Below are 55,580 nucleotides of genomic sequence, written 5' to 3'. Positions count from 1 at the left end.
GTTCGAACCGGGCCAGGGCGTAAACGTAGGCTTCAACTTGGCTGGCGCTGCCGAGGAAGGTGCTTTGTGGTCGGGTGAACAACGGCATGGCCGCTTGCGGCACGGCATCGATGCCTTTGCGGCGGATGGCAGCCAGGGCCAGCGCGGCGCCACGGGTAACAGCGTTGTGGCGGCGGGCTTCTTCGCGCAGCGGCAGGAGCAGCTCGCGGGCATGCCGCAGGGTCAACTGGGCGCTGGTCTGCATCTCCAGGATACGGGCGTGGGTGCGCAAAAGCATGTCGTCATCGACGAGGTGACCAAGGCGCTGCTGTTCGGTGAGCATGCGCAACAGCACGTTCTCGACCTTGCGCACGCCTTGCTCGAACGCGCCGTCGGCGTTCACCAGCTGGATCATCGGCTCGACGTATTCGTCCCAGGTCGCCAGGACTTCGGCGTAGCGCTGGCGCAGAGGAATCTGCCGGTCGCTGGTCTTGGCGCGTTCGGCGACCGACACCAGTGCCTGCTCATCGTTGGCGAGTTTCTTGAGTACGTCGCGCACGCGCATGTCCAGCAGGCGCAGCTGGCGGGCCAGATCGTTGCCGTCGCGCACGTCGAAGGCGTCCTGGATGTAGCCGGCCAGGCGTTCGAGGTGGCGCAGGTAGGCTTCGATCTCCAGGCACAGGCCCAGGCGGTGCTCGCGGCGCAGGTACGCAAGGAAATCATGGATCTGGGCGTTGAGTTCGAAGCGGTTCGGGCTTTTCGCTACCGGAACGAGGATGTCCAGGCGGATCCACACGTCCAACAGGTTGGTGATGTCCTGGGGCGTGCTGTCCAGTTGTTGGGCGGCCAATTGTGAACGCAATTCGTTGAGGCTCAGGGTGCCCTGGTCGAAGTGCTCGCACAAAGGTTCAAGCAATGCCCAGTGTTCGGCAAGGGCGCGCAAGACGCGCTTGGGTTCGATCATCGCAATGGCCGTCGGGTTGGCAATTAAAAGCGGCAATTGTACTGCATCGGACCGGTTGCGATTCACCCCTGAGACGGACTGTTGTTTTGTATCGTTCGACGATTGAATCAACGGGGAAGCGATTCGCGTCGAAGGGCGGTAGAATCCCTCCCACTTTCAGTTATCCACAAGTGGCCGACCCTTGCTTATCGAGTCCCGTCGCCGCGCCTATCTGACCGCCATGCAGGTGGTCACCTGGCTGCCGCGTACCGAATTGCCATTTGCCGCCCCGTCGCGGCCCGAGCTGCTGGAAGCGCCCGAGCCGCCGGACATCGCGCCGGCCGTGACGACGCCTGTCGCCAGGACCGTTGCCGAACCGCCGACACCACCGGTCGAACGGCCGAAAATCGAGGTTCCGCGCCCCTCGGCTGCCGCCCGTGCACCTGCCAAACCGGCAGAGGAGGCACAAGAGCCGCCTGTCCCGGTCAGGGTCGCCCCGGTCCCGCCTCCGCGTTTCAGCCTGCAATTGCTGCGGGCCGGGCGCTGCCTGCTGTTGGTGGAGCTGCCCACGGGGGAGCCGTTCCAAAGCCGTGATCCGGCCTATCTGCTGCTCAAGGACATGCTGCGCGCCGCCGGCCTGCCGGACAGTCCGCAGATCGTCGGCGAACCGGTGCGCTGGCCGCTGTTGTCCCGCGGGACGATGGACCAGGGACCGGAGGCGGCGCGGGATTTCGTCCAGGGCTTCGTGTCGGCGCGGCTCGAGGACGCGCCCTGCGTGTGTCTTTGGTTGATCGGCCTGCCGGCGGTGAAGTTTGCTGGGGAGGCAGATGCCGAAGCGTTCAACCGCGAACTGCAGGTCAAGGGCCTGGGCTCGGCCTGGGCACTGCCTGGATTGGAACTGTTAATGGAAACGCCACAGCGCAAGGCTGAAGTCTGGCAAGCCATGCGCCGGCTGATGGCGCGCTGGAAAGAATCGAATGAGTGACGCTGTATCGTTCCGCCCGATGACCGAGGCGGACCTCGACGCTGTGCTGAAAATCGAATACGCGGCGTATAGCCACCCCTGGACCCGAGGGATCTTTCTCGATGGGTTGGGCAAATACCAGATCTGGTTGATGTTTGAAGGCCAACAGCAGGTAGGCCATGGTGTCGTGCAGATCATTCTCGACGAAGCGCACCTGCTCAACATCACCGTCAAGCCGGAAAACCAGGGCCGCGGCCTGGGCTTGCGCCTGCTGGAGCATTTGATGTCGGTAGCCTGCAAGGCCGAGGCCCGGGAGTGCTTCCTGGAGGTGCGCGACAGCAATCGCACGGCGTTCCGCCTGTACGAGCGCTATGGTTTCAACGAGATCGGCCGGCGGCGCGATTACTACCCGGCGGTGGGTGGGCGTGAATATGCGGTGGTGATGGCCTGCACTTTAGTGGACTGAATGTCACCCCTGTGGGAGCGGGCTTGCTCGCGAAAGCGGTGGGTCAGCTTGCATCTTTGCAACATATGACGCCGCTTTCGCGAGCAAGCCCGCTCCCACAAGGGATTTGCAGTGACTGTCGGTATTTAGCGCTTGCCATCCAGCGGATCGACCTGCGCCATCTCCGCCTCGTCCAACCCATCGCCCCCGCCGATGTCATTTTCACCCACCACGCTCAGATCCCAGTCAGCCTGTTCGTCTGCGCCGGCCTCGTGGGCATCCCGGGCGCCGTCTTCGCGGATGAGGGTTTCGGGGCTCATGTCATCGTCGGTCGGTTGGCGATCGTCCATGGACGCGCCCGTCAGGCCTGCTTCGCGTACGCGTTCAGGGGGGATCAGCTGTTCGCGCTCGTCTTCCGGCAGTTCGTCACCGATTTTCGCACTGGGCTGTTCATCATCGAACTCCAGCTCATGCATCGAGCCCATGCGGTCTTCGTTGTCGTCGATGGGTTCCGGTTGCGCCGCATCGAAAGGACGTCGTGAATCATTCATGGCTATTCCTCATGCTGTGGGCCTCTAATGGGTGGACCCGCCGCCGCGCCGGGAATTCCAACGGCATTAATGAAGTGACCTCGACCGGCGGTGTGGTGTCCAACATGCGGACTATTCTCGAGGGCTGGATAGCATGAACGAACTACAAGATCTGATTGATAACAACGCGCGCTGGGCCGATGCGATCAAGCAGGAGGATCCTGACTTCTTCGCCAAGCTGGCCCGTCAGCAGACCCCGGAATATCTGTGGATCGGCTGTTCCGATGCGCGGGTGCCGGCCAACGAGATCGTCGGCATGCTGCCGGGCGATCTGTTCGTGCACCGCAACGTGGCCAACGTGGTGCTGCACACCGACCTCAACTGCCTGTCGGTGATCCAGTACGCGGTTGACGTGCTCAAGGTCAAACACATCCTGGTCACCGGTCACTACGGTTGTGGCGGCGTTCGCGCCTCGATGCAGGACCGGCAACTGGGCCTGATCGATGGCTGGTTGCGCTCGATTCGCGACCTGTACTACGAACATCGCGAGGCATTGGCGCAATTGCCAACCGAAGAGGAACGCGTCGATCGTCTGTGCGAGCTCAACGTGATCCAGCAGGTGGCCAACGTCGGCCATACCAGCATCGTTCAGAACGCCTGGCACCGTGGTCAGAAACTGTCGATTCACGGTTGCATCTACGGCATCAAGGACGGGCGCTGGAAAAGCCTGGACACCACGATCAGCGGTTTCGAGCAACTGCCACCGCAGTATCGCCTGCGTCCGGTGGGCGCGCCCTGATCCCGGGTTCCTTGGCAGAGGGCGTCAGTCGCGGTGGCAGCGACGGCGCCAGCGCTTGAGGAACTTCATGCCTTGCTCGTTGGGTGGTTCGTCATAACCGGTGATCCACCCGTGGCAGTTGGACGAACCGCACCGGCAGGCAAACTGCCGGTACAGTTTCGGCTCCGTGCTGGCGTAATCCATGCTCAGGCTGTCGCCTTCCTGTATGGGCGTCAGGGACCATAGCCACAATTCGCTCATGTCCAAAAAGACATTGGGATTGCAGGAATGCGCCAGCAATCCGGCGAAGCGTGGGTCATACATGTGGATATCCGGCAGGATCTGCAGGGTGTGCAGGCGTCGTCGACCCAACAGAAGCCCCGACACACGACACATTCGTTCCATGGGGGCGAAGCGCTTGAGTGAGACGATTCCGCTGCCGCGCCCGTTGGCGCTACGTAGCACTTCGAAATCGCGCGCAGACGGATAACCCAGGCGAGTGCTGAGTTCTTTTTCCGGGTAGATACAGTCCCGGTTCTGTGAACTGGTTCTATCGGTCACAAAAATGGTCATGACGGTCCTTGTCGGCACAACACCCGACTTGCTGGCGCTGGGATCCTTCCAGCGTCGTGATTGACCCGGATAGTGTCGCCCCGATCAAGGGCGCTATCTACTGTCAACTCTGACAGGTGCCCATAGGACTTTCCCGCGTGAGCGCAGGCTGGCGCGGGAAAGCCATGAGATTTACACCGGTTCGGACGGCAATGGCATCGGCGTTTTCAATTGCGGGAGCTGCGACTTGATCGCCGGCGTCTCGCATTTCTGGGCCGCTTCAGCCGGTGTCAACTTGCGAACCGAGGTGTAGAACAATTCGCAGGTTTTTTCCTTTTGCGTGACCTGCCAGGTCTGGGTGCATTGGTTCAGCAGCGTGGTCGGATCGGTGCCCGGCTTGCTGCCCATGCCGGCCTGCCAGCACGCTGCGCTCAAATCCTGGCCCATGACCTTCAGGCCTGCCGCATCCGCCTTGGCCTCGTCGCCGTCGTAGCTCTCCGGGTCGGCGGCGTACCAGATATAGCTGGGGTGGTTGGAGCCCAGCACCGGCACCTTCAGCCCTGCCGCCGGGGTGATGGTCGCCAGGCCAAGCACGCCGACCGTCGGGCCGTACTGTGTCTTGATCCAGTTTCGCACCGGGGCACCGAAGGCCACCATTGGCAACGCGGCTCCGCTGGCGCCCTGGCTGACTTGCTTGACCATGGTGGTCTGGTAGTCATTGAAATAGTCGTAGACACCTTCCAGCGCCGAACCGGCATTGGACGGGGCGGCGATCGGCGCGATGTCGATGATGGTCTGGTAGGCCGGTGTCTGGTCGGCGGCGATGCCGTTGACGGTGAGCAGCGTGGCCCAGCGATCCGTGGTGGCCGATTCCAGGTAGTCCTGGGCCTGGGTCAGGGAGTAATCCGGCGGGAAGTGCAGCAGCTCGACGCTCTTGCGGTTTTCCAGGGCCATGCCCAGCGGCAGGAACAGGTACCAGTTGTAGGCCCATTTCTTGTCGCCGTTGAGCTTGGTGGCGCCCTTGTAGGCCAGGTCACCGGCGTCGAGCAACGCAGTCAGGGGTTGGCCATAGCCCTTCGGCACACCCGAAATGTGGGCGTAGACCTTGTCGTTGTCACGCTTGACGCTGACCTTGGCCGTGCCGTAGCCGTCGCGTTGCACGCTTTGGGTCAGGTAATGTTCGACGGTCTGTTCCAGGGTCCAGTCGCGAAAGCAGATGACGTTGCAGTTGTTGGGATAAGCGAAGAGGCGGGTCACGCGTTCGGTGCTGCCAAGCTGTACATCGATGTCGGCGTAAGCGGTGGCGCTCATGGCCAGGGCGGCAAGAGGAAGCACTGCGAGTTTATACATGCTCAGATCCTTTTCAGCGTATGGGCCCCTCGAAACAGGGCGCCCCCATACTGAAACAGACCGGGCCGAAGAAAAAGTGGGCCGATGTAAATATCGGCCCTTTTTTATGGCCTTATGGCATCACTGGTGGCAAATAAGTCAAAGTCGTTCCCAGCGCCCACAGCAATACCAGCACCAGAGGGGTGTGAACCAGCAGCTGCACGAAGGAAAACCCGATCAGATCCCGAGCCTTCAACCCCAGTACCCCCAACAGCGGCAGCATGTAGAACGGGTTGATCAGGTTCGGCAGCGCCTCGGCGGCGTTGTAGATCTGTACCGCCCAACCCAGGTGATAGTTCAAGTCGTTGGCCACCTGCATTACATAGGGCGCTTCGATGATCCATTTACCGCCGCCGGATGGAATGAAGAAGCCCAGTACCGCCGAATAGACACCCATCAACAAGGCGTAAGTGTCGTGGGAGGCGATCTGGACGAAAAAGGTCGAGATATGGTGGGCCAGGGTCTGGGCATCACTGCCCTTGACCGTGGTCAGCAGCGCGGCGATCGAACCGTAGAGCGGGAATTGGATCAAGACGCCGGTAGTCGTCGGTACAGCCCTGGCCACCGCGTCGAGGAAACTGCGCGGACGCCAGTGCAACAGCGCGCCGAGCATCAGGAACAGGAAGTTGTAGGTGTTGAGCCCGGAAATGGCGCTGATGGCGGGCTTGCTCGAAAACTCGTGAAACAGCCAGCCGGCGGCCAGCAATACCAGGGCAATGGTCAGCAACGGGCTGTGTTCCAGCCATTCGCCCGGACGGGTCCGCGGCTGCAAGGCCGGCATACTGAAGCTTGGGTCGATTCCGCAGGCGGCGGCATCACGGGCGCTGTTCGGGCCTGGGGCGGTCGCGTAGGCAACGATCAACGAAATCACGATCAACGCCAGCAACATCACCCCGGACTGCCACAGGAAAATGGTCTGGGTGAAAGGGATGACACCGGTGATCGACAGAATCGACGGCGGCAGGCTGGCCGGGTTGGCCTGCAATTGCGCCGCCGATGAGGACAGGCCCAGGGCCCATACCGCGCCCAGGCCCAGATAGGCGGCGGCGCCGGCGGCGCGATAGTCCATCTTCAGGTCTGTGCGACGGGCCAGGGCTCGTACCAGCAGGCCGCCGAACACCAGCGACAGGCCCCAGTTGAGCAACGACGCAACCATGGAGATCAGCGCCACCCAGGCCACCGCCGAACGGCCGTTCTTCGGAATCCGTGCCAGCCGATCGATCAGCTTGACGGCGGGCGGCGAGCTGGCAACCACATAGCCGCCGATCACGACGAAGGCCATTTGCATGGTGAACGGGATCAGGCTCCAGAAACCGTCGCCGAACGCCATGGCGGCGGCCGTGGGCGTGGCGCCAATGAATTGCGTCGCCACCGCGACGACCAGTACTGCCAGCGCGGCGAAGACCCAGGAGTCGGGAAACCAGCGCTCGGCAAAGCTGGAACAGCGTAAGGCGAAGCGGGCGGAGCGGCTGTCTTCGATGTCGGTGGTCACGGCAGTTACCTCGTTTTTATGGTTGGTTTTATGGGGGAGGGTATCTGGAGCGGTGGTGCCTCTGAGATCAGCGGCAACAGTAGAACAATCCCAATGACCCTGGGAGGAAGGGCAGGGTTCGCAAGGGCCCCGGAAATTTTTGCAGACCGACCAACGGTACTCTTTAGAAAAAAAATGCCAAGCCGATGGCAAGGGATGGATCCATTTATTTTCCTGCCTGTCGGAGCACGCCCATGTTCAATCAACGTTTGAAACAGGAGTTGTCGGCCCTTCGCCAAGAACTGTCCAGTCTCATGCAGGTAAAGGAAAGTCTGGACCGCGAAATGCTGGCCCTGACCTTCGACGCAGAGGGGCGTGTGAAAACGGTCAATCAGAAGTTCCTGGATGAAATGCATTACAAAGGCCAGGACCTGATCGGCCGATCTATCGAAGAGCTTGTTCCGGCCTATTTGAAATCCAATGAACACCAGCGTCGCTTCACGTCGGCGCTGACTCGTGGCGAGCATTTCTCCGGTGCCGTTCGCCTGCTGCGCGGCAATGGTCAGGAGGCGTGGTTGCGTTCGATCCTTCAGCCGGTACGGACCGTCGATGGCCGAATTCGCTATTTCTCCATGTATTCCAACGACCTGACCCGCACCATCGAGGGCTCTCGCGAGCATGAAAACCTCATTGGTGCATTGGTGCGTTCGACGGCTGTGATCGAGTTCGACCTGAACGGCCAGGTGCTGACAGCCAATGATCGTTTTCTCAGTGCCATGGGCTACAGCCTGGCGCAGATCAAGGGCAAACACCACCGCATGTTCTGCGGCCCGGAAGAATACAACAGCCCGGAGTACCAACAGTTCTGGAAGCGCCTGAACAGTGGCGAATTCGTCGCCGGTCGTTTCAAACGCATCGACAGCAACGGCCGTGAGGTGTGGCTGGAGGCGTCCTATAACCCGGTGGTCGATGCCAACGACCGGCTCTATAAAGTGGTCAAGTTCGCTACGGATATCACCGATCAGGTCAATCAGGAAAAAGCCGTCGCCGAGGCGGCGAATATCGCTTACAGCACTTCGCTGCATACCGACAACAGCGCACAGCGCGGTACAACCGTGGTGACCCAGGCCGTGGAAGTGATGCGCGAGCTGGCCCGGCACATGCAGACCGCCGGCGAGGGGATTGAGGCGCTGAATGAGCAATCCCTGGTGATCGGCACCATCGTCAAGACCATCAGCGGCATCGCCGAACAGACCAACCTGCTGGCGCTCAACGCGGCCATCGAGGCCGCCCGGGCCGGTGAGCAAGGCCGCGGTTTCGCGGTGGTGGCCGATGAAGTACGGCAACTGGCGTCGCGCACCAGCCAGGCAACCGATGAGATCGTTGGCGTAGTCCGCCAGAACCAGGACATGGCGCGTAATGCCGTATCGCTGATGAACGACGGCCAGCACCAGGCCGAACAGGGTCTGGCCCTGGCAGCCGAGGCGGGAAGCGTGATCGTCGAGATTCAGGACGGGGCGAAGAAGGTAGTGGATGCGGTGAGCCAGTTTGCTAACCAGCTGTCGACCTGAGGGGCGAACTGAAGACTCCGAACCCGCATCGGACGTCCGAACAACAGTGGTAAATCCTGTGCCGTCGTTTCATACAGATCGCAATCGCGAGCAGGCTCGCTCCCACGTGGGATAGATGCGGGAGCGAGCCTGCTCGCGATGATGACGACTCGGTGTCAATTCATTCCGAATTTCAATCCCCCAGCGCTTCACCCTCGCGCCGTGGATCCGCCCCACCGGCCAATGAGGTTTTCCCCTGCGCGTCGCGTACCCGGACAATCGCCTGGGTCCCGCTGGTCATGTCGATTTCGCTGACCGCATGGCCCTTGTCTTTCAGCGCCTGGATCAGCGTCGGGCTGAACTGGCCCTGTTCCAGTTCGGTGGGGCCGTTGCGGCTGCCGAAGTTGGGGAGGTTGATCGCGGTCTGTGGGTCCAGGTTCCAGTCCAGCAAGCCGATAACTGACTTGGCGACGTATTCGATGATCTGCGAGCCACCCGGCGAGCCGACGGTCGCCAACAGCTCACCGCTCTGGCGATCGAAGATCAGGGTCGGCGCCATGGACGAGCGCGGGCGCTTGCCGGGCTCGACACGGTTGGCAACTTTTTGTCCGTTCTCTTCGGGGATGAACGAAAAGTCGGTCATCTGGTTGTTGAGCATGAAGCCTTGAACCATCAGGTGCGAGCCGAACGCCGATTCCACTGTGGTGGTCATCGAGACGGCGCCGCCCTGGTCATCCACCGCCACCACCTGCGAGGTGGAGATGCGCAACGGTGAACGGTCCGGCGCATAGGCCACTTGCACACCCGGCGGCGTGCCCGGCTTGGCGACGCCCATGCTGCGCGGCCCGACCAGGGCGGCGCGGCTGGCCAGGTAACCGGCGTCGACCAAGCCTTTGACTGGCACGGGCACATAATCCGCATCGGCAACGTATTGGGCGCGGTCGGCGTAGGCCAGCCGCTCCGCTTCGGCAATCAGGTGCACCGCTTCGGGCGCGGGTTCCAGGCCGGCGGGTTTATCGGTCTTCAGCGGTTTCAAGGGGGCGAGGGCCATATGGCTGTCGCGTTGCTCCAGGGCCTGCAGCGTGCCAAGAATCTGCGCCACGGCGATGCCCCCGGAAGAGGGCGGCGCCATGCCGCAGACCTGCCAGCGTTTATAGTCGGTGCACAGCGGCGCTCGCTCCCGGGCGGTATAGCCCTTGAGGTCGTTCAAAGAAAGGCTGCCTGGGTTGGCATGGCCCTGCACCTTGGCGACGATCTCCCGGGCGACGGGCCCCTCGTACAACGCATCCGGGCCTTCGCTGGCGATGCGTTTCAGAACACCGGCCAATGCAGGATTCTTTAGCCGCGTGCCGACCGCTTTCGGGCTGCCGTCGTTGTTGAGGAAATAGGCGGCCATGTCCGGTGAACCCGGCAGGGACGAATCGCTAGCGATCATGGAGTGCAATCGTGGCGAAATGGCGAAACCGTTCTCCGCCAGAGCGATGGCCGGTTCGAACAGCGTGGCCCATTTCAAGCGGCCGTGTTTACGGTGGGCCAGTTCCAGCGCACGCAACACGCCCGGCGTACCGACCGAACGACCACCGATCTGGGCGGCGGTAAACGGCATGGGTTTGCCGTCGGCTTGCAGGAAAAGCTTCTCGGTGGCGCCGGCCGGTGCCGTTTCGCGGCCATCGTAGGTGCGTACGGCCTTGCCATCCCACAGCACAATGAATGCTCCCCCGCCGATGCCGGAAGACTGCGGCTCCACGAGTGTCAGGACCGCTTGCATCGCAATCGCCGCGTCGATGGCCGAGCCCCCGCGTCGCAGCATTTCCCGTCCGGCCTCGGCGGCCAGCGGATTTGCCGCCGCGGCCATGTGCTTACCGGCGTGTTGGGTCTGCAGGTCGGTGCGGTAGCCTGAAGCGATCTCCGGCGCGGTAGGTAATGGCGCAGTAGTGGTAGAGGAAGAAGGAGCCTTACAGGCAACGAGCGAGAGCGCGACAGCCAGCAGCGAAACGGCTGACAGACGATGAAGATTCGAACTGAAATTTGTAAGCACGTGTCGCTCCATCCGTGGCGGGGGATAGAGATCGACTGTAGCGATGCGAGGCGCGGGGTGCAATCGACGGAAACGCCACTGGAAATCCTGCGCGGTTTTCTTGAGGCATAAAAAAACGGCTTATCTTTCGATAAGCCGTTTTTAGTACTTGGTGGCTACACAGGGACTTGAACCCCGGACCCCAGCATTATGAATGCTATGCTCTAACCAACTGAGCTATGTAGCCAAGTGGCGCGCATTATTCGCCGCCAGCGAGGATGTGTCAAGCGTAAATCTGAAATATTTCTCTGCGCTTTCAACCGCTTATCCATACTCGCCGCAAATGCTCCTCAACCGAGTTGAAATCTTCCTGTGTTTGCACTCAAGGCCTGGCTTCCCTGGCTCAGGGTGTCCGCCGCGAGGTTCACGGCCCGTGCGCCATCGAGCAGGCGCATTGCCGCCTGGTCGACTTGCTGGATATTGCCGCTGACCTCATCGGCGGTGCTGGCTTGTTCGTCCACCGCCGTGGCGATTTGCGCCAGGGTATCGGTCACGCTCTGCACAGCGTTGGCGATTTCTCCCAATAGTTCGCCCAGGCTGGTGACGGCTTGGGCATCGGTCTGTGCCTGTTCGCAGGCGGCTTCCATCAGGCTGACAGCCTCGTTGACCGTGGCGCGCAGGCTGTCGACGGTGCCGGCGATCTGCTGCGTGGAGGACTGGGTGCGTTGTGACAGGCTGCGCACTTCGTCGGCCACCACCGCGAAGCCGCGACCCTGTTCTCCGGCGCGAGCGGCTTCGATGGCGGCGTTGAGAGCCAGCAGGTTGGTTTGTTCGGCCACGCCACGGATGGTGTCGACCACCATCTGGATCTGTTGCCCCTGTTCACTCACTCGGCCCAGTGCGGCGGCGGTGTCGTTGAGCCGCTGGTTGAGTTGCTGGATGCTGGCCGTGGTCCGTTGGCTGTCTCGGCTGCTGTCCGCGGCGATGCGCCGGGTCTGCTGGGCGCTGCCGGCAGCCTGTTCGCAGCTTTTCGCTACGCCCTGCGAGGTGGCGGCCAGTTGGGTTGCGGCGGCGGCAATCTGGCTGATCTGCATCTGCTGGGCTTCGACTTCTCCCAATGCATCGCTGGAATGGACATTGAGGGTGCGCACAGCGTTGCTCACCTGCGACGTCTCGTGATCCACCCCCAGTAGGCTGTTGCGCAATTGCACCACGGCGACGTTCAGGGCAGTGCTGATGGCCGCCAATTCATCGCGCCCTTGCACTGGCACTTGCAGGCTTAGGTTGCCATCACGCAAGGCTTCGGCCAGCAGGGTGATGCCGCTGGCGCTGCGGCGGATGGAGGCTTGCAGACAGATGAACAGATAAAGCGCCGCCAGCACCAGGCAGCCCAGCACCGTTGCCACCAGGATGAATTGGCGGACCGCCGTGCCGTGATAATGGTCCAGTCGGGTATCCAGCGCCACCAGGGATTGCTGGCGCAGGGAGGCCAGGTCCGTCAGGAGGGTGTCCATGTGCTTCTCGAAATCTTCCGGCTTGAGACTGATGGAGCCGCCGAACACACCGTCGTCCAGTACCTTCAGTTCGGCATCCAAATGCTTGAGGCTGCCCTGATATTGTCCAGCCCAGCCTTGCAATTCGCTGGGCAGGCGAGCTTCGAGGAGCCCGCCGGTCTTGAGCAACTGATCCCGGGAATCGCCGATCCGGCTGCGCAGGTCGCGCAGTTGCAGGCGGCTTTGCAAACTGAATTGACCCGACACCACCGAAGCCTGGCCGACGCTCGCCAGGCGGCCGACCCGTTCGATCAGGTCGGGTGTCTGCTGGGTCGAGATCTGGGTCAGCAAATAGGTTTCCAGCCAGGAGGCGAGGGTCAGGCGATTGTCCATGACGATCTGCTCGCGCAGGGCTTGCAGGGCATTGAGCGATGCAGTGAAGCGGTCGTAGCCATCCGGCCACCAACCCACGGTACCCAGGCTTTTCGAATCCAGGACCTTGAGGCTGTCTTGCAGGGCTTGATAGCGGGCGAGGGTGGCGCCTTCGGCCCCTTCGGTCTGCAAGGCTGTGCCCAGCTCGTTGGCGGCCTGGTTGAGGGCCGGTTGCACGGCGTCGAAAGAAGCCATCGCCGCCAGCGTGGCGGGGGTCGGTTGTCGATTGGTTTCCGTGGCTCGCCAACGGGCCGCGCGGTTGCGCTGGGCGGTGAGCAGATTGTCCAGGTTGTCCAGCGCCAGCAATTGGCGCACCCCGGCACGCTCGCCGGAGATCAGGCTCAATTTGTCACGGTAGTCCTGGCCAATGATCCACAGGCTCCCCATGAGCGGCAGAATGAAAAGCAGGAACAGCAACTGGAATTTACGGGCGAAACCGAAACGTCCCAGCCATCTGATGCCCGGCGATAGAAAAGCGTGCATGCCCATACTCCCCTGAACACCTTTGCACTGTTTTTGTGCGTTTCTACACAAGTGCTGAAACAGGTGTTCTTTTAAAAGGCCTCGAAAGCTCGTCCAGACCCGCTCTGTGGGCGGGTTTTGTAGCGAAACTTCCCATTCTCGGTCCCCTTTGTAAGGGGACGCATCGTCGGGGATAAGCAAGGCAAGATTCAGACCATGGCGTTGAGCTATCACCTTGTCCCGCGGGAATTTTTTACGGTCGATAGCAAGCTAAGGGGATAGCCTTGCTGCACCGAAAAATGGCACATTGACGCACCTGCCCGTGCGCACCCATCCGTTGTATGGAAACTTCCCATGGCTCTCAGCAATACCCAGGCTGGCACCCCTTCCACTCCGGCCGCAGCCCAAAGCAGCCCATTGGTCATGCGCATCATCGGCGCCGTGGCGTTGGCGCATCTGATCAATGACTTGATCCAGGCAGTGCTGCCCTCGATCTATCCGATGCTCAAGGACAGCTATGGCCTGACCTTCACCCAGGTGGGCCTGATCACGTTGACCTTCCAACTCACTGCTTCTCTGCTGCAACCCTGGGTCGGCTACCACACCGACCGGCACCCCAAGCCCTGGCTGCTGCCGGCCGGTACGGTGTGCACATTGGTCGGTATCGTGATGATGTCCATGGTTGGCAGCTTTGCCTTGATCCTGCTGGCCGCCGCGCTGATCGGCATCGGTTCCTCGACCTTCCACCCGGAAGCTTCGCGGGTCGCCCGGCTCGCCTCGGGCGGTCGTTATGGCCTGGCGCAATCGACATTCCAGGTCGGCGGCAACGCCGGCTCGGCATTCGGTCCCTTGTTGGCGGCGGCGATCATCATTCCCTATGGGCAAGGCAACGTGGCCTGGTTCGGTGTGTTCGCGCTGTTTGCATTGTTCGTGCTGTACCGGATCAGTCGCTGGTACGCCAACCACTTGAACCTGTTCAAGCTCAAGCAGGGCCAGGCGGCCACCCATGGTTTGTCCAGGGGCAGGGTCCTGAGTGCGCTGGTGGTGCTGGGCTTGCTGGTGTTCTCCAAGTATTTCTACATGGCCAGTTTCACCAGTTACTTCACGTTCTACCTGATCGAGAAATTCGACCTGTCGGTGGCCTCGTCGCAGTTGCACCTGTTCCTGTTCCTCGGCGCGGTGGCGGCGGGCACCTTTTTCGGTGGCCCGATTGGCGACCGGATCGGGCGTAAGGCCGTGATCTGGTTCTCGATTCTTGGCGTGGCGCCGTTCACCCTGGTCCTGCCTTATGTCGATCTGCTGTGGACCAGCATCCTCAGCATGGTGATCGGCTTCGTCCTTGCCTCGGCGTTCTCGGCCATCGTGGTGTACGCCCAGGAACTGGTGCCGGGCAACGTCGGGATGATCGCCGGCGTGTTTTTCGGGTTGATGTTCGGCTTCGGCGGGATCGGTGCGGCGCTGCTGGGGCATCTGGCGGACATTCGCGGCATAGAATACGTGTACTGGTTGTGCTCGTTCCTGCCGTTGTTCGGGGTGTTGGCGATTTTTCTGCCTAGAACAAAAAAAGCCTGAGCCGAGCCATGAGTGCTGCGAAGGCCAGCGGGACTGCTTGATGGCGTGTCTCGGCTGGCTGCGCAGTCACTGCGCTTGCCGGATTGTCTTCCTCGTCCTTGCGACTAAAGTACTGCCTCGTCTAAGCCTCAAGTTGATAGGGCCGAACTATGCCCCATGTTAATTTGCTGCCGTGGTTATTGGTTTGAATGGATTCTGCGGCCGTATTCAAGGGTGACCCTGTGGTTACAGCAAAGGCAGGCTTCACATTCTTTCCATCGATTGCCCTTATCCCCAGGGAGCAGCCTGCTCTGGATAAGGCCCTCTGTTTTTGATTCGAATATCTTTTCTTCTTTCCGAGCGGAAAGAGATGGATTTGTGCCCACCAACCCGCCACGTTTCAACGCTTTAAAGCTGTATCGCCATGCCCTTGAGGGCGTTCGCCCGGGTATCGCGTAAGCAGCAGTGATCGATTGTTATTCGCCGAGTCGTGCACACGTTGGAAGGCCGTCGTCGTTGACGTTGGCAATAAACAGAATCAGGCAGGGGTTGATATGAAGTTCAAGTCATTGCAGGCACGTATTTGTGTCACGGCAGGCGTGTGCCTGTTTGTTTCGTCCATCAGCCTGGTGGTTTACGGGCTCTTCAGCGCGCGCTCCAATGAACATTACGTTTCTACGGAAGTTTCCGCGCTGGTTGAGAAGGCAACGATCCGGGAAATTCAAAACCTGGCCGAATCCCGCGCCAATGCCATCCAGGCCAAACTGCAAAATGCGCTGGATGCGGCGCGCACCATGGCCAATACCTTTGCCGCCAGCAAGGCTTCGCAAGGTCATCTGGCGTTGGGACGGGATCAGATCAACGCCGTGTTGCTCAGCGTGCTCAAGGATAACCCTGACTTCAACGGCACTTATTCCTGCTGGGAGCCGGATGCCTTGGACGGGCAGGATCTTGCGTTTCGTAATGCCCCGGACGGCAGCAACCCACTGACGGGACGTTTCACTCCCTACTGGACACGCGGCGCCGACGGTCATGTCGCGGTGCAACCGTTGGTTGAGTACGATTCTGCGGACCGCCATCCCAATGGAGTGCTCAAGGGCGGTTGGTACAGTGGTCCACGCGATACGCTGAAGGAAAGCGTGCTGGATCCCATTCCCTATGTGGTTCAGGGAAAAAACGTATGGCTGACCACGCTGTCGGTCCCCATCGTTTCCAACGGCAAGTTCTATGGCGTGGTCGGGGCTGACTTCGATATCGCCTTCATCCAGAAACTCAGCGAGCAGATGTCTGCCGATCTGTACGGCGGCCAAGGCACGGTGTCCATCCTGAGCAACCAGGGGCTGGTGGTCGCGGACAGTCGACGTACCGACCTGATCGGCCAGCCCCTCAAGGCCTTGCTGCCTGACGCCTGGGAAAAAGTGCTCCAGGATATCCAGGGGGCTCGGGGTAACGGCCTGCTCAACGCGCAAACGCAGGACATCGAAGTGTTGATGCCCATCACGCTCGGTCGCACCGGCAAGCCCTGGGCGGTGCTGATTCGTTTACCCAAGGCCGTGGTCATGAGTCAGGCCATTGCGTTGGAGCAGGAGCTGCAGGCGCGCAGCATCGACAACAGCATCTGGCAGGTGTCGGTAGGGCTGGCTATCTCGCTGCTGGCCCTGGTCGCCCTTTGGTTTGCCAGCGCGAAAATCGTCGGGCCGATCCGCGAGGCCGCCGCCTTGGCCGCCAACATCAGCCTGGGGGACTTTTCCCGTCGCCTGGTGCAGAAATCGGAAGACGAAGTCGGACAACTATCCGTGGCGCTCAACGATATGTCTGACAGCCTGCAACGGCAGGTCATCGTGGCCGAGCGCATTTCCGAAGGCGACCTGGACCTGGAGGTCCGGCTCTCTTCACCTCACGACACGCTGGGCAAGGCGCTGGAAAAGATGGTCAGCAACCTCAATCAGCTGATCTCCGAAGTCCAGACCAGCGCCACGCGGATCACCGGCAGTTCGGCGCAAGTTACCGACCTGAGCCAGTCGTTGTCCGATGGCGCTTCCAATTCCGCGTCGTCCATCACAGAAATCAGTGCGGTAATGACGCAAATGGCTGCCCAGACGAGGGACAACGCCGCTAACGCCAAGAAAGCCGATGAACAATCCCAGGCGTCGAGGGCGGATGCGGGGGAGAGCGACAAATTGATGAGCGAACTGATTGCCGCCATGGCCGAGATCGACAGCTCGGGCAAAGACATTACGGCGATCATCACGACCATCGACAACATTGCCGCGCAAACCAACCTGTTGGCCCTGAATGCGGCCATCGAAGCGGCCCGTGCGGGTGAGCTTGGACGTGGTTTTGCCGTGGTGGCCGATGAGGTGCGCAGTCTGGCCGCCCGCAGCGCCGAAGCGGCCCAGCAAACAGCCACGCTGATCGCCGACTCTTCGAGCAAGACGCAACGCGGCATGGTCATCGCGGCCCGGACTGCCGAGTCACTCAAGAACATCGTCAGCGGAACCAGCTCGGTGTCCAATCTGGTATCGCTGATCTATCAAGCCTCCAGCGAGCAGGCTTCGGGTTTGCAGCAGGCGAGCATCGGGCTCGAGCAGATCGATGAAGTGACGCAGAAGAACCAGTCGAACTCACAGGACTGCGCGGTGGCGGCCAAGGATCTTTCAGAGCGGGCTTCGTTGATGCAACGGGTGCTGAGTCGCTTCAAGGTCAAAAAGATTTAGTCCCATCCAGGCCGTCTGTCGGCATCAGGCAGTGATGCCGTTGGGAAGTCCCCGTATCGGTGAGTGATGCGGGGCATGCTTTGTCAGATCCTGTAATGATTCGCCTCGTATGAAGCTTCCTGAAACGCTGTAGGATTTTTATCCCAAATTGATTTCAGGCTTCTAATGAGCACCGCCCAGGAACCTCCCAGTCGTTTTTTCCGACCCGCAAATCGTCTCCATCCTGCGATGAAATTCCGAGGGAGCGCATAACCCATGGAATGGATCGCTGACCCCACGGCATGGCTTGGCCTGCTGACCCTGATCGTGCTGGAGCTGGTGCTCGGCATCGATAACCTCGTATTCATCGCTATCCTGGCGGACAAACTTCCACCGGAGCAGCGTGACCGTGCCCGTGTCATTGGCTTGTCCCTGGCCTTGTTGATGCGCCTTGGCCTGCTGGCCAGCATTTCCTGGATGGTGACCCTGACCGCGCCGCTGTTCGAGGTATTCGGCAAGTCTTTTTCGGGCCGGGACCTGATCATGCTGTTCGGTGGTGTGTTCCTGTTGTTCAAGGCCACCATGGAATTGCATGAGCGACTTGAAGGGCATGTGGCGCAGCGTTCAGGCGGCGCGGCCTATGCGCTGTTCTGGCCTATCGTTGCGCAGATCGTGGTGCTCGATGCGGTGTTCTCGCTGGACGCGGTCATCACCGCGGTGGGTATGGTGGAGCACCTGTCGGTCATGATGATCGCGGTGGTGTTCTCCATCGGCTTGATGATCGTCGCCAGCAAGCCGCTGACCACCTTCGTCAACGGCCACCCGACCGTCATCATGCTGTGCCTGGGCTTCCTGATGATGATCGGCTTCAGCCTCACCGCCGAAGGCCTGGGCTTCCACATCCCGAAAGGTTACCTCTACGCCGCGATTGGCTTCTCCATTCTGATCGAACTGTTCAACCAGTTGGCCCGTGCGCGTCGCAAGAAGAGCCTGCAAGGCCATCGCCCTATGCGCGAGCGTACTGCCCATGCGGTGTTGCGCTTGCTCGGGGGGCAAAAACTGGGGGTGGAGGAGGTCGGTGAAGAGATCGCCGACATGCTCGCCGGTGATGAAACCGAGCAAGTCTTCGATCGACGGGAGCGGGTCATGATCAGCGGCGTGTTGCAGTTGGCGGAGCGCCCGATACGCACTGTCATGACTCACCGCGCCGATGTCGATCACATCGACTTGGCCGACACTCCAGAGGAGATTCGTACACGGCTGATGCACTCTTCCTACTCCAGACTGCCGTTGATTCGCGAGGGCAGGGTGGATGAACCGTTGGGCTTCGTCCATAAAAAGGAGCTGCTCAAGGAGCTGCTGGCGGGCAATCAACCCCGCCTGGAAGCCATGGCGCGCAAGACCATCAACCTGCTGGAGAGCTTCACGATTCTCAACGCGCTGGAGCAGATGCGTAAGGAGTCGACGCACATTGCCTTCGTGGTGAACGAGTTCGGCGACTTCATTGGCCTGCTCACCATGACTGACATTCTGGAGTCCATCGCCGGTGAGTTGCCCGATGCCAGTGAAATCGAGGGGCCGAATATCGTGGCCCAGGAGGGCGGTTTCCTGGTCAACGGCGCGTTGAACCTCAGCCAGATCCGCGAACATACCGGCTTCCAGGCGAAGGCCACCGATGATTACCAGACGCTGGCGGGATTGGTCATGAGCTTGCTGGATCGCTTGCCGGTCATTGGCGATGAACTCCAATGGCAAGCATGGCGCATGACCGTTGTCGAAGTCCAGGAGCGTCGGGTTACGCGGGTTCTGTTGCGTCCTGATGAATTTGAGCGCGCATCCAGTCGATAAACACCTGCGTCTCAGCGGCGGCGTCCTGGGCGACGCCGTAGTAATAACGGGTCAATGGCAGGCGCAGGGAAGGAAACGGGGAGGTCAGTCGCCCTGTGGACAAGTCCCTGCCCAGCAATGATGCAGGACACAGGGCGATACCCAAGCCGTCGATGGCGGCTTGCAGCACCAGATGCATGTGGTCGAATTGCAAAGCGGGTTGAGTGTGTCGCTGAGTGATACCCGCGTGTCTGGCCCAGTCCTGCCAGTCGCTGCTGCGGGTCCTTCCCGTCAGCAGCGTGTGTCGGACCAGATCGCTGGGGCTGTCCAGCGGCTGGCTTTGCAGCAGTGACGGTGCGGCGACCAACACCAGGTCATCTTCCAGTAATGCATGAGGTTGGACATTGGCTGACCATCCAGCTTTTGCGCGGCGTATCACAACATCAAATGTTTCACGCACGTGATCCGGTGGCAGGGTGCTGGTGATCACTTCAGGCTGGATATCCGGATACAGCGCCATGAAGTTCGGCAAGCGCGGGATCAACCAGCGCACCGCAAAGGAGGGGCGCACGTTGATTCTGACTTTGCGCAGCGAAGCGCCCCGGGTCAGGGTGGTTGCCGCATCGGCGATCTGCGCCAGGGCCACACTGACCTGCTCATAAAATGTCTGGCCGGCCGGCGTCAGCAGTGATTGCCGGGTTCGACGCTCGAAAAGCAGCACCCCCAGGCGTTCCTCCAGCAACTTGATATGACGGCTGACAGCGCTGTGGCTGACATGCAGCTCTTCGGCCGCACGGCTGAAGCTCTGGTGGCGAGCGGCAGCGGCGAAGGCGCGAACGGCGTTCAAGGGGGGCAGGTTGGAAATCATGTGTCTAATTTAGTCACATCACCGGTCCAATTAAAGCGTTTGTCAGCGATGTCTGTTCACATCACTCTGGGCTCCGCCGCTTTGTTGGAGTGATTTATGGGCAATTACGGACTGTTTCTGATTCTGGCAACCCTGACCGTGCTCAGCCCTGGCCCTGGGGTGGTGCTGACGATTTCCAACGCCTTGCGCCATGGTTGGAGCGGTTCGCTGCCCGGCGTCTGTGGTATCGCACTCGGCGCTTTTGTCGTGGCAGGTATCAGCGCCAGTAGCGTAGGGCTGATCCTTGCTGCGTCGGCTACAGCGTTCACCTTTCTCAAATATGCCGGTGCCCTGTATTTGTTGTACCTGGGAATCAAGATGTGGCGTACGAAGCGTTTTCTCCCTGAGCCCAGCACCACCTCGTCGCGACCGTGGCGACGATTTATCGAGGCATTGTCGATCCAGTTATTGAACCCCAAGGCGGGTTTCTTCTTTCTCGCTGTGTTTCCTCAGTTCATCGAGCCAGGGGCTGACTATTTCGACCAGTTTTTCCTGCTGGTTTCTTCCTATGGCCTTCTCGTCGTATTGGTTCATGGCGCATACGCCCTCATGGCCAATGGTGCAAGGAGCTGGCTCTCCACCAACAGGGCAGCCGGGATTGTCGGCAAGCTGTCGGGCATCACTTTCTTCTGCTTTGGCGTGTTGATGGCTACCGCAAGTAAATGAAGGGGGCTTCTGTCGCAGATGTGAGATGGCGAAGCTTCTTGTTATCCTGAGCAGCCTTTTTCATGGATGAATACCGAGACCCACCATGGTTAACGCCACCCCGTCACGCACCGGGAAGATATTGCTGGGCCTGCTTTTCGCCCTGATTGGTATCGGCTTGTTGGGCATCGCCCTCAACCTCACTCTGGATCGCCGCGAGTTCCTGGCCCACGCACAGGCCGCCGATGGCATCGTCAGTCATTTGAATGCCGGTGGTTCGCATCCCGAAATTGCCTTTACCACGGCCACTGGCGAAAAAATTTCTTATCCCCAGGGCGGCTTGATTTTCGGTTATCGGCAGGGCCAGTCGGTACGCGTGCGTTACTTGCCCGATCAGCCTGCCGGCAGTGCCGTCGTCGATGATCCGGGAGCACTCTGGGGGCCTTCCGGGCTGTTGGGAGGGCTCGGTCTGATGTTTGCGTTTGTGGGGCTGACAACAACCATTCGCCAACGCGGCCGCGGTGCGGTTCATTCACATTAAGGATTTTGAAGGTATGAGCTACAACATCCCGATCCCGGTCAATGAAAGCCGCTGGCAGTACCAGACCGCCAGCGGCGGTGGCCTGACCGTAGCCTTGGTGGCGGGCAGTGGCGGTTCGATCATCCTGCGTTCACCGGAGGGCAAGGACGTCAGCTATCGCTATGGCGGCGTCGGGGTGGGGGCCGGATTCGGCGCGCGGCTGCCGCGTTTCGGCAAGGTCAATATCCAGATCAAAGGCAAGAGCGTGGGGGCGGCCGGCGCGGCTGAGGCTTTCCCCAGCTTCGGCAAGGTGTTCGTCAGCGACGCGCTGGTCAGCCATGACCTGACCGAAGACGACATCACCGGGCCCTGCATGTACACCGAAGTGGGAGGAGGCCTGGTGGTGGGCGGTTCGGCCACGGCCCTGTTGTTCGGGCTCGGTCCCAAGTTGCTGGCATTGTCGGTGGCCTTGAACGCCAGCCCGGCGACATCGCTCATTGCTTCCGGCACGGTCAACCGGCAACTGCTGCAGTCGGCCAAGGGCGCGGTGGTGATGGCTGGCATGAACGCCGGCGTGCAGGCCGGTGGTGGTGCGGCGATCTACATGGGGTATCTGTTCTAACGCACACCGTACAAGCCTCCTGTGGGAGCGAGCCTGCTCGCGATAGCGGTGTACCAGCTTGCAAAGAGAGTGACTGATCCGCCGCCATCGCGAGCAGGCTCGCTCCCACAAAAAAGCCGCGAATCATCGCGGCTTTTTTGATATCAACAAGGTCAGACGTTAAAGCGGAAGTGCATCACATCGCCGTCCTTGACGATATAGTCCTTGCCTTCCAGGCGCCATTTGCCGGCTTCCTTGGCACCGGCTTCACCCTTGTACTGGATGAAGTCGGCATAGGCGATGACTTCGGCGCGGATAAAGCCTTTTTCGAAGTCGGTGTGGATCACGCCGGCGGCTTGCGGGGCGGTGGCGCCGACGCGGACGGTCCAGGCACGGACTTCCTCGACACCGGCGGTGAAGTAGGTCTGCAGGTTGAGCATTTCGTAACCGGCGCGGATCACGCGGTTCAGGCCAGGCTCTTCCAGGCCCAGGGCCTCCAGGAACATGTCCTTTTCTTCACCGTCGTCCAGTTCGGCGATTTCCGCTTCGATCTTGTTGCAGACCGGAACCACCACGGCGCCTTCTTCTTCGGCGATGGCCTTGACCACGTCCAGGTGCGGGTTGTTCTCGAAACCGTCTTCAGCGACGTTGGCAATGTACATGACCGGCTTGGTGGTCAGCAGGTGGAAGCCCTTGATCACCAGCTTCTCTTCGGTGCTCATGTTCTTCATCAGGCTGCGCGCCGGCTTGCCTTCGGTGAAGTGGGCGATCAACTGCTCCAGCAGGCCTTTCTGGACGACGGCGTCCTTGTCGCCACCCTTGGCGTTGCGGGCGACTTTTTGCAGTTGCTTCTCGCAGCTGTCGAGGTCGGCGAAGATCAGTTCCAGGTCGATGATCTCGATGTCGCGTTTCGGGTCGACACTGTTGGAGACGTGGATCACGTTCTCGTCTTCAAAGCAGCGGACCACGTGGGCGATGGCATCGGTCTCGCGGATGTTGGCGAGGAACTTGTTACCCAGGCCTTCGCCTTTCGACGCGCCGGCGACGAGGCCCGCGATGTCGACGAACTCCATGGTGGTCGGCAGGATGCGCTTGGGATTGACGATGGCCGCCAGGGCATCCAGGCGCGCATCCGGCATCGGCACGATGCCGCTGTTCGGCTCGATGGTGCAGAAGGGGAAGTTCTCGGCCGCGATACCGGATTTGGTCAGGGCGTTGAACAGGGTGGACTTGCCGACGTTAGGCAGGCCGACGATGCCGCAATTGAATCCCATGGTGTTTCCCCTCGGTAAGAGTCAGGCCTTCTGGCTGTGCAGGTTCTTCATCGCGCGGTTCCATTCACCGGCGAGAATATCCGGCAGCACGCCGAGGGCAAAGTCGATGCTGGCATCGAGTTTTTCCTGTTCGGCGCGAGGCGCACGACCCAGGACGAAATTCGACACCATACTGGCAACGCCCGGGTGGCCGATGCCGAGCCGCAGGCGGTGAAAGGTATTCTGGTTACCCAGCTGCGCAATGATGTCGCGCAACCCGTTGTGACCGCCATGGCCGCCGCCCTGTTTGAGCTTGGCAACGCCCGGAGGCAGGTCGAGTTCGTCGTGGGCCACCAGGATTTCTTCGGGCTTGATGCGGAAGAAACCGGCCAATGCCGCCACGGCCTGGCCGCTGCGGTTCATATAGGTGGTGGGAATCAACAGACGAACGTCCTGACCCTGATGCGAAAAGCGCCCGGTCAGGCCGAAATATTTGCGATCGGCCGCCAGGCTGACGCCTTGTGCGTGCGCGATGCGCTCAACAAAAAGGGCCCCTGCGTTATGCCGGGTCTGTTCGTATTCGGTGCCTGGATTTCCCAGGCCAACGATCAGTTTGATGGCAGTCACGATAGGGGCCCTTCCTGGAGTGTGGATAACAAGTCGCGGTCAGGTATTTTGGCGACAGTGGACGAAATTGCGGATCTACCCTTGAGTAAACTTCGCGTTCCCGCCCGCTGCCTCGCTACGTTCCAGTCCGCGATGTTACCGGTCACTCCGGCGACAGAGTGAAATTACTCTGCTGCGCCTTCTTCGGTAGCTTCTGGAGCAACACGTGGAGCGTGGACGTTGGCAACAGCCTTGTCGTCGCCGTGTGCCAGGGCCACGAATTCAACGCCTTTAGGTGCTTTCAGGTCGGACAGGTGAATGATCGTGCCGATTTCGGCGTCAGCCAGGTCGACTTCGATGAATTCAGGCAGGTCTTTCGGCAGGCAGGAAACTTCCAGCTCGGAAGTGACGTGCGAGATCTCGCCGCCTTTCTTGATTGGAGCAGCTTCGTTGATGAAGTGCACTGGAACGGTTGCGGTCAGTTTCTGGCCAGCCACGACGCGAATGAAGTCAGCGTGCATGATGAATTGCTTGGCCGGGTGACGCTGCATCGCTTTAACGATGACGTTTTGCTTCTTGCCATCGACGTTCAGCTCGATCACGTGGCTGAAGGCAGCCTCGTCTTCGAACAGCTTGGCCACTTCTTTGGCCAGCATGGTGATGGACTCAGGAGCCTTGTCACCACCGTAGACAACGGCAGGAACCTGGTTGGCGAGACGACGCAGGCGGCGGCTCGCACCTTTCCCCAGGTCGGTACGCGCTTGGGCGTTCAGGATGAAATCAGTCATTTTGTATCTCCAAAATAGCCATTCCGGGTGACGTCTGCGACCGACGTCAAAGCGGATGGGCAAAAAAGCCCCGCCCCAACATGAGTGTTGGGGCGGGGCGCTTTTCGTCAACGGGATGTCATGGCAAGGGCAGGGCCCTTAACGGAACATCGCGCTGATCGATTCTTCATTGCTGATGCGGCGAACCGCTTCGGCAACAACCGGTGCGATATCCAGTTGGCGGATACGCGCACAGGCTTGTGCTGCTGCGGACAGCGGGATGGTGTTAGTGACCACCAGCTCGTCCAGCACGGAATTTTCAATGTTCTCGATCGCCCGACCCGACAGCACAGGGTGTGTGCAGTAGGCAAAGACCTTGGCCGCGCCATGCTCTTTCAGAGCCTTGGCCGCGTGGCACAGGGTGCCGGCGGTATCGACCATGTCATCGACCAGGATACAGGTACGGCCTTCGACGTCGCCGATGATATGCATCACTTCGGAGTGATTGGCTTTCTCGCGGCGTTTGTCGATGATACCCAGGTCCACGCCCAGGGATTTGGCAACGGCCCGTGCACGCACGACGCCACCAATGTCCGGGGACACGATCATCAGGTTCTCGAAGCGCTGATCTTCGATGTCATCCACCAGGACCGGGGAGCCGTAGATGTTATCCACGGGAATATCGAAGAAGCCCTGAATCTGGTCAGCGTGCAGATCAACCGTGAGGACACGGTCGATGCCGACGACGGTCAGCATGTCGGCGACGACTTTTGCGCTGATCGCCACGCGTGCGGAACGCGGGCGGCGATCCTGGCGGGCATAACCAAAGTAAGGAATAACAGCAGTGATACGAGTAGCCGAGGAACGGCGGAAGGCATCAGCCATCACGACGAGTTCCATCAGGTTATCGTTGGTCGGAGCGCAGGTCGGCTGAATAATGAAGACGTCTTTACCGCGAACGTTTTCATTGATCTCGGCAGTGATCTCGCCGTCGGAAAATTTACCGACAGAAATGTCACCGAGAGGGATATGCAGCTGACGTACGACACGCCGAGCCAGATCGGGGTTGGCGTTCCCCGTAAAGACCATCATCTTGGACACGCGCAGTACCTGGAGGCTGAGGGTATGCCTGGATGAGTATAGGAAAATGGCAGGGGCGGCTGGATTCGAACCAACGCATGGCAGGATCAAAACCTGCTGCCTTACCGCTTGGCGACGCCCCTGTATCTGTTGCTGCGAGTGCCTAACACTCGATTCCTTTTAGAGCAGACTTTGTAGCTTGCGATGCAACATCGAAACGTTGCTTCCTTTTGCTACAAACCCTGTAAGGGTCTCTGTAAGAAGGGCCGATACTTTATCAGCTTCAGCTTTGCTTGGGAAGCCCCCAAACACACAACTTCCAGTTCCGGTGAGTTTTGCTTCGGTAAATTTACCTAGCAAATTCAAAGCGTTACGAACATCTGGATAACGCCTCGCTACCACCGGTAAGCAGTCATTTCGACTGTTTCCCTTGGGAACGGGGCGCACTTTAATGGGCGGAGAGTTACGTGTCAACAGTGGATCTGAAAAAATTTCTGCTGTACTTACAGATACTTGCGGCACCAGTACGAGGTACCAGGGTTCCTCGGGCTCCACCGGTGTGAGTTTTTCCCCTACGCCTTCGGCAAAAGCCGCGTGGCCACGCACGAAAACCGGTACATCGGCCCCCAGCGTCAGGCCCAGGGCGGCGAGGCGATCCGCGTCCCAATCCAGCTGCCACAAGTGGTTGAGCCCGAGCAGCGTGGTCGCCGCGTTCGAGCTGCCGCCACCGATACCGCCGCCCATGGGCAGGATTTTTTCAATCCAGATGTCGATGCCCAGCGAACAACCGGATTGCTCCTGAAGTTTTTTCGCGGCCCTGACAATCAGGTTGCTGTCGTGGGGGACACCTTCGAATTCGGTGTGCAACTGAATCACGCCGTCGTCGCGCACGGCAAAGGTGATTTCGTCACCGTAGTCCAGGAACTGGAAGATCGTCTGCAACTCGTGATAGCCGTCCGGGCGACGACCGAGAATATGCAGCATCAAGTTGAGCTTGGCCGGGGAGGGCAGGGTCAGGCGCGGGGCTGTCATGTCATTGCCCCAGCTTGCGCGGCTGCCATTGCTTGATCACCAGCGTGACGTCGAGATCGCTGCCGTGCAGTTTGATGCGTTCGGGCAGCCAGTAGCCGTTCTGCTGGGCATAACTGAGGTATTCGATCTGCCAGTCGTCCTGCTCCAGGTTGGACAGGCGACTGTCGGCGTCGAGGGTCAGGCGGCTCTTGCTGTCCGGTGCCGGCAGCCCGCGAACCCACCAGGTCAGATGCGAGACCGGCAGTTTCCAACCCAGTTGTTCTTCCAGCAAGGCTTCGGGCGAGGGTGCGTCGTAGCGCCCCTGGTTGGCGACTTCCAGCGAGACCTGGCCGGGGCGACCCGTCAGCCGCGCCGCGCCGCGTCCCAGTGGGCCGGAGAGGCGAATGTCGTAATAGTCCTGGCGTTGCAGCCAGAACAGCGTGCCGCTGCCCGAATCTTTAGGCGCGCGAATGCCGATCTTGCCGTCGATCTGCCAGCCGTCGAGGCCGCTCAGTTGTGCCTTGTGCTCACGCCATTGGGTCGGGTTGCCGTGGCCCTGGACGGATTCACGGGCGCCGAAGCCCGCGCAACCGGCGAGCAGGGCGATGAAGCTGAAAACGATGAAGTGGCGCAAAAACATGGTCTTAAAGGGTCTCTGATCCGGTCAGGCGTTTGATGGTGCCGCGCAGGATGGGGCTGTCAGGCTGTTCCTTGAGAAATTTGTTCCAGACCTGCCGGGCTTCGCGTTGCTTGCCCTTGGCCCACAGGACTTCGCCCAGGTGAGCAGCGACTTCCTGGTCGGGAAAGCGCTCCAGGGCCTGGCGCAACAGGCGTTCGGCTTCGTCGAGGTTGCCGAGGCGAAAATTCACCCAGCCGAGGCTGTCTAGCACTGCTGGGTCTTCCGGGTTGATCTGGTGGGCCTGTTCGATCAGCGCTTTGGCTTCGGCGTATCGGGTGGTGCGGTCCGACAGGGTGTAGCCAAGGGCATTGAGCGCCATGGCGTTGTCGGGGTCGCGCTGGATGATCAGGCGCAGGTCTTTTTCCATCTGCGCCAGATCATTGCGTTTTTCCGCCTGCATGGCCCGGGTGTAGAGCAGGTTCAGGTCGTCCGGGTATTGTTTCAGGGCTTGCTGCAGTACACCCCAGGCCTTGTCGCCCTGATTGTTGCTCGACAGGGTTTCCGCTTCGATCAGGTATAACTGGATTCCGTAGTCGGGTTGGGCGTCGCGCTGGACGGACAAGCGGCTCTGGGCCTCGGCTGTCTTGCCATTACTCATCAGGATATCGGCCTGGCGCAATTGCGCCGGCAGGTAGTCATTCCCCGGGCCGACCTGGGCGTACTCGATCAGCGCGGTTTCCGGGTCGTCGCGTTCTTCGGCGATGCGCCCCAGGTTCAGGTGGGCCGAATCGACGTGGCTCTCCCGGGCAATCAGGTCTTCCAGATAACCCTTGGCTTCTTCCCAGGCCTTGGCTTCCAGGCAAACCAGGGCGAGGGAATAACGCAGTTCGTCGTCTTCGGGGTATTGCTGGACCAGGCTGGAAAACTCCACCTTGGCGTCGTCCATGCGGTTGTTTTCCACCAGCATGCGGGCGTAAGTAAGGCGCAGGCGCTTGTCGTCCGGATACTTCTTGATACTTTTTTCCAGCAGCGGCAGGGCTTCGTCGCCCCGGTTCATGCCTTGCAGCAGGCGCGCCCGCAGCAGGATCGGCGCCACTTCGCCGGCTTCCGGCGGGTTGTCCTCGAGCAGCGTGAGGGCACCCTTGGAATCGCCGTCCTGTTGCAGCAACAGCGCCTTGCCGAAAATCAGCTGGCCGTTGTTCGGATGGCGTTGCAGCAGGCGGTCGAAACTTTTCATCAGGCCGCTGCGGGTTTCCTGGTCGGTATCGGCAGCAGACAGCGCAAGGAAATCGAAATGGGTATCGCCTTTGCCCAGCAGCACTTTCTCCATATACATCATGGAGTCGTCATAACGGCCGGCCCGTGCCAGTTGTACGGCGGCGGCGCGCTGCGCTTCAAGGTCGTCCGGCGCATTCTTCGCCCAGATCATGGCGGTATCCAGCGCCGCCTGGTCGGCCCCCAGGTATTCGGCAATGCGAAACGCCCGCTCGGAGATGCCAGGGTCCTGGGTATTGATGGCCTGGGTCACGTAGTTATCCAGCGCAATGTCGAAGCGGTTGCGCTGGCCTGCCAGTTCGGCGCTCAACAGGCTGAAGATGGTTTCTTCGCTGAACGAGCCGTAGACCTTGGGCTTTTCAGGGGCCTGCGTGCTGTCTTCGACCGGCGGCGAACCGTCCGTCGATACGGGGGCCATGGACTGGCAGCCGCTGAGCAGGGCAAGAGCGAGGAGCAACGCGGAAGATCTATTCATATAGGAAGAGGACGACTAACCTGCGGTCGGATCATCATGACACAAGCCTTCGACCAAACATAACCGCCCCGTCGATTTACGCTGTCAGGCGAGGCGATAGAGATCGAGTGGTTGTCCTGAATCTGGCGAAGTAGGACAATTGCCGGCTTCACGTCACCATCAGCGACCTTGAATGGCCTTCCTTGCACTTGGTATTAACCACAAGACTGCTTCAGTAGACGTCCGCGAGCGCGTGGCCTTTACGCCTGAGCAGCTGGTTGAGGCCCTGCAGCAGCTTTGCCGGCTCACCGAGAGCCGCGAGGCTGCGATCCTCTCCACCTGCAATCGCAGTGAGCTTTATATAGAACAGGATCAGGTTTCGGCCGATGCGGTGCTGCGCTGGCTGGCCGAATACCATGATCTGAGCCTGGAAGAGCTGCGCGCCAGTGCCTATGTGCACGAAGACGATGCGGCCGTTCGTCACATGATGCGCGTCGCGTCCGGGCTCGATTCCCTGGTGCTGGGCGAACCGCAGATTCTCGGCCAGATGAAATCGGCCTACGCCGTGGCCCGCGAAGCAGGCACCGTCGGGCCGCTGCTGGGGCGGCTGTTCCAGGCCACGTTCAACGCCGCCAAGCAGGTGCGCACCGACACGGCTATCGGTGAAAACCCGGTGTCCGTGGCGTTTGCCGCTGTCAGCCTGGCGAAGCAGATTTTCAGTGACTTGCAACGCAGCCAGGCGCTGTTGATCGGTGCCGGCGAAACCATCACCCTGGTCGCTCGTCACCTTCATGACCTGGGTGTGAAGCGCATCGTGGTCGCCAACCGGACCCTGGAGCGAGCCAGCATCCTGGCCGAACAGTTCGGAGCCCATGCGGTGTTGCTGTCGGACATTCCGGCGGAGCTGGTGCACAGTGACATCGTCATCAGTTCCACCGCCAGCCAATTGCCGATTCTGGGCAAGGGCGCGGTGGAAAGTGCCCTGAAGTTGCGCAAGCACAAGCCGATCTTCATGGTGGACATTGCCGTTCCCCGGGACATCGAGCCGGAAGTCGGCGAGCTGGACGACGTTTATCTCTATAGCGTCGACGACCTGCACGAAGTGGTTGCCGAGAACCTCAAGAGTCGGCAGGGCGCGGCCCAGGCGGCGGAAGAGATGATCAGCGTCGGCGCCGAGGACTTCATGGTGCGCCTGCGCGAGTTGGCCGCCGTGGATGTACTCAAGGCGTATCGTCAGCAGAGCGAGCGCCTGCGCGACGAAGAGCTGCAAAAGGCCCAGCGCCTGCTGGCCAACGGTGGCAACGCTGAAGATGTGCTGGCGCAACTGGCTCGCGGCCTGACCAACAAACTGCTCCACGCCCCCAGTGTCCAGCTCAAGAAGCTGACCGCCGAAGGCCGCCTCGATGCGCTGGCCATGGCCCAGGAACTCTTTGCCCTCGGTGAGGGTTCACCGGATAGCTTTTCGGATAAAAAATCGTAATGAAAGCGTCACTGCTCAATAAACTGGACGTTCTCCAGGACCGTTTCGAGGAACTGACCGCCTTGCTGGGCGATGGTGAAGTCATTTCCGACCAGAACAAGTTCCGCACCTACTCCAAGGAGTACGCGGAAGTCGAGCCGATTGTCGTGACTTATAAACAGCTGCTCAAAGTGCAGGAAGACCTTGCCGGTGCCCAGGCGCTGCTCAAGGACAGCGACCCGGACCTGCGTGAAATGGCCGTCGAGGAAGTCCGCGAAGCCAAGGAACGACTGGTTGAGCTGGAGAGCAACCTGCAGCGCATGTTGTTGCCCAAGGATCCGAACGACGGGCGCAACGTTTTCCTCGAGATACGTGCCGGTACCGGTGGCGACGAGGCGGCGATTTTCTCCGGCGACCTGTTTCGCATGTATTCGCGTTACGCCGAGCGTCGCGGCTGGCGCGTGGAAATTCTGTCCGAGAACGAAGGCGAACACGGCGGCTTCAAGGAAGTTATCGCCCGGGTCGAAGGCGAGAACGTTTACGGCAAGCTGAAATTCGAGTCCGGTGCCCACCGTGTGCAGCGCGTGCCGGCCACTGAATCCCAGGGGCGCATCCATACCTCGGCCTGCACCGTGGCGGTATTGCCCGAGCCGGACGAGCAGGAAGCCATCGAAATCAACCCGGCGGACCTGCGGATCGACACTTACCGCTCCTCCGGCGCCGGCGGCCAGCACGTCAACAAGACCGATTCGGCGATCCGTATCACTCACTTGCCTTCGGGCATCGTGGTCGAATGTCAGGAAGAGCGTTCCCAGCACAAGAACCGTGCACGGGCCATGGCCTGGCTGTCGGCCAAGCTCAACGATCAACAGACCAGCGCTGCGGCCAATGCCATTGCCAGCGAGCGAAAATTGCTGGTGGGGTCGGGCGACCGTTCCGAGCGGATCCGTACTTACAATTTCGCCCAGGGTCGGGTCACCGATCATCGAATCAACCTGACGCTGTATTCCCTCGACGAAATCCTTGCCGGTGGCGTCGAGGCCGTGATCGAGCCGTTGCTGGCCGAATACCAGGCCGACCAACTGGCCGCGATTGGCGAGTAAGCAGAGGTGAACCCATGACCATCATCGCCAGTGTATTACGCGCCGCCGAGCTGCCGGATTCGCCGACCCCACGCCTGGATGCCGAGTTGCTGCTGGCGGCTGCCCTGGGCAAGCCCCGCAGCTTCCTGCACACCTGGCCCGAGCGGATCGTGCCGAGCGAAGCGGCGCTGTTGTTCTCCGAATACCTGCGTCGTCGTCGCTCCGGCGAGCCGGTGGCTTATATCCTGGGGCAACAGGGGTTCTGGAAGCTCGACCTGGAAGTCGCTCCTCACACCCTGATCCCCCGTCCGGACACCGAGCTGCTGGTGGAAACCGCGCTGCAATTGTTGCCGGCCACCCCGGCCAGGGTTCTGGACCTGGGCACCGGCAGCGGTGCGATTGCCCTGGCATTGGCCAGTGAGCGCCCGGCCTGGACGGTCACTGCGGTTGATCGTGTGCTCGAGGCTGTGGCCCTGGCCGAACGCAATCGCCAACGCCTGGATCTGGGCAATGTCACGGTGCTGAGCAGTCATTGGTTCAGTGCCCTGGCAGACCGGCGCTTCGAGTTGATCATCAGTAATCCACCTTATATCGCTGCCACCGATCCGCACCTGGCCGAAGGCGACGTGCGTTTCGAGCCGGCCAGTGCGCTGGTGGCGGGCCAGGATGGGCTCGATGACCTGCGCACGATCATCGCCCAGGCGCCGGATCATCTTGCTCCGGGCGGATGGCTGATGCTCGAACATGGATACGACCAGGCCGATGCGGTGCGTGACCTGCTTCAAACCCAGGGATTTGCCGAAGTCCACAGTCGCAAGGACCTGGGCGGCCATGAACGCATCAGCCTGGGGTGCCTGCCGTGCTGAACGACCAGGAGCTGTTGCGCTACAGCCGGCAGATCCTGTTGCAGCACGTCGACATCGACGGCCAGGTACGGCTCAAGCAGAGCCGCGCATTGATCGTCGGTCTTGGCGGCCTCGGCGCCCCGGTGGCGCTGTACCTGGCCGCCGCCGGCGTTGGCGAGTTGCATCTGGCGGATTTCGACACGGTTGACCTCACCAACCTGCAACGCCAGATCATCCACGACACTGGCAGCGTGGGGCTGAGCAAGGTCGATTCGGCGATGCGTCGTCTGGCAGCGCTGAACCCTGAGATCGGGTTGGTCCCTCATACGACCGCCATGGACGAAGACAGCCTGGCCGCCGCCGTCGGAGCCGTGGACGTGGTGCTGGACTGCTCCGACAATTTCTCTACCCGCGAAGCGGTGAACGCGGCGTGCGTCGCAGCAGGCAAGCCGCTGGTCAGCGGCGCGGCGATCCGCCTGGAAGGGCAGCTGTCGGTATTCGACCCGCGTCGCCCCGAAAGCCCTTGCTACCACTGTCTCTACGGCCACGGCAGCGAAGCCGAGCTGACCTGCAGCGAAGCGGGCGTGCTCGGTCCGGTGGTGGGGCTGGTGGGGAGCCTGCAAGCCCTCGAGGCGCTGAAGCTATTGGCCGTGTTCGGTGAACCATTGGTAGGACGCCTGCTGTTGATCGATGCCCTGGGTTCACGTTTCCGCGAACTGCGGGTCAAGCGCGACCCAGGCTGCAGCGTGTGTGGTGACAGGCATGAATAACGCGCCGGTCGGGGTGCTTGATTCGGGGGTCGGCGGGCTTTCGGTGCTGGCAGAGATCCGTCATCTGCTGCCCAATGAATCGCTGCTGTACGTCGCCGATTGTGGACATATTCCCTATGGCGAGAAAACACCGGAATACATCCGGCAGCGCAGTTCCATCATCGCCGACTTTTTGTTGGGGCAGGGCGCCAAAGCCCTGGTGGTCGCCTGCAATACCGCAACGGTCGCTGCCGTGGCCGATCTGCGCCGTGACTTCCCCGATTGGCCCATTGTCGGCATGGAGCCGGCGGTCAAGCCGGCGGCTGCCGCTACCCGTAGCGGCATCGTCGGGGTACTGGCCACCACCGGCACCTTGCAGAGCGCCAAGTTCGCCGCGCTGCTTGATCGCTTTGCCACCGACGTGCGGGTCATCACCCAGCCGTGTCCCGGATTGGTGGAGCTGATCGAAACGGGGGATTTGCACAGCCCGGCCCTGTATCAACTGCTGCGCCAGTACGTCGACCCCCTGTTGGCCGCCGGTTGCGACACGCTGATCCTGGGCTGCACCCACTATCCGTTTCTCAAGCCCATGCTCAAGCAGATGATCCCGGCCCATATCAGCCTGATCGACACCGGCGCCGCCGTGGCTCGCCAGTTGCAGCGCTTGTTGGCTGAACGGGGAGCGTTAGCGGAAGGGCCTGCCAGCGAAACCCAGTTCTGGAGTAGCGCAGATCCGATACATTTAGGAAAAATCCTACCAATGTTGTGGCAATCGTCTGGCATTGTGCGAAGCTTCGCTCTGTAAAAGAAATGTGAAAATTACGTAAATGGGGCTGAACTTCTGTTTCAACGGGGATTTCTATAGCTCTGTCTGTTTGTAAGAAAAAACTAACTAAGTCTGTTCGGAAAAGGATGTTTCTAATGAAGCGCTTATTCTGTTTGGCCGCACTTGCGGCTGCGTTGCTGGGGCACACTTACACTGCTCAGGCGGCGGGTGTGGAATTCGGGGTCGGTCAGACCAGCGATTCGACCATGACCTATCGACTGGGCATGCAGTTCGATTGGGACAAGAGTTGGTTGCAAAGCGATGTGGGGCGTCTGACGGGCTACTGGAGTGGTGCCTACACCTATTGGGAGGGGGATGAGACTTCGAGTAACCACAGCCTGTCGTTCTCGCCGGTCTTCGTGTATGAATTTTCCGGTCAGAACGTGAAACCGTACGTTGAGGCTGGCATCGGCGTTGCGTTGTTCGCTAACACCGAGCTGGAAGATAACAAGCTGGGCAGTTCGTTCCAGTTCGAAGATCGCATTGGTTTCGGCCTGCGCTTCAATGGCGGGCATGAAGTGGGCATTCGCGCCACTCACTATTCCAACGCGGGTATCTCGTCGAACAACGACGGTGTGGAGAGCTACGCGCTGCATTACACGATGCCGCTGTAATACCCGACAGCCCTGTGGGGGCCGGCCCCTTCGCGAGCAAGCCTGCTCCCACACATCTTTCGAGGCTCCCGCAATGGGAACCCGCCCCATCAAGGGCCTGCTGACCTTTATCGATACACCGTCGCAATGCCCTGGCGTTCTTCAACGCATTCCGGCGCGCCCATTTCGAACTCCCGGCAAATCAACGGACGTTTCTCGTAGATCGTGCACCTCATACTGTCGCGATCCAGCGCCGCGCACCAACCATCATCCAGCCGCAACATGGCTTCGGCGCCCCAATCGTCCACGGCGATGAATCGTTGCGGGACACCCGTGTCGGTGATCAACAACACTTCCAGTCGGCAGCAGCATGCCGCGCAGCTCGAACAGGTAACGGCCGGCGCAGGAAGATCTATGAGAGGGATGTTTTTCATGGCCGGCAGTGTAAGGCAACCGGGGCCTTCAAGGACGACCCTTGATCGGTGACCAGGCATCGGGTTGACACGGTGCGATGTCCGGCCGGTCGGTCCGGGTCGAGGCGGGTAACGGCCAGAGCGCCGCCAGGGCAGCGACGGGGAGGATCAGCTCGGGGGGCCTTTTGGCCAGGTTGGTCAGGATGTAGGTCGCTGCTTCGTCTGTCGAGCAGACCGTGGGCAACGCACCATTGTCCAGGCACAGCGACACATCATCGAACCCCGGGTGGACCAGCGTCACGTCGATGCCCTCGGGGGCGAGCCTCGTGCGAGTCGATTCGAACAGGGAGCGCATGGTGCTGCCACTGGCCTCGGTGTGTGATGGGGACAAGCAAGTCGCCGGGCTGGCGATCCCTGTCAGATGGGGGTGGATGCCTGCCTGTAACAGCGGCAAGGCCGTTTCGATGCATAGACTGGCCGCCAGCAGGTTGCTGCGTACCAAATGTTCGATGAATGCCTGGGGGGTAGGTTGGGCGCCGGCGTATTCGGTGGTTCCAGCATTCAGGATGACGGTGTCCAGGGCACCCCACTGCTGGGCGATCCGTTCGCCAATTTTGCGTACGGTCTGGCTGTCGGTCAGATCGCCGGGCACGATCAGTAGCTGGTCCGGATAACGTGCGTCAAGGGCTTCGCAGGGTTGGGTCGAGCGCGAACTGATCGCCAGGTGCGCACCGCTGTCAAGCAGCTTTACAGCAAGCGAAGCGGCGACGCCGTCACCCGCCCCTGTCAGCCAGTATCGCCGTGGCGGTTTCACACCCATTCCATGCTCCTTCCGTTAGGGTTGCGCCGTGTCTGCTATAAGGCTTTTACGGCGGTCCATGATTAAGTAAGACTATATTCCGAGTGGTGGAAAGTGCATCCGCATTCAATCAATTTCATGTTCGTTCAGCGCCCAACGGTTCGGCGGCACTGTGTTGTCGCGTTGGCAGCTGTCTGAAAGCGGCCAGCGCACGCGCTCGTGATCGACCGAGGTCGACGATCGGAGCGGGATAATCCACACGGTCAAACAGTCCACAGAGGGCTTTGGGGTTATGGACCTGTTGCCTATCCAGATCGTTCAGTTCCGGTAACCAGCGTTTGATGAACGATCCTGTGGGGTCGAATTTTTCCGATTGACTCAATGGATTGAAAATCCGGAACCAGGGCGCCGCGTCCGTGCCGGTGGAGGCGCTCCACTGCCAACCGCCATTGTTGGCGGCCAGATCCCCGTCGATCAAGTGCTGCATGAAAAAGCGCTCGCCTTCGCGCCAGTCGATCAGCAGGTTCTTGGTGAGGAACATCGCCACGACCATTCGCAAGCGGTTGTGCATCCATCCTGTCTCCAGCAGTTGGCGCATGGCTGCGTCAATGATTGGCAGGCCGGTGCGGGCCTCTTTCCAGGCGGCCAGTTCTTCGGGGGCATCACGCCAGGCCATCGCTTCGGTTTCCGGGCGGAATGCCCGGTGACGGGATACCCGTGGATAGCCCACCAGAATGTGTTTATAGAACTCACGCCAGAGCAATTCATTGATCCAGGTCACCGCCCCGACGTTACCGCTTTCGAATTCGCCCTGGTTGGCTTGCAGCGCGGCGTGCAGGCACTGGCGCGGCGAGACCACGCCGGCCACCAGGTAAGCCGAGAGCTGGCTGGTGCCGGGTTTGGCCGGAAAATCCCGATCGGTCTGGTAATGGTCGAGGTGCTGATCGACGAACGCCTCCAGGCGTCGTCGGGCTTCGCTTTCGCCTGCGGGCCAAAAAGCACGCAGGGCTTCGTCGGAAGGTGCAAAGCCTTCGATGAGCAACGGCACCGGATCGCTGGCGATGCCGGTGGGTGCCTGCCGGGCCGGTGCGCGAACCAGGCTTGGCAATGAGATGTGCAGCCGGCCGTAGCAGACTTTGCGAAACTGGCTGAACACCTGGAAATAGTTGCCGGTTTTGGTCAACACGCTGCCGGGCTTGAACAGCAACTGATCGAGGTAGCTGTGGAATGCGATGCCTTGATCGCCCAGCGTGCGAGCGACTTCAGCGTCGCGCCGGGTTTCGTTCAGCCCATATTCTTCATTGACATGGACTGCATCGATCTTCAATTCGCGGCATACCTTGAGCAGCACTTGCGGTGCCTCGTCCCAGCGTGGCGCCGGACGGATCAGTAATGGGATGTTCAGTGCGCCGAGGGCGGCGCTCAAGGAGGCCAGGTTGCGTAGCCAGAAATCGATCTTGCACGGCGCATCGTCGTGGCTGCGCCATTGTTCCGGGCTTGGCAGGTACACCGCCACGCAAGGCCCCCGTGCTGCGGCGGCGGTCAGGGCGGTGTTGTCGTGCAGGCGCAAATCGCTGCGCAGCCAGATCAGTTGCATGGGGTTTTCCATTCAGAGAAGGGCTCTGCGGCTCAATTCACGGTAGGCCGCCAAGGGATCTTCGGCCCAGGTGACGTTCATCATCGCTACGCCGGTGGATAACCTGGCGTGGTGAATCGATGCGGGAGTACCGGCGATGACGACCGGGCAGTCGATACCGCTCAGCAGCCTGGGCAGTTGGGACAGGTTCAGGGCGTGACTGGAATACAACAGCACGCCGCGTGCCTTGAGGCGTTCGACGGCTATTGCCAGCTCACCTGCCGGTATCGGTCCGTCGAATACCTCCACCGGGCAATCGGCGTTGCTGGCCAGCCAGGCGGTGATCCACAGGTGGGGTTCCAAAGGCTCGTCCGAATGGTTGACCAGTAGCAACGGCGTGCCGCGTAGCTGGCGGTTGTTGTGGTAAATCCGGCTGCCGAATTTGCTGCGTAGCCAGGAGTGCAGGAATACCCGCTCCAACTGCGCCCCGAACTGCCCCTGCCAACGCAACTGCAGATCGCTCAGCAAGGGCAGCAGCAACTGTTCACATACCGTCAGGGGCGGGTAGAGCGCCATGGCCTGGTTGACCAAATCATCGATTTGGCGCTCGGCCAGTTGCGTGACGGCCACGATGAGGGCGTTGCGCTGGCGATGCCAATCATTTTCCACAGGCTCGGCTGGCGGTTGCGGTGCATCGAGCAAGGGCTTGATCTTGCTCACTGCCATCCCTCGGTTGATCCAGGTGAGGATGGTCTGGATACGTTGTACATGCTCGGCGCTGAACAACCGGTGGCCCTTGGGCGTGCGGTGCGGCACGATCAAGCCATAACGGCGTTCCCAGGCCCGCAGCGTGACGGCGTTGACACCGGTCCGGCGCGCGACCTCGCGTATCGGAAGCCAACCCTGTGCCAGGGCCTCGGCGAAGTCCGCACCGAGGTCTTCCCGAGCGCTCGAATCCGGTTCGCGCGCCATCAGATAGCGTTCCGCAAGCTGAGGTTTTCCGGATGCGGTTGCAGGTAGGCCTGCTGTGCCAGATAAGGATCGGGATGTTGGCGCAAGTGATGCTTGAGCAAGGTCAGCGGCACCACCAGCGGTACGATGCCGCGTCGATACTGGCCGATGAGGTGCTGCACTTCCTGTTTGTCTTCGCTGTCGATGACATGCTTGAGATAACCGCTCAGGTGCTGCAAGACGTTGGTGTGGGTGCCACGGGTGGCGCATTTTTTCAACGCGGCCATCAGTGCACTGAAGTAGCGTGGCCCCAGTTCGTTGGGATCGGTCTTGCCCATGCTGCCCAACAGGTTGCCCAGCGCCTTGTACTGCACCGGATTGTGGGCCATCAGCAGGTATTTATAGCGGGAGTGGAATTCGATCAGATCCCGGCGGGTCAGGTGCTTCTGGCGTAATGGCTGCCAGGCTGCGTAGGCGAAAACCCGGGTCAGGAAATTCTCCCGCAGCACCGGATCGTTGAGGCGGCCATCCTCTTCCACTGGCAGGTCCGGGTGCCGGTCACAGAACGCCTGGGCATACAGGCCGCGTCCACCACCGCCCTGCGGCACGCCGTTATGATCGTAGACCTTGACCCGTTCCAGCCCACAGGACGGTGACTTCTGCATGAAGATGTAGCCGCAGATGTCACCCAGGGTGTCAGCCATTTGCTGACCGTATTCGGCCAACGGCCGTGTCACGTTCAGCTCAGGCGTCACCGTGCCGACCGCTTCGGGATGCTGCGGGTTACCCACCAGCCGGATGGCTTCTCTTGGAATGCCCAGCCCGATGGCAACTTCCGGGCACACCGGTATGAAATCGAAATGCTCCGCCAGTTGCTGGCTGCACAGTTGCGACTGTTTATGACCGCCATTGAAACGGACTTGTGCGCCCATCAGGCAGGCGCTGATGGCGATCTTCGGCTTGGCGACGGTTCCGTTGGACATGGGCACCTCTGATTTCATGATATTGTACAAGGTTATATTTTTGTACAATTATTCCATCATAGATTTGCGGGCGCGCAAGTCAACCGGTTTCAGCGTGCAGGGTAGAGACGGCATGTTCGCAGACAGGCTGCTGTCTGTTGCGACAGCAGCGGTAGCGCGGAGTGAAACGAATTACTGCAGGCTGGCGTGCAGTCGGCGGGCGGCATCCTGGCCACTGAGCCATGCGCCTTCGACCCGGCCGGACAGGCACCAGTCGCCACAGACATACAGACCCAGGTCGGCATCGGCCAGGGCGCCCCATTCGTGGTTGCCGGCGGGACGGGCGTACAGCCAGCGATGGGCCACGCTGAAGCTGGGAGCAGGCATTGCGCTGTGCAGCAGTTCGGCGAATGCACCGTGCAGATGCTCGATCACCGCTTCCTTGGACAGGTCGATGTGCTGCCGGCTCCAGTCGCTGGTGGCGTGCAGCACCCAGGTGTCGAGCCGGCTGTCGCGTCCCGGCTTGCTGCGGTTACGCGCCAACCAGTCGAGGGGGCTGTCTTGTACGAAGCAGCCCTCCATGGGAGTGTCCAGCGGTTTCTCGAAGGCCAGGGCCACGGCCCAGGTCGGGTCCATTTTCACCCCGGCCGCCACCCCGGCCAGCTTTGGCACGGCTGCGAGCAATGCGGTGGCTTGAGGAGCAGGGGTGGCAATGACAACCTGGCCGAAAGGGCCGTGAGTGAAGCCTTCCGCGTCCTGCAGGTGCCAATGCTCCTGGCCGCGGTACACCTCGGTGATCCGGCAAGAGAACTGCACTTGCAATTTGCCGAGCAAGGCGCGGGTGATGGCGCTCATGCGTGGGGTGCCGACCCAGCGGGTCTGCTCATCCGGCGAGGGCGTCAGTTGCCCGCCCTGGGAGTTGTAAAGCTGCGGGTTCCATTCCGCCGCCCAGCCATTGGCCTGCCAGCGCTGCACTTCGGTCACGAAGCGGCGATCGCGGGCGGTGAAATATTGCGCGCCCATGTCCAGTGAACCGGCGTCGCTGCGTTTGCTGGACATGCGTCCGCCGCTGCCATGGCTTTTATCGAAGAGTTGAACGACATGCCCGGCCTCCGTCAGGGCCTGGGCGGCTGAGAGTCCGGCGATGCCGGTGCCGATGATTGCGATAGGTACAGTCATGAGGGCCTCGTTTACCTTTCTGTACAGACTACGCCGTCGTTTAAACCTGTACAATTCGGGTTTTTGGTATAAGTTTTTACCGTTCGCGTTCGACAGGTTGTCCTATTGTTAAAACAGACCCTGTCCGATACGAAAAATCCCTGCTTATAAAAATAGACTAATGGGCCGGGTAAAACGCGATGAGAGGATCACCTCATGCACATATTGCTGACCGGCGGTACTGGTTTAATCGGACGCGAGCTTTGCCGTCACTGGCTGGAAAAGGGGCATCGTCTGACGGTATGGAGTCGTCGGCCCGAACAGGTGGCGGACCTCTGTGGAGCGCAGGTGAGGGGGATCGCCAAGCTCGACGAGATCGACGATCCGGTGGACGCTGTGATCAATCTTGCCGGCGCGCCGATTGCCGACCGACCCTGGAGCCACAAGCGCAAGTTGCTCTTGTGGAGCAGTCGCATCACCCTGACGGAAGTGTTGTTGGCCTGGTTGGAGCGTTGCGAGCAGAAACCCCGGGTGTTGATTTCCGGCTCGGCGGTGGGCTGGTACGGTGACGGTGGCGAGCGTGAGCTGACTGAAGAATCGGGACCGGTGAGCGAGGATTTCGCCAGCCAACTGTGCATCGCCTGGGAGGAAACCGCGCAACGGGCCGAGGCCACGGGGGTGCGTGTAGTGCTGGTGCGTACCGGCCTGGTCCTGTCCGCTGACGGCGGCGTTTTGTCGCGGCTGCTATTGCCCTTCAAACTGGCGCTGGGCGGGCGTATCGGCAATGGTCGGCAGTGGATGCCATGGATTCATATCGACGATCAAATCGCCCTGATTGATTTTCTTCTACACCGCGATGATGCCAGCGGTCCTTATAATGCCTGCGCGCCGAACCCGGTGCGCAATCGTGACTTCGCCAAGGCCTTGGGTGAGGTATTGAACCGGCCTGCGGTGGTGCCGGTGCCGGAGTTGGTGTTGAAAGTCGCGTTGGGAGAAATGTCATTGCTGTTGCTGGGCGGCCAGCGTGCCATGCCGGCCCGATTACAGTCGGCGGGTTTCATTTTCCGGTTCACTGATTTGCCCGCGGCGCTGGACGACTTGTCCCCCCGCTTTTGAAATAGGACGTTGCATGACCGATCACGCGTTGCTTCTGGTGAATCTGGGTTCGCCTGCTTCCACCTCGGTGGCCGATGTGCGCCGCTACCTCAATCAATTCCTGATGGACCCATACGTCATCGACTTGCCCTGGCCGGTGCGGCGGTTGCTGGTGTCGCTGATCCTGGTCAAGCGCCCCGAGCAATCGGCCCACGCCTATGCGTCGATCTGGTGGGAGGAAGGGTCGCCGCTGGTGGTGCTCAGCCGCCGGTTGCAACAGGCGATGACCGCACAATGGACTCAGGGCCCGGTGGAATTGGCGATGCGCTATGGCGAACCGTCCATTGAATCGGCGCTGGTGCGCCTGGCGAGCCAGGGCCACAAGAAGATCACGTTGGCACCGCTGTATCCGCAGTTCGCCGACAGCACCGTGACCACGGTGGTCGAGGAAGCCAGGCGTGTCGTACGGGAGAAGGGACTCGATGTGCAGTTCTCGATTCTCCAGCCATTCTACGATCAGCCGGAATACCTCGACGCGCTGGTGGCCAGCGCCAGACCTTATCTGGCGCAAGACTATGATCACCTGCTGCTCAGCTTCCATGGCCTGCCGGAACGGCACCTGACCAAGCTCGATCCAACGGGTTTTCACTGCTTCAAGGACGCTGACTGCTGCAAGAATGCGTCGTCTCAGGTCATGGCCACCTGTTACCGCGCCCAGTGCATTCGCAGCGCCGAATTGTTCGCCAAGCGCCTGGGGCTGGCGGATGGGAAATGGTCGGTGTCCTTCCAGTCGCGACTGGGCCGTGCCAAGTGGATCGAACCTTATACCGAAGCACGGCTGGATGAGCTGGCCAAAAGCGGTGTGAAGAAGGTGCTGGTGATGTGTCCGGCATTCGTGGCGGACTGCATCGAAACCCTGGAGGAAATCGGGGACCGTGGGCGTGAACAGTTCCGCGAGGCGGGCGGGGAGGAACTGGTGTTGGTACCGTGCCTCAATGATCAGCCGCAGTGGGTAAAGGCATTGAGCACATTATGCGAGCGGGCACCGATCGCTCTATAGAGTTCAAAGGCCCTTTCGCGGGCAAGCCCGCTCCCACATGGGATCTCTGGTGTACACAAGTCCTGTGACCACCCAAGATCCACTGTGGGAGCGGGCTTGCTCGCGAAGAGGCCCTATCAGATAACACACCTATCAGATCAGCGGCTCATCCGCCTTCTTGTGCTTCCAGCTGTCATTTCCCGGCAGGATCAGGTTCAACCCTATCGCCACCACTGCGCACAGTGCGATGCCCTTGAGGCCGAAGTCGTCCGGGCCGGTGCCGGTGCCGATCAGCACGCCGCCGATACCGAACACCAGCGTCACCGAAACGATCACCAGGTTGCGTGCCTCGCCCAGGTCGATCTTGTGGCGGATCAGGGTGTTCATGCCCACCGCTGCAATCGAACCGAACAACAGGCACAGGATCCCGCCCATCACGGGTACCGGGATGCTTTGCAGCAGCGCGCCGAACTTGCCGATGAATGCCAGGGCGATGGCGAAGATCGCCGCCCAGGTCATGATCTTCGGGTTGTAGTTCTTGGTCAGCATCACCGCGCCGGTGACTTCGGCGTAAGTGGTGTTGGGCGGGCCACCGAACAGGCCGGCGGCGGTGGTGGCGATGCCATCGCCGAACAGGGTGCGGTGCAGGCCGGGCTTTTTCAGGTAGTCGCGACCGGTCACGCTACCCACGGCGATCACGCCGCCGATGTGCTCGATGGCCGGAGCCAGGGCCACCGGTACGATGAACAGGATGGCCTGCCAGTTGAACGCCGGCGCGGTGAAGTTCGGCAGCGCGAACCACGGTGCGGCGGCGATCTTCGCGGTGTCCACCACGCCGAAGAAGAACGACATGGCGAAGCCCACCAGCACGCCGGAAATGATCGGCACCAGGCGGAAAATGCCTTTGCCGAACACCGCGACGATCAGGGTGGTCAGCAGGGCCGGCATGGAGATCATCATCGCGGTCTGATAGTGAATCAGCTCGGCGCCGTCACCGGCCTTGCCCATGGCCATGTTCGCGGCAATCGGCGCCATCGCCAGGCCGATGGAAATGATCACCGGACCGATCACCACCGGCGGCAGCAGCCGGTCAATGAACCCGGTGCCCTTGATCTTCACCGCCAGGCCCAGGAAGGTATAGACGAAACCGGCCGCCATCACGCCGCCCATGGTTTCCGCCAGGCCGAACTGGCCCTTGGCGAGGATGATCGGGGTGATGAATGCAAAGCTGGAGGCCAGAAACACCGGCACCTGGCGCCCGGTCACCACCTGGAACAGGATCGTGCCCAGGCCGGCGGTGAACAGTGCGACGTTCGGGTCCAGCCCGGTGATCAGCGGCATCAGCACCAGTGCGCCAAAGGCGACGAACAACATCTGGGCACCGGACACCACCTGCCGCCAGAGCGGGTCGTTGAACTCGTCCTGCATGCTCAGGCGTCCTTCTGCTTGGTGCCGAAGATCTTGTCACCGGCATCGCCCAGGCCCGGGATGATGTAGCCGTGCTCGTTGAGCTTCTGGTCGATGGAGGCGGTATAGATGGTCACGTCGGGGTGGGCGTCTTCCACCGCCTTGATGCCTTCAGGCGCGGCCACCAGCACCATGGCGCGGATGTCCCGGCAACCGGCCTTTTTCAGCAGGTCGATGGTGGCGACCATGGAGCTGCCCGTGGCGAGCATCGGGTCGATGATCATCGCCAGGCGCTCGTCGATTTCCGGCACCAGTTTTTCCAGGTAGGTATGGGCTTGCAACGTTTCTTCGTTACGGGCCACGCCCACCGCGCTGACCTTGGCTCCCGGGATCAGGCTCAGCACGCCTTCGAGCATGCCGATGCCGGCGCGCAGAATCGGCACCACGGTGATCTTCTTGCCGGCGATTTTCTCCACCTGGACCGCTCCGGCCCAACCGTCGATGCTGTAGGTTTCCAGCGGCAGGTCCTTGGTGGCTTCGTAGGTGAGCAGCGCACCGACTTCCTGAGCGAGCTCACGGAAGTTCTTCGTGCTGATGTCGGCGCGGCGCATCAGGCCGAGTTTGTGTCTGATCAGCGGATGGCGGATCTCGAGGATGGGCATGGGAAGGCTCCGGCGGCGGGCAAAAAAACCGGGCTAGATTAATCTATCCGGGGATGTTGTCCTATAGACAATACAGAACGTTAGTCCACAAACGCTTGATCTGGCCTCGCTTGATGCGTACCTTTGCCGGCTTTTCCGAACCGTCCCTCCCCTCAAACGCCACTGGAGAGCGCCATGTCCGCTGATCTCGAGCATATCCGTCAAATCATGCGAGAGGCTGACTGCCTGTACACCGAAGCCGAAGTCGAAGCGGCCATCGCCCGTGTCGGTGCGCAAATCAACGATCAATTGGCCGATAGCAACCCTGTGGTGTTCTGCGTCATGAACGGCGGGCTGATTTTCTCTGGCAAGCTGCTGACTTATCTGAACTTCCCGCTGGAAGCGTCTTATCTGCACGCCACCCGCTACCGCAACGAAACCAGCGGTGGCGACCTGTTCTGGAAAGCCAAGCCGGAAGTCTCGTTCATCGACCGCGACGTATTGATCATCGACGACATCCTGGACGAAGGGCACACCCTGGGCGCGATCATTGACTTCTGCCGACATGCCGGTGCCCGCGCGGTGCACACCGCCGTACTGATCGACAAGGACCATGACCGCAAGGCCCGTCCAGACCTGAAGGCCGATTTCGTGGGTCTGCCCTGCGAGGACCGCTACATCTTCGGCTATGGCATGGACTACAAGGGCTACTGGCGCAACGCCAACGGTATTTTCGCCGTCAAGGGGATGTAATCGATGAACCTGCCGAGCTTTCTGGATGAGGCGCTGTTCGGTGCGTTAGCCGAGAAAGCGGCGGCCAATCCCCGCGGGCGACAACACCACAATTTCCACCAGATGGACGAGCCGTGCCACCGTATGGCGGTGGGGTTGCAGCCGTCCACGTACATCCCGCCTCATCGACATCTGAGCGCCGACAAGGCTGAAACCTTGCTGGTCCTGCGGGGGCGTCTCGGTGTGTTGATCTTCGACGAGGCGGGTGCCGTGATCGACAAGCGTGTTCTGCAAGCCGGGGGCGATTGCCTCGGTGTCGACTTGCCGGCGGGCGTGTATCACGGTCTGGTGGTGCTGGAGGCCGATAGCCTGATGTTCGAATGCAAGGCCGGTCCTTACCGGCCTGTGGGCGAGGGTGAACTGGCTCATTGGGCGCCTCGCGAAGGCGAAGCGGGCGTGGTCGAATACCACGCCTGGATGCGCGCCCAGTTCGACTGATCACCGCGGCCCTTGTGGCGAGGGGATTTAGCGAAACGTCGCACCACCCCGCTCAAGTGCGCAGCGCTCGCAAGTTCTCGGTCAGGATTGAAATCGCAGGGGCTGCTTCGCAGCCAGCGGGGATAAATCCCCTCGCCACAGGATTCTTTCCCGCAGATCAGGCGCGCCCCGTTTCCACCCACTGCTCACTCTTGACCCGTGCCTGTTCCAAGGTCTGCACATACGCCAATTGGCGCTGCTCGCGATGGACACCGGCGCGGCGCAATTTCAGGCGCACCCGTGGGGTGGTCGCCACCAGAATCAGGCCGATGCCCTGCCTGCGGTAATCCTTGAGGATATTGTCAAACGCGGCCAATGCGGTCATGTCCAGCATCGGCACGGCACTCATTTCCACGACGACCACCCGCACACCTGGATCGAACTTGCGCAGCACGTCCAGAGCTTTTTCCGCCGCGCCGAAGAACAACGGGCCGCGAATGGCGTAGCAACGCACATGCTCTGGCATGTCCAGCAACGCTTGATGGAACTGGCGTGGCAATTCGGCACTGTCGGTCAGTTCGCTCATGCGCTTGATGAACAGCCCGGCGGCCAGCAGCAGGCCGACGGCAACGGCCAGGACCATATCAAACAATACCGTCAGGCTCAGGCAGGTCAGCAACACCAGTACGTCGCTGCGCGGGGCAATGCGCAGGGTGTGCAGCACATGCCCGGCCTCGCTCATGTTCCAGGCCACCATCACCAGCAATGCGGCCAGCGCGGCCATGGGCAGGTAGCTGAACAGCGGCGCCAGCAGCAACATCGCCAGCAGCACCACGAGGCTGTGGATGATCGCGGCCAGCGGAGAAGACGCGCCGCTGCGCACATTGGTGGCGCTACGGGCAATCGCCGCCGTGGCGGTAATGCCACCGAAGAGCGGCGCGACCAGATTGCCCAAACCCTGGCCCATCAGTTCGGCATTGGGATCGTGCTTGCTGCCGGTCATGCCGTCCGCCACTACGGCGCACAACAGCGATTCGATGGCGCCAAGCATGGCAATGGCGAATGCGGGCGCCATCAGCTGGCGAATCAGGTCGTAGGAAAGCTGCAACGGTCGACCGTTGCTGTCCGGCAGGTTCCAGGGCCAGTCGAAGGTCGGCAGGAACGGCGGAATACCTGGGTGGCTGACGCCATCGACCATATAGCTGAAGCGTTCGCCCAACGTCGCGATCGGCCAGCCAGCGAGCTCCAGCGCTACACCCAACAAAGCCCCGACGAGCAGCGCGACCAGATGCCCCGGAACGCGAGGGACCCAGCGTGGCCAGGCAATCAGCACCGCCAGGCAAGTGATGCCGACGACGCCATCGCCCAATCGGGCGCTGGGCAGCGCCAAGATCAGCGCGCCCAGCTGTTCGATGTAGTGCTGGGCCTGGCCGGCAGTATTCAGACCGAGCAGATCCTTCAACTGCAACGTGGCGATGACCACGCCGATGCCGGCGGTGAAACCGAGGATGACCGGATAGGGGATGTACTGGATCAACCGTCCGGCGCGCATCAGCCCCAGGGCGATCAGGATCAGGCCGGCCAGCATCGTGCACAACAGCAGGCCGCCCACTCCATATTGCTGGGTAATCGGGAGCAGGATCACCACGAACGCGGCGGTCGGCCCACTCACGTTGAACCGCGAGCCACCGGTGAGGGCAATCAGCGGCGCGGCGACCAGCACCGTGTACAAGCCATGTTGCGGCGGTACGCCGACGGCGATTGCCAGGGCCATGGCCAGGGGAATGGCAATGATGCCGACGGTGAGCCCGGCCACCAGGTCGCCGCGCAGGCGATCGAGGGTGTAACCGGCGCGCCAGGATTGGCGAAAGGCGGCGAACAGAGGCAGGGCGGAGAAGGACATGGGCACTCCACACAGAGGATTGGACAAACGCCTGACCTGTGGCGAGGAGCTGGCTCCCTTGCCACAAAAGACATCACCACATCTTGCGCAATGATGGCCCTTTGAGTATGCCGCGCTCGGGGCCCGGATGTATTGATCCGGATCGTTTATTTTCAACGACCGTGCCCATGCTAGAGTGCCAGGCCAAGATTCCGGAGCCTGCCAATGAGTGTATCGACCCGCCGCCGCACCGCTTTGCTGTTGCTATCCAGCCTGACCCTTGCGGTCGAAGCCGCGCCGATGCACAGCCAGTTCCTGCCACCCGATGACCTGACGGTGCGCCAGGAGCAACCTGATCAGCAGCAACTGCTGCAAGTCACCGAATATTCGGTGGTGCTGGGCAACCAGCGCCAGTCCAACCAGCAACCGATCCCGGTCACTTCGCCTTTGCTGGTACGCCTCAAAGGCAAGCCCCTGAACAAGGGCGCCACCATCAGCCAGGTGATCCTCAACTTCGATGGGGAAAGTAAAAGCCTGAAGAAACCGGTCTTCGACGAGGCGAGCAAGACCCTGACGTTGTCTTATCCACAGGCCCATTACCGGGCAGTCATCGATTTACTGCGTAACGACACGGTGTATGTGCAGTTTCTCAGTTACCCCAACGGCCACATCTGGGCCGACCTGCACACCGGGGCCGTACGCCCGCGTTGAGCCCCGGCCCCTGCCGGGGGTAAACTGCCCGCCCCCGTGAACTGTGCGAGTTGGAGCCGGCAATGCGTAAAGACAAGAAACAGGTGATTGGCGATGAAATTGGCGATGAACAGATCAAGCTGTTCCTCAATTTCGAACCGGCCGATGCTACCTCGCCGTCGCTGCACAAACTGATCAAGGGCTACCGTGGCCTGCGGGTCGACGATTTCGAACGGTTCCTGACGTTTTTCGTCGAAGCCGGCTACGACCTCAACGGCAAGGATGAGCACGGTAACGATTTCGTTGCGCTGATCCAGGACCAGCGTAATGCCGAAGAGTACATCGAACTGTTCAACAGGGCGCGTGGTTGATTGCAGGCCAGCGGGAGCGAGTGTCCTCGCCTCGACGCAATGTCCAGATAAAAAAACGCCCCGCTCTCGGAACAGAGCGGGGCGTTTTTCATGGGGGGCAAATCAAGCGTAGCTCGGGGTCTCGCTGCTTTCTTCAACCAGTCCCAGCGCAATGTTGTTCTGCGTATTGATCTTGCGATACAGCGCCGCATCGGTTTCCAACACTTTTTCCCGGGCCGGGAAGATTTCCGCGAGCTTGGCGGCCCACTCACCCTTGGCCTTGTCCGGGAAGCAGCGCTCGATCAGCTCGAGCATGATCGAGACGGTGACCGAAGCGCCTGGCGATGCGCCGAGCAGGGCGGCGAGGGTGCCGTCCTTGGCGGCCACCAGTTCGGTGCCGAATTGCAGGACACCGCCTTTCTTCGGGTCTTTCTTGATGATCTGCACCCGTTGGCCGGCCACTTCCAGGCGCCAGTCCTCGGCTTTCGCCTCGGGGTAGAAGCGACGAAGCGATTCCAGGCGTTGCTCCATGGATTGCATCACTTCGCTGATCAGGTACTTGGTCAGGTCCATGTTGTCGCGGGCCACGGCCAGCATCGGGCCGATGTTTCCGGCGCGTACCGACAGCGGCAGGTCCATGATCGAGCCGTGCTTGAGGAACTTGGTGGTGAAACCGGCGTATGGCCCGAACAGCAGGGATTTCTTGCCATCGACCACGCGGGTGTCCAGGTGCGGTACCGACATGGGCGGCGAGCCCACCGCGGCCTGGCTGTAGACCTTGGCCTGGTGATGCTTGACCACGTCCGGGTTGTCGCAACGCAGCCACTGGCCGCTGACAGGGAAGCCGCCGAAGCCCTTGCTCTCCTCGATGCCTGAAGCTTGCAGCAAGGGCAATGCCGCGCCGCCGGCACCCAGGAATACGAACCTGGCGTCTACATCACGGCTGGCGCCGGAGTTGACGTCCTTGATGCTCACGGTCCAGCCACTGCCGTTGCGCTTGAGGCCGGTGACGCGCTTGCAGTACTTGACCTGGGTGTCCGGAGCGCTGGTCAGGTGCTTGAGCAATTGATTGGTCAGGGCGCCGAAGTTGACGTCGGTGCCGTTCATGACGCGGGTGGCGGCGATGACTTCATCGGCCGGTCGGCCTGGCATCATCAGCGGCATCCACTCGGCCATCTTGCCTTTGTCTTCGGTGTATTCCATCTCGGAAAAAGCGTGATGCCGGCTCAGCAGTTCGAAACGCTTCTTCAGGAACGACACGCCTTTCTCGCCCTGTACGAAACTCAGGTGTGGCACCGGGGCGATAAAGGATTTGGATGAGCCGAACGTGCTTTTCCTGGTCAGGTATGTCCAGAACTGCTTCGACACCTCGAACTGGGTGTTGATGTGCACGGCTTTCTTGATATCGACAGTGCCGTCGGCCGCCTGGGGCGTGTAGTTCAGTTCACACAGCCCGGCGTGGCCGGTACCGGCGTTGTTCCATGGGTTGGAACTCTCCGCGGCACCGGAATCCATCAGCTCGACGACTTCCAGCGAGATCGCGGGGTCGAGCTCCTTGAGCAGCACGGCCAGGGTGGCACTCATGATGCCGGCCCCTACCAGAACTACATCGACTGCTTCGTTATGCGCCATTTAACGCGTCTCCAAAATCTGCAGCACCAAATTGTCGGCATGGCGGCCAGGATTGGCGGGGCAGGTCGGTTGCGCCCCAGGTTCCCATGGCCAGTTACGCCATGTCCGAATCTTCGCAATTTTTCGCAACACTGCGGATGCATGCAGCCTGGCCTCAAGAGTCCCATGAACTCATTTAAGCGCCGGGCGGGCAATTCGACTTATGGCCGAGACATCCGTTCGTGCAACCAAATCCGTAGCGGACAGGCTTCAGGCGACGGTTCTTGAGCGATATCCGGTCCTGTGTCGTTGGGCTGTTCCAGACGCCAATGGTGCTTGTTCAGACGCAAAACTATTCATTTGCTCGCCACACTCTTGTGAAGTTGTGAAAACCCGTTTTTTCACGCTCTTTTGAAGACGTGAACCTCAAAAAAGGGCTGTCCCAGCCTGGCACCGCGCCCGGTTGACTCGCCCCCCATGTAGTACATGACAGGCAAAACGGGCAGACAGCTCAGTGACCGAGCGTAATGACAGCTCTGCAGATTCGCGAAAAGTGGTGACTTGCCCGGAAACAGGGGGCGCGCCAGCTTCACTCGATCTGTGTGGGCGGCTCTCTGTGGGCGATGCTGGGTGCCGATGACAGTGCATCAGCGGTGTTGCGAGGCCCGATCAGGAGACGTCCTTATAATCGGGGGGAGATTGTAACGAAGAAACGCAGGGAAATGGTCGTGTTTTATGACTTTTATTAGCCGTCCGGTCAGATGGCCAACAGTTGGCGGTTGCGGGCACGGGCACAAAGCGGTTGTACCCGGGCGCTGGCAGGCAAAGGCTGGTTCAGCCAGCTAAGGCGGATTTCGTCGATTTCCACCCAGCCTTCGCCCATGGGTTGCAGGCTGCATTGCTTGAACGCCTGGCAGCGGCCGTCGCGGTCCAGCAGGGCGAAGCTGCGGTGTTGCGGGCGCGGGGTGAACAGCGAAATGAGAAAACGCATGATCGAATACCGTATCGGGGAGCCTGGAGTCAGCCTGACAGCGGGCCGTGACATGTCGGTGTAAGGACCGTGACAATGGAGTGACAGGAACCGGGATTGGCGGCTCATGTCATATATTTCAGTATTTGTCGGCTAGTTCGCCGCCCTGGCGCACCGCTATACTGCGGGCCTGTCAGTGCCCGATTCTGGAGAGAAGAGCATGTTGCAACGCCTGTTGTTCGGTTTGATCGCTGTGACCAGTCTGACCCTCGTCGGCTGTGCCCACAGCCCGCAACAACTTAACCCGGAACCCAGGCTCAACGCCCAATTGGCGCCTGTGGGGCGCGGCCAGCCGGTGGTGGTGCGGGTGGTGGACGGTCGTCCGTCGCCGACTCTCGGCACTCGGGGCGGCCTGTACCCGGAAACCAGCGTGATCACGGTGCAAGGCGCCCAGATCCTGCCCAAGCTGCAAGCCCAGGCTGAAGCGGCGGTACGTTTGCTGGGCTTCACCCCGACCCCGAACGCGATGAATGCACCGCAACTGACGGTCACCCTGGCCGAGCTGAAATATCAATCGCCCAAGGAAGGCATGTACGTGACTGAAGCCACCATCGGCGCGACTTTCCGCTCCGACGTGCAGAACGCCAACCGTCGCTATAGCGGTCGGTATGGCGCTTCGCTGGACCAGCGCTTCGGCATGGCGCCCAACCAGGACACCAACACCAAGCTGGTCAGCGACGTATTGAGCGACGCCCTGACCCGACTGTTCAAGGATCCGACCATTGGCCAGGTGCTGGCCGAGTAACACTTCCCGGTCTTCCAGGCAATTCAACCCTGTGGGAGCGAGCCTGCTCGCGATGGCGATGGCACATTCGAAATCAATGTGACCGATAAATCGCTATCGCGAGCAGGCTCGCTCCCACAGTTGTTTTTCATGCAGCCTGCGAGTACAACTCCAGCACACTGATGCCGGTCAGCAGGTCGGTCTCGGGCAGGTCGGCATGTTCATGGCCGCCAAGGGCGCAATACACCAGCCAGTGCCGATCCTGTACGTTGAAGGACAGGCTGCCGACAAGGTTCTGTTGTTCCTCGCTCGGGGTGATGAGGTAGAGGCGATCCTGGTTTTCAGCGTGGAGCATGGCGGGGTCCGTGCAGGTTTTTGACGGGCGACAGAGTGGCCTGCTCAGATGACGAAATCGTGACAGCTGAAATTAATCTCTGGCCCAGTCCAGCGGCAAGCAAGCCTTGCTCCACAGGTCGGAAAAAACACGGCAGGGCTGCGGGCTTTAGGTAGAATCCCCGCCCCGTTCGTCTGGTCGCGCTCCTTGAGGTTTTCGATGTCGCTGCATCTGCTTTCGCTGTTCGCCAATCATCCTGCCAAGCTGATCAACCTGATCGCCCTGCTGTTTGCCTGCCCTGGCGGTTGGTTGCTGCACGCTACGCGCCGTCGTGAACTGCGGGCGCGGGCCAGCCTCGAAGCGCGCAATGGCAATGGCGAAGAACGGTTCGAAGCGCTGCTGGACCTGGCGACCCAGCGCATGAACCGATTCTTCTACCGCTTCGGTTTCGGCTGCCTGGCGCTGGCGTTGTTGGTTTCCTGGATCAGCACGCAGATCCATTGAGGCAGCATTTGGCGCCTTACAGCGCCAACCCCGCCTTGACCCGATATTGATTACGCACCGGCGTCGCATATTGCAGCACCAGGAACGGTCGGTGTTCCTCCGGGCAAGCGTCCAGCCGGCGTTGCCATTCTTCCTGGGCCTTGGCCAACTCCTCGGCACCGAATACTTCGGCCGCTTTCGGAACTTCCAGTTGCGGGTCGGCGTCGGCCCACTGGGCGTAAGCCAGGTAATGCACCGGGAACAGGCGATAGCCACCGAGAATCTGCCGGTCCATTTCCTGGGCCAGTTGCTTGGTGTCTTCGAACAGCTCGGTGATCGGCGCGGCGAAGTTCACGTGTACCCGACCCTTGTAGCCGGTGATGCCTTTGGCGATGCTCACGTCATCCTCACCCGGGGCCTTGGTGTAGGTGCCGGTGGTGGCGCGGATGTACAACTCCCGCGCCTTGGCCTGGTCGCACGGGTCGTATTCATAGCTGATGGACACGGGAGTGAGGTTCAGCGATTGGATGACTTCACCGAACGGCTCGTCCTTGCGACTCATATGGAACATCTTGAGGATCGCCGACTCGGTACGGTCGTCGCCGTCCTTGGCCCGGCCCTCGGCCTGGGCGATCCAGATCGAAGCGCAGTCGTTGCGGATCGAGTGGTTGATGTAGGCCGAAAGCAATTGATACGCCGCCAGCTTCTCCTTCCGACCGGTGAGAGAGCGGTGCACGATGAAGCTCTTGTTCAGGCGCATCAGGTCGCTGACGAAGGGTTTTTGCAGCAGGTTGTCGCCAATGGCAATGCGTGGGGTCGGCAAGCCAGCGTGGTAGACGGCGTAGTTGACGAAGGCCGGGTCCATCACGATGTCGCGGTGGTTGGCGATGAACAGGTAAGCACTGCCTGACTTGAATTGCTCCACCCCGGTGTAGGTCACGCCATCGGTGGCACGTTCGATGGTGTGGTCGACGTAGAACTCCACTTTATCCTGCAAGGTGGCGACCGAGGTCACGCCGGCGAACTCTCGACGCAATCTTTGCGCTATAAGAGGTTTGAGCATCCAGCCGAAAGCACCGGCCAGGCGCGGAAAGCGGAAGTGGGTGAGGATATCTAGAAACGCCTTGTCGCCGAGCAACCGTGCCAGCACCGCTGGGACTTCACTGTCGTCGTAAGGTCGGATGGCATCGAATTCGCCCATCATGCTCTCTTGTTGGAAACGGCTAAGGTAAGTTAAGGGTTCGATCAAAAAAACGACAGGGCACGGCCTGGAAAACAAGCCAGACGAAAATAGCCCTGCAAATAGACCGGCGATTATACGCACAAGTCACCTGGGAGGCCGCGATGCTGGAATCTGCTCTTTACGATTGTCCCTATTGTGGTGAAGAAGTTGAGACGACCGTGGACCTGTCCGGTGGTGACCAGACCTATATCGAGGACTGCCAGGTTTGTTGCAAGCCCATCACCTTCGTCTTGCAGGTTCACGAAGAGGAGTGGCATCTCACGGTCTACAGCGAAAACGAATGACGGGGGCGCCGATGCAGCGAATCTACGAACTGGAAAACCTGATGGAGGGCGAGCTGCTGCAAGGCATGCTCGCCAGCGAAGGCATCACGGCGTATCTGGCGGGGCGTGATTTGGTAGGCGGGATCGGTGAGTTGCCGGTGCAGGGCCTGCTGGGGCTGGCGGTGGAGGACGACCAGGCGCAACGCGCGAGGGAATTGATCGCGGCCTACAATGTCGCGTTGCCGTTGCCTGGTGATGAACCCGACAGTTATCCCGGCACGCTGGTCTGTTAGGCTCTGTACGAAAGTCTTGATACTCGTTCATGCTGCGTTGAAAACAGCCTCGCAATGCTCATGTACTCCAGTACACTGCGCTTGCTCGGCTGTTTTCGCCTTGCCTGACCTTCGTCTCAAGGCTTTTCGTACAGAGCCTAGGCTGGCGGTCGTTTGATCAAGAGTTGTGTTGCCCCATGTGTGGACGTTATGCCCTGTTTCGCTGGAACCCCGCTTTCGCGGCCTTGCCCGGCTTCCCCGCCGACCAGAAGGCCCAATGGAATATTTCGCCCAACGACTCGGTGCTGATGCTGCGGGCCGACGCCGAAGGTCGGCGCGAGGTGGCGCGGGCGCGTTGGGGGCTGACGCCGCCATGGTTGACCGACTTGTCGCGCACGCCCGCCCATGCCCGCGCCGAGACAGTGGCCGAGCAACCGATGTTCCGCGAAGCGTTGCGCCTGCGCCGCTGCCTGCTGCCGGCGAACGGGTTCTATGAGTGGCGTGGCGGCACGCGCAAGCGGCCTTTCTGGCTGACGCCGGGAGAAGGTTCGTCGCTGTTCTTTGCCGCGATCTGGGAAGCGTACCCGGTCCAGGAGCAGGTGTGGCTGAGCACAGCGGTCATCACCCAGCCGGCGGCGGGGCAACGGCGGCCGTTGATTCTGGATGAAGAGGGGCAGCGGATATGGCTCGACCCAGAGACGCCGTTGCATGCCTTGCATGGGCTGCTGGCGAGTGAGCCGGCGCTACTGCGCGAGCGGGTGCTGGCGAACCTGGTCAACGATCCGAAGCTCAACGGGCCGGAGTGCCTGACTCCGGCTTGAGTGTGCGGTGCCTGGGCTGGCCCCATCGCGAGCAGGCTCGCTCCCACAAGGTAGTTGCGGCGTTCCTATAATGTTCGTGTCGCCGCCAATTCCTGTGGGAGATTCTATGTTGCAGGGCAACCCTGCAATATCGGCTTCGGCTGGTATTCGCTCTGATTTTTCATCAGAGCGAATGCAACTCGGCAGAGCTTACGGGCAAGCACCACCAATGCCTGAGTTTTTGAAAAGCCTCTTGCCAGGTATGACTCGTAGAAGG

General features: G+C 60.8%; 55 protein-coding genes, 2 tRNA genes and 3 pseudogenes (1 of these 60 running past the window's edge). 29 read left to right on the top strand and 31 right to left on the bottom strand.

All coding sequences use genetic code 11. The annotated features are described in order from the left end of the window. On the bottom strand, nt 1–943 hold the 5' portion of the coding sequence (gene mksB, locus EGM97_RS24785; RefSeq protein WP_238962320.1) for an Mks condensin complex protein MksB. 335 nt of this gene lie to the left of the window's left edge; only the first 943 of its 1,278 coding nucleotides appear in the window; it begins with the start codon at nt 941–943; its stop codon lies beyond the left edge, outside the window. Between the two features lie 181 nt (nt 944–1,124). Here mksB and EGM97_RS24780 point away from each other — a divergent pair, with 181 nt between their 5' ends. After that, complete coding sequence (locus EGM97_RS24780; protein ID WP_238962313.1) at nt 1,125–1,907, top strand: energy transducer TonB; 783 nt, start codon at nt 1,125–1,127, stop codon at nt 1,905–1,907. Beyond that, nucleotides 1,900–2,352: a ribosomal protein S18-alanine N-acetyltransferase gene (rimI, locus tag EGM97_RS24775; RefSeq protein WP_238962312.1), complete on the top strand. Its 453-nt coding sequence runs from the start codon at nt 1,900–1,902 to the stop codon at nt 2,350–2,352. The genes EGM97_RS24780 and rimI overlap by 8 nt, the downstream gene beginning before the upstream one ends. Nucleotides 2,353–2,477: 125 nt before the next feature. Here the strand turns inward: rimI and EGM97_RS24770 are convergent, their stop codons facing one another. Next, a complete protein-coding gene (locus EGM97_RS24770; RefSeq protein WP_238962311.1) occupies nt 2,478–2,882 on the bottom strand; it encodes a serine kinase/phosphatase in 405 nt (134 codons plus the stop codon). Between the two features lie 133 nt (nt 2,883–3,015). Between EGM97_RS24770 and can the strand changes: the two genes are divergently transcribed. Continuing rightward, nucleotides 3,016–3,660: a carbonate dehydratase gene (gene can / locus EGM97_RS24765; RefSeq protein WP_041023284.1), complete on the top strand. Its 645-nt coding sequence runs from the start codon at nt 3,016–3,018 to the stop codon at nt 3,658–3,660. A gap of 24 nt (nt 3,661–3,684) precedes the next feature. On the opposite strand, the gene EGM97_RS24760 is transcribed toward can, so the two are convergent. From EGM97_RS24760 to EGM97_RS24750, 3 genes are all read right to left on the bottom strand, one after another. Continuing rightward, nucleotides 3,685–4,212 (bottom strand): SET domain-containing protein, encoded by a 528-nt coding sequence (locus EGM97_RS24760; RefSeq protein WP_238962310.1) that lies wholly within the window; start codon nt 4,210–4,212, stop codon nt 3,685–3,687. Nucleotides 4,213–4,383: 171 nt separating this feature from the next. Next, entirely contained in the window at nt 4,384–5,541 is a 1,158-nt protein-coding gene (locus EGM97_RS24755) for a hypothetical protein (protein ID WP_238962309.1), read from the bottom strand. 112 nt (nt 5,542–5,653) lie between these two features. Then, nucleotides 5,654–7,072, bottom strand: a complete 1,419-nt coding sequence (locus tag EGM97_RS24750) for a short-chain fatty acid transporter (protein WP_238962308.1) — start codon at nt 7,070–7,072, stop codon at nt 5,654–5,656. A 185-nt stretch (nt 7,073–7,257) separates the two neighbouring features. On the opposite strand from EGM97_RS24750, the pseudogene EGM97_RS24745 reads away from it, so the two are divergent. Both EGM97_RS24745 and EGM97_RS24740 read left to right on the top strand, forming a co-directional pair. Further along, nucleotides 7,258–8,082: pseudogene (locus EGM97_RS24745) on the top strand (PAS domain-containing protein); the annotation flags it as partial. A gap of 108 nt (nt 8,083–8,190) precedes the next feature. Then, a complete protein-coding gene (locus EGM97_RS24740) occupies nt 8,191–8,622 on the top strand; it encodes a methyl-accepting chemotaxis protein (RefSeq protein ID WP_232776565.1) in 432 nt (143 codons plus the stop codon). A gap of 172 nt (nt 8,623–8,794) precedes the next feature. On the opposite strand, the gene ggt is transcribed toward EGM97_RS24740, so the two are convergent. The 3 genes from ggt to EGM97_RS24725 form a co-directional block, all read right to left on the bottom strand. Beyond that, a complete protein-coding gene (gene ggt, locus EGM97_RS24735; RefSeq protein WP_477788868.1) occupies nt 8,795–10,639 on the bottom strand; it encodes a gamma-glutamyltransferase in 1,845 nt (614 codons plus the stop codon). A 149-nt stretch (nt 10,640–10,788) separates the two neighbouring features. Beyond that, nucleotides 10,789–10,865: transfer RNA gene (locus tag EGM97_RS24730), tRNA-Met, on the bottom strand. Between the two features lie 103 nt (nt 10,866–10,968). Further along, nucleotides 10,969–13,026 (bottom strand): methyl-accepting chemotaxis protein, encoded by a 2,058-nt coding sequence (locus tag EGM97_RS24725; RefSeq protein ID WP_238962307.1) that lies wholly within the window; start codon nt 13,024–13,026, stop codon nt 10,969–10,971. A gap of 333 nt (nt 13,027–13,359) precedes the next feature. Between EGM97_RS24725 and EGM97_RS24720 the strand changes: the two genes are divergently transcribed. The 4 genes and pseudogenes from EGM97_RS24720 to EGM97_RS24705 all read left to right on the top strand — a co-directional run bounded on the left by EGM97_RS24720 (nt 13,360) and on the right by EGM97_RS24705 (nt 19,100). Continuing rightward, complete coding sequence (locus EGM97_RS24720; protein ID WP_238962306.1) at nt 13,360–14,577, top strand: MFS transporter; 1,218 nt, start codon at nt 13,360–13,362, stop codon at nt 14,575–14,577. Nucleotides 14,578–15,110: 533 nt separating this feature from the next. Further along, a pseudogene (locus EGM97_RS24715) lies at nt 15,111–16,373 on the top strand (PDC sensor domain-containing protein); the annotation flags it as partial. Further along, nucleotides 16,368–17,273 carry a methyl-accepting chemotaxis protein gene (locus tag EGM97_RS24710; RefSeq protein WP_477788869.1) on the top strand — a complete coding sequence of 302 codons (906 nt, stop codon included), beginning with the start codon at nt 16,368–16,370 and terminating at the stop codon, nt 17,271–17,273. The pseudogene EGM97_RS24715 and the gene EGM97_RS24710, both read left to right, overlap by 6 nt. A 255-nt stretch (nt 17,274–17,528) precedes the next feature. Beyond that, nucleotides 17,529–19,100, top strand: coding sequence for a TerC family protein (locus EGM97_RS24705; RefSeq protein WP_238962304.1), 1,572 nt, complete (start codon nt 17,529–17,531; stop codon nt 19,098–19,100). On the opposite strand, the gene gcvA is transcribed toward EGM97_RS24705, so the two are convergent. Continuing rightward, nucleotides 19,048–19,947, bottom strand: a complete 900-nt coding sequence (gcvA, locus tag EGM97_RS24700; protein ID WP_238962303.1) for a transcriptional regulator GcvA — start codon at nt 19,945–19,947, stop codon at nt 19,048–19,050. The two genes, EGM97_RS24705 and gcvA, sit on opposite strands and share 53 nt — an antisense overlap. A 96-nt stretch (nt 19,948–20,043) precedes the next feature. On the opposite strand from gcvA, the gene EGM97_RS24695 reads away from it, so the two are divergent. The 3 genes from EGM97_RS24695 to EGM97_RS24685 all read left to right on the top strand — a co-directional run bounded on the left by EGM97_RS24695 (nt 20,044) and on the right by EGM97_RS24685 (nt 21,773). Then, on the top strand, nt 20,044–20,652 hold the full coding sequence (locus EGM97_RS24695) for a LysE family translocator (protein WP_238962302.1): 609 nt from the start codon (nt 20,044–20,046) through the stop codon (nt 20,650–20,652). 85 nt (nt 20,653–20,737) lie between these two features. Further along, nucleotides 20,738–21,172 carry a DUF3592 domain-containing protein gene (locus EGM97_RS24690; protein ID WP_238962301.1) on the top strand — a complete coding sequence of 145 codons (435 nt, stop codon included), beginning with the start codon at nt 20,738–20,740 and terminating at the stop codon, nt 21,170–21,172. A 13-nt stretch (nt 21,173–21,185) separates the two neighbouring features. Then, nucleotides 21,186–21,773 (top strand): hypothetical protein, encoded by a 588-nt coding sequence (locus tag EGM97_RS24685; RefSeq protein WP_238962300.1) that lies wholly within the window; start codon nt 21,186–21,188, stop codon nt 21,771–21,773. 152 nt (nt 21,774–21,925) lie between these two features. Here the strand turns inward: EGM97_RS24685 and ychF are convergent, their stop codons facing one another. From ychF to EGM97_RS24645, 8 genes are all read right to left on the bottom strand, one after another. Beyond that, nucleotides 21,926–23,026, bottom strand: coding sequence for a redox-regulated ATPase YchF (gene ychF / locus EGM97_RS24680; RefSeq protein WP_238962299.1), 1,101 nt, complete (start codon nt 23,024–23,026; stop codon nt 21,926–21,928). 21 nt (nt 23,027–23,047) lie between these two features. Continuing rightward, on the bottom strand, nt 23,048–23,632 hold the full coding sequence (gene pth, locus EGM97_RS24675) for an aminoacyl-tRNA hydrolase (protein WP_030138575.1): 585 nt from the start codon (nt 23,630–23,632) through the stop codon (nt 23,048–23,050). Between the two features lie 164 nt (nt 23,633–23,796). Next, nucleotides 23,797–24,399: a 50S ribosomal protein L25/general stress protein Ctc gene (locus EGM97_RS24670; RefSeq protein ID WP_238962298.1), complete on the bottom strand. Its 603-nt coding sequence runs from the start codon at nt 24,397–24,399 to the stop codon at nt 23,797–23,799. 138 nt (nt 24,400–24,537) lie between these two features. Continuing rightward, nucleotides 24,538–25,479: a ribose-phosphate pyrophosphokinase gene (locus EGM97_RS24665; protein WP_003171603.1), complete on the bottom strand. Its 942-nt coding sequence runs from the start codon at nt 25,477–25,479 to the stop codon at nt 24,538–24,540. A 47-nt stretch (nt 25,480–25,526) separates the two neighbouring features. Then, nucleotides 25,527–25,601: transfer RNA gene (locus EGM97_RS24660), tRNA-Gln, on the bottom strand. Nucleotides 25,602–25,638: 37 nt separating this feature from the next. After that, on the bottom strand, nt 25,639–26,490 hold the full coding sequence (gene ispE, locus EGM97_RS24655; protein WP_238962297.1) for a 4-(cytidine 5'-diphospho)-2-C-methyl-D-erythritol kinase: 852 nt from the start codon (nt 26,488–26,490) through the stop codon (nt 25,639–25,641). Nucleotide 26,491: 1 nt separating this feature from the next. Beyond that, entirely contained in the window at nt 26,492–27,109 is a 618-nt protein-coding gene (gene lolB, locus EGM97_RS24650; RefSeq protein WP_053146583.1) for a lipoprotein insertase outer membrane protein LolB, read from the bottom strand. 4 nt (nt 27,110–27,113) lie between these two features. Further along, entirely contained in the window at nt 27,114–28,838 is a 1,725-nt protein-coding gene (locus tag EGM97_RS24645) for a tetratricopeptide repeat protein (protein ID WP_238962296.1), read from the bottom strand. 172 nt (nt 28,839–29,010) lie between these two features. Here EGM97_RS24645 and hemA point away from each other — a divergent pair, with 172 nt between their 5' ends. From hemA to EGM97_RS24615, 6 genes are all read left to right on the top strand, one after another. Next, entirely contained in the window at nt 29,011–30,297 is a 1,287-nt protein-coding gene (hemA, locus tag EGM97_RS24640) for a glutamyl-tRNA reductase (protein ID WP_238962295.1), read from the top strand. Further along, entirely contained in the window at nt 30,297–31,379 is a 1,083-nt protein-coding gene (prfA, locus tag EGM97_RS24635; RefSeq protein WP_238962294.1) for a peptide chain release factor 1, read from the top strand. Before hemA ends, prfA begins: the two co-directional genes overlap by 1 nt. Before the next feature lie 14 nt (nt 31,380–31,393). Continuing rightward, entirely contained in the window at nt 31,394–32,224 is an 831-nt protein-coding gene (gene prmC / locus EGM97_RS24630; protein ID WP_238962293.1) for a peptide chain release factor N(5)-glutamine methyltransferase, read from the top strand. Next, nucleotides 32,218–32,973 (top strand): molybdopterin-synthase adenylyltransferase MoeB, encoded by a 756-nt coding sequence (locus EGM97_RS24625; RefSeq protein WP_238962292.1) that lies wholly within the window; start codon nt 32,218–32,220, stop codon nt 32,971–32,973. Before prmC ends, EGM97_RS24625 begins: the two co-directional genes overlap by 7 nt. Next, complete coding sequence (gene murI, locus EGM97_RS24620) at nt 32,966–33,757, top strand: glutamate racemase (protein ID WP_238962291.1); 792 nt, start codon at nt 32,966–32,968, stop codon at nt 33,755–33,757. Before EGM97_RS24625 ends, murI begins: the two co-directional genes overlap by 8 nt. A 116-nt stretch (nt 33,758–33,873) precedes the next feature. Further along, nucleotides 33,874–34,392, top strand: coding sequence for an acyloxyacyl hydrolase (locus EGM97_RS24615; protein WP_238962290.1), 519 nt, complete (start codon nt 33,874–33,876; stop codon nt 34,390–34,392). A 107-nt stretch (nt 34,393–34,499) separates the two neighbouring features. On the opposite strand, the gene EGM97_RS24610 is transcribed toward EGM97_RS24615, so the two are convergent. The 6 genes from EGM97_RS24610 to EGM97_RS24585 form a co-directional block, all read right to left on the bottom strand. Next, a complete protein-coding gene (locus EGM97_RS24610) occupies nt 34,500–34,805 on the bottom strand; it encodes a YkgJ family cysteine cluster protein (RefSeq protein WP_238962289.1) in 306 nt (101 codons plus the stop codon). 28 nt (nt 34,806–34,833) lie between these two features. After that, nucleotides 34,834–35,604, bottom strand: coding sequence for an SDR family NAD(P)-dependent oxidoreductase (locus EGM97_RS24605; RefSeq protein WP_238962288.1), 771 nt, complete (start codon nt 35,602–35,604; stop codon nt 34,834–34,836). A 115-nt stretch (nt 35,605–35,719) separates the two neighbouring features. Further along, complete coding sequence (phrB, locus tag EGM97_RS24600) at nt 35,720–37,180, bottom strand: deoxyribodipyrimidine photo-lyase (protein ID WP_238962287.1); 1,461 nt, start codon at nt 37,178–37,180, stop codon at nt 35,720–35,722. 12 nt (nt 37,181–37,192) lie between these two features. Continuing rightward, nucleotides 37,193–38,131: a MerR family transcriptional regulator gene (locus EGM97_RS24595; RefSeq protein ID WP_238962286.1), complete on the bottom strand. Its 939-nt coding sequence runs from the start codon at nt 38,129–38,131 to the stop codon at nt 37,193–37,195. Beyond that, nucleotides 38,131–39,093 carry a YbgA family protein gene (locus EGM97_RS24590; RefSeq protein ID WP_238962285.1) on the bottom strand — a complete coding sequence of 321 codons (963 nt, stop codon included), beginning with the start codon at nt 39,091–39,093 and terminating at the stop codon, nt 38,131–38,133. The genes EGM97_RS24595 and EGM97_RS24590 overlap by 1 nt, the downstream gene beginning before the upstream one ends. A 171-nt stretch (nt 39,094–39,264) precedes the next feature. Continuing rightward, entirely contained in the window at nt 39,265–40,251 is a 987-nt protein-coding gene (locus EGM97_RS24585; RefSeq protein ID WP_238962284.1) for an NAD(P)/FAD-dependent oxidoreductase, read from the bottom strand. A 195-nt stretch (nt 40,252–40,446) separates the two neighbouring features. On the opposite strand from EGM97_RS24585, the gene EGM97_RS24580 reads away from it, so the two are divergent. Together EGM97_RS24580 and hemH are read left to right on the top strand one after the other, a co-directional pair. Continuing rightward, nucleotides 40,447–41,346: a TIGR01777 family oxidoreductase gene (locus EGM97_RS24580; protein WP_238962283.1), complete on the top strand. Its 900-nt coding sequence runs from the start codon at nt 40,447–40,449 to the stop codon at nt 41,344–41,346. Between the two features lie 13 nt (nt 41,347–41,359). Next, nucleotides 41,360–42,385, top strand: coding sequence for a ferrochelatase (gene hemH / locus EGM97_RS24575; RefSeq protein WP_238962282.1), 1,026 nt, complete (start codon nt 41,360–41,362; stop codon nt 42,383–42,385). 132 nt (nt 42,386–42,517) lie between these two features. On the opposite strand, the gene EGM97_RS24570 is transcribed toward hemH, so the two are convergent. Both EGM97_RS24570 and upp read right to left on the bottom strand, forming a co-directional pair. Beyond that, nucleotides 42,518–43,792: a uracil-xanthine permease family protein gene (locus EGM97_RS24570; RefSeq protein ID WP_238962281.1), complete on the bottom strand. Its 1,275-nt coding sequence runs from the start codon at nt 43,790–43,792 to the stop codon at nt 42,518–42,520. Nucleotides 43,793–43,794: 2 nt separating this feature from the next. Further along, nucleotides 43,795–44,433, bottom strand: a complete 639-nt coding sequence (gene upp, locus EGM97_RS24565; RefSeq protein ID WP_053146541.1) for a uracil phosphoribosyltransferase — start codon at nt 44,431–44,433, stop codon at nt 43,795–43,797. Nucleotides 44,434–44,607: 174 nt separating this feature from the next. Here upp and EGM97_RS24560 point away from each other — a divergent pair, with 174 nt between their 5' ends. Together EGM97_RS24560 and EGM97_RS24555 are read left to right on the top strand one after the other, a co-directional pair. Beyond that, the gene (locus EGM97_RS24560; protein ID WP_053146539.1) at nt 44,608–45,165 is read left to right on the top strand and encodes a hypoxanthine-guanine phosphoribosyltransferase; all 558 of its coding nucleotides are present in this window, start codon (nt 44,608–44,610) and stop codon (nt 45,163–45,165) included. Nucleotides 45,166–45,168: 3 nt separating this feature from the next. Then, on the top strand, nt 45,169–45,642 hold the full coding sequence (locus EGM97_RS24555) for a WbuC family cupin fold metalloprotein (RefSeq protein ID WP_238962280.1): 474 nt from the start codon (nt 45,169–45,171) through the stop codon (nt 45,640–45,642). Between the two features lie 157 nt (nt 45,643–45,799). Here the strand turns inward: EGM97_RS24555 and dauA are convergent, their stop codons facing one another. Then, nucleotides 45,800–47,524, bottom strand: a complete 1,725-nt coding sequence (gene dauA / locus EGM97_RS24550) for a C4-dicarboxylic acid transporter DauA (RefSeq protein WP_238962279.1) — start codon at nt 47,522–47,524, stop codon at nt 45,800–45,802. Between the two features lie 204 nt (nt 47,525–47,728). Between dauA and EGM97_RS24545 the strand changes: the two genes are divergently transcribed. Next, nucleotides 47,729–48,214: a hypothetical protein gene (locus EGM97_RS24545; protein WP_053146532.1), complete on the top strand. Its 486-nt coding sequence runs from the start codon at nt 47,729–47,731 to the stop codon at nt 48,212–48,214. 62 nt (nt 48,215–48,276) lie between these two features. Then, on the top strand, nt 48,277–48,564 hold the full coding sequence (locus tag EGM97_RS24540) for a PA4642 family protein (RefSeq protein WP_238962278.1): 288 nt from the start codon (nt 48,277–48,279) through the stop codon (nt 48,562–48,564). 102 nt (nt 48,565–48,666) lie between these two features. On the opposite strand, the gene mqo is transcribed toward EGM97_RS24540, so the two are convergent. Beyond that, nucleotides 48,667–50,175 carry a malate dehydrogenase (quinone) gene (mqo, locus tag EGM97_RS24535; protein ID WP_238962277.1) on the bottom strand — a complete coding sequence of 503 codons (1,509 nt, stop codon included), beginning with the start codon at nt 50,173–50,175 and terminating at the stop codon, nt 48,667–48,669. Nucleotides 50,176–50,911: 736 nt separating this feature from the next. After that, nucleotides 50,912–51,145, bottom strand: a complete 234-nt coding sequence (locus EGM97_RS24530; RefSeq protein ID WP_238962276.1) for a hypothetical protein — start codon at nt 51,143–51,145, stop codon at nt 50,912–50,914. A 199-nt stretch (nt 51,146–51,344) separates the two neighbouring features. On the opposite strand from EGM97_RS24530, the gene EGM97_RS24525 reads away from it, so the two are divergent. Continuing rightward, nucleotides 51,345–51,929: a YajG family lipoprotein gene (locus EGM97_RS24525; RefSeq protein WP_238962275.1), complete on the top strand. Its 585-nt coding sequence runs from the start codon at nt 51,345–51,347 to the stop codon at nt 51,927–51,929. Between the two features lie 127 nt (nt 51,930–52,056). On the opposite strand, the gene EGM97_RS24520 is transcribed toward EGM97_RS24525, so the two are convergent. Continuing rightward, on the bottom strand, nt 52,057–52,263 hold the full coding sequence (locus EGM97_RS24520; protein ID WP_238962274.1) for a hypothetical protein: 207 nt from the start codon (nt 52,261–52,263) through the stop codon (nt 52,057–52,059). Between the two features lie 198 nt (nt 52,264–52,461). Here EGM97_RS24520 and EGM97_RS24515 point away from each other — a divergent pair, with 198 nt between their 5' ends. Next, nucleotides 52,462–52,746 carry a hypothetical protein gene (locus EGM97_RS24515; protein WP_238962273.1) on the top strand — a complete coding sequence of 95 codons (285 nt, stop codon included), beginning with the start codon at nt 52,462–52,464 and terminating at the stop codon, nt 52,744–52,746. A gap of 16 nt (nt 52,747–52,762) precedes the next feature. On the opposite strand, the gene EGM97_RS24510 is transcribed toward EGM97_RS24515, so the two are convergent. Continuing rightward, complete coding sequence (locus EGM97_RS24510; protein WP_238962272.1) at nt 52,763–53,929, bottom strand: 1-acyl-sn-glycerol-3-phosphate acyltransferase; 1,167 nt, start codon at nt 53,927–53,929, stop codon at nt 52,763–52,765. 140 nt (nt 53,930–54,069) lie between these two features. Between EGM97_RS24510 and EGM97_RS24505 the strand changes: the two genes are divergently transcribed. The 3 genes from EGM97_RS24505 (at nt 54,070) to EGM97_RS24495 (ending at nt 55,324) form a co-directional block, all read left to right on the top strand. Continuing rightward, entirely contained in the window at nt 54,070–54,252 is a 183-nt protein-coding gene (locus EGM97_RS24505; RefSeq protein WP_232776507.1) for a CPXCG motif-containing cysteine-rich protein, read from the top strand. Nucleotides 54,253–54,263: 11 nt separating this feature from the next. After that, entirely contained in the window at nt 54,264–54,524 is a 261-nt protein-coding gene (locus EGM97_RS24500; protein WP_238962271.1) for a putative signal transducing protein, read from the top strand. Between the two features lie 176 nt (nt 54,525–54,700). Further along, entirely contained in the window at nt 54,701–55,324 is a 624-nt protein-coding gene (locus EGM97_RS24495; RefSeq protein WP_238962270.1) for an SOS response-associated peptidase, read from the top strand. Nucleotides 55,325–55,428: 104 nt separating this feature from the next. Here EGM97_RS24495 and EGM97_RS24490 read toward each other — a convergent pair. Then, nucleotides 55,429–55,580: pseudogene (locus EGM97_RS24490) on the bottom strand (IS110 family transposase); the annotation flags it as partial.

Source organism: Pseudomonas sp. AF32 (genome assembly GCF_022342325.2).
In the GTDB taxonomy this organism is placed as follows: Bacteria; Pseudomonadota; Gammaproteobacteria; order Pseudomonadales; family Pseudomonadaceae; genus Aquipseudomonas; species Aquipseudomonas uvaldensis.
Note: the sequence above shows the minus strand (reverse complement) of the source record. Positions and strands in the feature narration are given on the sequence as shown.

Bases quoted from the DNA above. Each gene is read 5' to 3' on its own strand.
- murI (WP_238962291.1), top strand. From the start codon at position 32,966: ATGAATAACGCGCCGGTCGGGGTGCTTGATTCGGGGGTCGGCGGGCTT.
- EGM97_RS24545 (WP_053146532.1), top strand. From the start codon at position 47,729: ATGAGTGTATCGACCCGCCGCCGCACCGCTTTGCTGTTGCTATCCAGC.
- EGM97_RS24605 (WP_238962288.1), bottom strand. From the start codon at position 35,604: ATGGGTGTGAAACCGCCACGGCGATACTGGCTGACAGGGGCGGGTGAC.
- EGM97_RS24580 (WP_238962283.1), top strand. From the start codon at position 40,447: ATGCACATATTGCTGACCGGCGGTACTGGTTTAATCGGACGCGAGCTT.
- EGM97_RS24725 (WP_238962307.1), bottom strand. From the start codon at position 13,026: ATGCACGCTTTTCTATCGCCGGGCATCAGATGGCTGGGACGTTTCGGT.
- dauA (WP_238962279.1), bottom strand. From the start codon at position 47,524: ATGTCCTTCTCCGCCCTGCCTCTGTTCGCCGCCTTTCGCCAATCCTGG.
- EGM97_RS24755 (WP_238962309.1), bottom strand. From the start codon at position 5,541: ATGTATAAACTCGCAGTGCTTCCTCTTGCCGCCCTGGCCATGAGCGCC.
- ychF (WP_238962299.1), bottom strand. From the start codon at position 23,026: ATGGGATTCAATTGCGGCATCGTCGGCCTGCCTAACGTCGGCAAGTCC.
- EGM97_RS24670 (WP_238962298.1), bottom strand. From the start codon at position 24,399: ATGACTGATTTCATCCTGAACGCCCAAGCGCGTACCGACCTGGGGAAA.
- EGM97_RS24690 (WP_238962301.1), top strand. From the start codon at position 20,738: ATGGTTAACGCCACCCCGTCACGCACCGGGAAGATATTGCTGGGCCTG.
- prmC (WP_238962293.1), top strand. From the start codon at position 31,394: ATGACCATCATCGCCAGTGTATTACGCGCCGCCGAGCTGCCGGATTCG.
- EGM97_RS24695 (WP_238962302.1), top strand. From the start codon at position 20,044: ATGGGCAATTACGGACTGTTTCTGATTCTGGCAACCCTGACCGTGCTC.
- EGM97_RS24685 (WP_238962300.1), top strand. From the start codon at position 21,186: ATGAGCTACAACATCCCGATCCCGGTCAATGAAAGCCGCTGGCAGTAC.
- EGM97_RS24530 (WP_238962276.1), bottom strand. From the start codon at position 51,145: ATGCGTTTTCTCATTTCGCTGTTCACCCCGCGCCCGCAACACCGCAGC.
- EGM97_RS24645 (WP_238962296.1), bottom strand. From the start codon at position 28,838: ATGAATAGATCTTCCGCGTTGCTCCTCGCTCTTGCCCTGCTCAGCGGC.
- upp (WP_053146541.1), bottom strand. From the start codon at position 44,433: ATGCCCATCCTCGAGATCCGCCATCCGCTGATCAGACACAAACTCGGC.
- EGM97_RS24520 (WP_238962274.1), bottom strand. From the start codon at position 52,263: ATGCTCCACGCTGAAAACCAGGATCGCCTCTACCTCATCACCCCGAGC.
- EGM97_RS24720 (WP_238962306.1), top strand. From the start codon at position 13,360: ATGGCTCTCAGCAATACCCAGGCTGGCACCCCTTCCACTCCGGCCGCA.
- can (WP_041023284.1), top strand. From the start codon at position 3,016: ATGAACGAACTACAAGATCTGATTGATAACAACGCGCGCTGGGCCGAT.
- EGM97_RS24555 (WP_238962280.1), top strand. From the start codon at position 45,169: ATGAACCTGCCGAGCTTTCTGGATGAGGCGCTGTTCGGTGCGTTAGCC.
- hemA (WP_238962295.1), top strand. From the start codon at position 29,011: ATGGCCTTCCTTGCACTTGGTATTAACCACAAGACTGCTTCAGTAGAC.
- EGM97_RS24595 (WP_238962286.1), bottom strand. From the start codon at position 38,131: ATGGCGCGCGAACCGGATTCGAGCGCTCGGGAAGACCTCGGTGCGGAC.
- EGM97_RS24590 (WP_238962285.1), bottom strand. From the start codon at position 39,093: ATGTCCAACGGAACCGTCGCCAAGCCGAAGATCGCCATCAGCGCCTGC.
- EGM97_RS24515 (WP_238962273.1), top strand. From the start codon at position 52,462: ATGTCGCTGCATCTGCTTTCGCTGTTCGCCAATCATCCTGCCAAGCTG.
- EGM97_RS24610 (WP_238962289.1), bottom strand. From the start codon at position 34,805: ATGAAAAACATCCCTCTCATAGATCTTCCTGCGCCGGCCGTTACCTGT.
- EGM97_RS24505 (WP_232776507.1), top strand. From the start codon at position 54,070: ATGCTGGAATCTGCTCTTTACGATTGTCCCTATTGTGGTGAAGAAGTT.
- EGM97_RS24740 (WP_232776565.1), top strand. From the start codon at position 8,191: ATGCGCGAGCTGGCCCGGCACATGCAGACCGCCGGCGAGGGGATTGAG.
- EGM97_RS24495 (WP_238962270.1), top strand. From the start codon at position 54,701: ATGTGTGGACGTTATGCCCTGTTTCGCTGGAACCCCGCTTTCGCGGCC.
- EGM97_RS24710 (WP_477788869.1), top strand. From the start codon at position 16,368: ATGTCTGACAGCCTGCAACGGCAGGTCATCGTGGCCGAGCGCATTTCC.
- gcvA (WP_238962303.1), bottom strand. From the start codon at position 19,947: ATGATTTCCAACCTGCCCCCCTTGAACGCCGTTCGCGCCTTCGCCGCT.
- hemH (WP_238962282.1), top strand. From the start codon at position 41,360: ATGACCGATCACGCGTTGCTTCTGGTGAATCTGGGTTCGCCTGCTTCC.
- ispE (WP_238962297.1), bottom strand. From the start codon at position 26,490: ATGACAGCCCCGCGCCTGACCCTGCCCTCCCCGGCCAAGCTCAACTTG.
- prfA (WP_238962294.1), top strand. From the start codon at position 30,297: ATGAAAGCGTCACTGCTCAATAAACTGGACGTTCTCCAGGACCGTTTC.
- EGM97_RS24540 (WP_238962278.1), top strand. From the start codon at position 48,277: ATGCGTAAAGACAAGAAACAGGTGATTGGCGATGAAATTGGCGATGAA.
- EGM97_RS24770 (WP_238962311.1), bottom strand. From the start codon at position 2,882: ATGAATGATTCACGACGTCCTTTCGATGCGGCGCAACCGGAACCCATC.
- phrB (WP_238962287.1), bottom strand. From the start codon at position 37,180: ATGCAACTGATCTGGCTGCGCAGCGATTTGCGCCTGCACGACAACACC.
- EGM97_RS24560 (WP_053146539.1), top strand. From the start codon at position 44,608: ATGTCCGCTGATCTCGAGCATATCCGTCAAATCATGCGAGAGGCTGAC.
- EGM97_RS24705 (WP_238962304.1), top strand. From the start codon at position 17,529: ATGGAATGGATCGCTGACCCCACGGCATGGCTTGGCCTGCTGACCCTG.
- EGM97_RS24585 (WP_238962284.1), bottom strand. From the start codon at position 40,251: ATGACTGTACCTATCGCAATCATCGGCACCGGCATCGCCGGACTCTCA.
- EGM97_RS24760 (WP_238962310.1), bottom strand. From the start codon at position 4,212: ATGACCATTTTTGTGACCGATAGAACCAGTTCACAGAACCGGGACTGT.
- EGM97_RS24615 (WP_238962290.1), top strand. From the start codon at position 33,874: ATGAAGCGCTTATTCTGTTTGGCCGCACTTGCGGCTGCGTTGCTGGGG.
- rimI (WP_238962312.1), top strand. From the start codon at position 1,900: ATGAGTGACGCTGTATCGTTCCGCCCGATGACCGAGGCGGACCTCGAC.
- EGM97_RS24525 (WP_238962275.1), top strand. From the start codon at position 51,345: ATGTTGCAACGCCTGTTGTTCGGTTTGATCGCTGTGACCAGTCTGACC.
- EGM97_RS24570 (WP_238962281.1), bottom strand. From the start codon at position 43,792: ATGCAGGACGAGTTCAACGACCCGCTCTGGCGGCAGGTGGTGTCCGGT.
- EGM97_RS24510 (WP_238962272.1), bottom strand. From the start codon at position 53,929: ATGATGGGCGAATTCGATGCCATCCGACCTTACGACGACAGTGAAGTC.
- EGM97_RS24500 (WP_238962271.1), top strand. From the start codon at position 54,264: ATGCAGCGAATCTACGAACTGGAAAACCTGATGGAGGGCGAGCTGCTG.
- lolB (WP_053146583.1), bottom strand. From the start codon at position 27,109: ATGTTTTTGCGCCACTTCATCGTTTTCAGCTTCATCGCCCTGCTCGCC.
- mqo (WP_238962277.1), bottom strand. From the start codon at position 50,175: ATGGCGCATAACGAAGCAGTCGATGTAGTTCTGGTAGGGGCCGGCATC.